Source organism: Flavobacterium sp. W21_SRS_FM6 (genome assembly GCF_052119645.1).
In the GTDB taxonomy this organism is placed as follows: Bacteria; Pseudomonadota; Gammaproteobacteria; order Enterobacterales; family Alteromonadaceae; genus Paraglaciecola.
In genome coordinates, this window is sequence record NZ_JBGQOM010000015.1 from 1 (window position 1) to 57,671 (window position 57,671).

General features: G+C 41.9%; 57 protein-coding genes, 1 other RNA gene and 2 pseudogenes (1 of these 60 running past the window's edge). 35 read left to right on the forward strand and 25 right to left on the reverse strand.

Features of this window, described 5'->3' with window-relative positions; translation table 11 throughout:
- Positions 1-758 precede the first annotated feature (758 nt).
- The 3 genes from ACEN2L_RS19110 to ACEN2L_RS19120 are packed head-to-tail and all read left to right on the forward strand — an operon-like array spanning position 759 to position 4,008.
- Entirely contained in the window at positions 759-1,055 is a 297-nt protein-coding gene (locus ACEN2L_RS19110) for an OadG family protein (RefSeq protein ID WP_306021391.1), read from the forward strand.
- A 25-nt stretch (positions 1,056-1,080) separates the two neighbouring features.
- Positions 1,081-2,868 (forward strand): sodium-extruding oxaloacetate decarboxylase subunit alpha, encoded by a 1,788-nt coding sequence (gene oadA, locus ACEN2L_RS19115; protein WP_306021390.1) that lies wholly within the window; start codon positions 1,081-1,083, stop codon positions 2,866-2,868.
- Between the two features lie 9 nt (positions 2,869-2,877).
- Complete coding sequence (locus tag ACEN2L_RS19120) at positions 2,878-4,008, forward strand: sodium ion-translocating decarboxylase subunit beta (RefSeq protein WP_306021389.1); 1,131 nt, start codon at positions 2,878-2,880, stop codon at positions 4,006-4,008.
- A gap of 174 nt (positions 4,009-4,182) precedes the next feature.
- Here ACEN2L_RS19120 and ACEN2L_RS19125 read toward each other — a convergent pair whose 3' ends face one another.
- Genes ACEN2L_RS19125 through pspF form a run of 6 tightly spaced genes read right to left on the reverse strand, consistent with a single transcriptional unit; the run spans position 4,183 to position 10,613 of the window.
- Positions 4,183-4,974, reverse strand: coding sequence for an ATP-binding cassette domain-containing protein (locus ACEN2L_RS19125; protein WP_306021388.1), 792 nt, complete (start codon positions 4,972-4,974; stop codon positions 4,183-4,185).
- Positions 4,971-5,966, reverse strand: coding sequence for an oligopeptide/dipeptide ABC transporter ATP-binding protein (locus ACEN2L_RS19130; RefSeq protein WP_306021387.1), 996 nt, complete (start codon positions 5,964-5,966; stop codon positions 4,971-4,973). Before ACEN2L_RS19130 ends, ACEN2L_RS19125 begins: the two co-directional genes overlap by 4 nt.
- Entirely contained in the window at positions 5,966-6,859 is an 894-nt protein-coding gene (locus ACEN2L_RS19135) for an ABC transporter permease subunit (RefSeq protein WP_306021386.1), read from the reverse strand. The genes ACEN2L_RS19130 and ACEN2L_RS19135 overlap by 1 nt, the downstream gene beginning before the upstream one ends.
- The gene (locus ACEN2L_RS19140) at positions 6,846-7,877 is read right to left on the reverse strand and encodes an ABC transporter permease subunit (RefSeq protein WP_441745740.1); all 1,032 of its coding nucleotides are present in this window, start codon (positions 7,875-7,877) and stop codon (positions 6,846-6,848) included. The genes ACEN2L_RS19135 and ACEN2L_RS19140 overlap by 14 nt, the downstream gene beginning before the upstream one ends.
- Entirely contained in the window at positions 7,877-9,523 is a 1,647-nt protein-coding gene (locus ACEN2L_RS19145) for an ABC transporter substrate-binding protein (RefSeq protein ID WP_441745741.1), read from the reverse strand. Before ACEN2L_RS19145 ends, ACEN2L_RS19140 begins: the two co-directional genes overlap by 1 nt.
- The gene (pspF, locus tag ACEN2L_RS19150) at positions 9,516-10,613 is read right to left on the reverse strand and encodes a phage shock protein operon transcriptional activator (RefSeq protein ID WP_306021384.1); all 1,098 of its coding nucleotides are present in this window, start codon (positions 10,611-10,613) and stop codon (positions 9,516-9,518) included. The genes ACEN2L_RS19145 and pspF overlap by 8 nt, the downstream gene beginning before the upstream one ends.
- A gap of 205 nt (positions 10,614-10,818) precedes the next feature.
- Between pspF and pspA the strand changes: the two genes are divergently transcribed.
- The 7 genes from pspA (at position 10,819) to tyrR (ending at position 17,452) form a co-directional block, all read left to right on the forward strand.
- Entirely contained in the window at positions 10,819-11,496 is a 678-nt protein-coding gene (gene pspA / locus ACEN2L_RS19155; protein WP_306021383.1) for a phage shock protein PspA, read from the forward strand.
- A 25-nt stretch (positions 11,497-11,521) separates the two neighbouring features.
- Positions 11,522-11,758, forward strand: a complete 237-nt coding sequence (pspB, locus tag ACEN2L_RS19160) for an envelope stress response membrane protein PspB (protein ID WP_306021382.1) — start codon at positions 11,522-11,524, stop codon at positions 11,756-11,758.
- Positions 11,755-12,207 (forward strand): envelope stress response membrane protein PspC, encoded by a 453-nt coding sequence (gene pspC, locus ACEN2L_RS19165; protein ID WP_306021381.1) that lies wholly within the window; start codon positions 11,755-11,757, stop codon positions 12,205-12,207. The genes pspB and pspC overlap by 4 nt, the downstream gene beginning before the upstream one ends.
- Positions 12,208-12,293: 86 nt before the next feature.
- Complete coding sequence (locus ACEN2L_RS19170) at positions 12,294-13,724, forward strand: YcjX family protein (RefSeq protein ID WP_441745742.1); 1,431 nt, start codon at positions 12,294-12,296, stop codon at positions 13,722-13,724.
- Positions 13,725-13,726: 2 nt separating this feature from the next.
- Positions 13,727-14,830, forward strand: coding sequence for a YcjF family protein (locus tag ACEN2L_RS19175; RefSeq protein WP_441745743.1), 1,104 nt, complete (start codon positions 13,727-13,729; stop codon positions 14,828-14,830).
- 143 nt (positions 14,831-14,973) lie between these two features.
- Positions 14,974-15,774, forward strand: a complete 801-nt coding sequence (gene phhA / locus ACEN2L_RS19180; protein ID WP_441745744.1) for a phenylalanine 4-monooxygenase — start codon at positions 14,974-14,976, stop codon at positions 15,772-15,774.
- 121 nt (positions 15,775-15,895) lie between these two features.
- Positions 15,896-17,452 (forward strand): transcriptional regulator TyrR, encoded by a 1,557-nt coding sequence (tyrR, locus tag ACEN2L_RS19185; protein WP_441745745.1) that lies wholly within the window; start codon positions 15,896-15,898, stop codon positions 17,450-17,452.
- 116 nt (positions 17,453-17,568) lie between these two features.
- Here tyrR and ACEN2L_RS19190 read toward each other — a convergent pair whose 3' ends face one another.
- On the reverse strand, positions 17,569-18,045 hold the full coding sequence (locus ACEN2L_RS19190; protein ID WP_306021376.1) for an Lrp/AsnC family transcriptional regulator: 477 nt from the start codon (positions 18,043-18,045) through the stop codon (positions 17,569-17,571).
- Positions 18,046-18,267: 222 nt separating this feature from the next.
- On the opposite strand from ACEN2L_RS19190, the gene ACEN2L_RS19195 reads away from it, so the two are divergent.
- Both ACEN2L_RS19195 and ffs read left to right on the forward strand, forming a co-directional pair.
- Entirely contained in the window at positions 18,268-19,323 is a 1,056-nt protein-coding gene (locus tag ACEN2L_RS19195; protein WP_441745746.1) for a Glu/Leu/Phe/Val dehydrogenase dimerization domain-containing protein, read from the forward strand.
- A gap of 104 nt (positions 19,324-19,427) precedes the next feature.
- Positions 19,428-19,524, forward strand: an RNA gene (ffs, locus tag ACEN2L_RS19200) — signal recognition particle sRNA small type.
- 19 nt (positions 19,525-19,543) lie between these two features.
- Here the strand turns inward: ffs and ACEN2L_RS19205 are convergent.
- A complete protein-coding gene (locus ACEN2L_RS19205) occupies positions 19,544-19,819 on the reverse strand; it encodes a late competence development ComFB family protein (RefSeq protein WP_441745747.1) in 276 nt (91 codons plus the stop codon).
- Positions 19,820-20,148: 329 nt separating this feature from the next.
- Here ACEN2L_RS19205 and ACEN2L_RS19210 point away from each other — a divergent pair, with 329 nt between their 5' ends.
- From ACEN2L_RS19210 to ACEN2L_RS19280, 15 genes and pseudogenes are all read left to right on the forward strand, one after another.
- The gene (locus ACEN2L_RS19210; protein WP_441745748.1) at positions 20,149-23,121 is read left to right on the forward strand and encodes a TonB-dependent receptor domain-containing protein; all 2,973 of its coding nucleotides are present in this window, start codon (positions 20,149-20,151) and stop codon (positions 23,119-23,121) included.
- 315 nt (positions 23,122-23,436) lie between these two features.
- Positions 23,437-23,748: an IS66 family insertion sequence element accessory protein TnpA gene (gene tnpA, locus ACEN2L_RS19215; protein ID WP_441745749.1), complete on the forward strand. Its 312-nt coding sequence runs from the start codon at positions 23,437-23,439 to the stop codon at positions 23,746-23,748.
- The gene (gene tnpB / locus ACEN2L_RS19220; RefSeq protein WP_441745750.1) at positions 23,745-24,095 is read left to right on the forward strand and encodes an IS66 family insertion sequence element accessory protein TnpB; all 351 of its coding nucleotides are present in this window, start codon (positions 23,745-23,747) and stop codon (positions 24,093-24,095) included. Before tnpA ends, tnpB begins: the two co-directional genes overlap by 4 nt.
- Before the next feature lie 86 nt (positions 24,096-24,181).
- Positions 24,182-25,708, forward strand: coding sequence for an IS66 family transposase (gene tnpC, locus ACEN2L_RS19225; RefSeq protein WP_441745751.1), 1,527 nt, complete (start codon positions 24,182-24,184; stop codon positions 25,706-25,708).
- A 362-nt stretch (positions 25,709-26,070) separates the two neighbouring features.
- Complete coding sequence (locus ACEN2L_RS19230) at positions 26,071-29,004, forward strand: carboxypeptidase regulatory-like domain-containing protein (protein WP_441745752.1); 2,934 nt, start codon at positions 26,071-26,073, stop codon at positions 29,002-29,004.
- Between the two features lie 103 nt (positions 29,005-29,107).
- Positions 29,108-29,275: pseudogene (locus ACEN2L_RS19235) on the forward strand (IS3 family transposase); the annotation flags it as partial.
- Between the two features lie 91 nt (positions 29,276-29,366).
- Positions 29,367-29,620, forward strand: a pseudogene (locus tag ACEN2L_RS19240) (DDE-type integrase/transposase/recombinase); the annotation flags it as partial.
- 349 nt (positions 29,621-29,969) lie between these two features.
- Positions 29,970-30,734, forward strand: coding sequence for a DUF3450 domain-containing protein (locus ACEN2L_RS19245; RefSeq protein WP_306023680.1), 765 nt, complete (start codon positions 29,970-29,972; stop codon positions 30,732-30,734).
- A 5-nt stretch (positions 30,735-30,739) separates the two neighbouring features.
- Complete coding sequence (locus tag ACEN2L_RS19250) at positions 30,740-32,092, forward strand: MotA/TolQ/ExbB proton channel family protein (protein ID WP_306023681.1); 1,353 nt, start codon at positions 30,740-30,742, stop codon at positions 32,090-32,092.
- A 1-nt stretch (position 32,093) separates the two neighbouring features.
- Complete coding sequence (locus ACEN2L_RS19255) at positions 32,094-32,618, forward strand: MotA/TolQ/ExbB proton channel family protein (RefSeq protein ID WP_306023682.1); 525 nt, start codon at positions 32,094-32,096, stop codon at positions 32,616-32,618.
- A gap of 12 nt (positions 32,619-32,630) precedes the next feature.
- A complete protein-coding gene (locus tag ACEN2L_RS19260; RefSeq protein WP_306023683.1) occupies positions 32,631-33,032 on the forward strand; it encodes an ExbD/TolR family protein in 402 nt (133 codons plus the stop codon).
- Between the two features lies 1 nt (position 33,033).
- Positions 33,034-33,648: an energy transducer TonB gene (locus tag ACEN2L_RS19265; RefSeq protein ID WP_441745753.1), complete on the forward strand. Its 615-nt coding sequence runs from the start codon at positions 33,034-33,036 to the stop codon at positions 33,646-33,648.
- Positions 33,645-34,907 carry a tetratricopeptide repeat protein gene (locus ACEN2L_RS19270; protein ID WP_441745754.1) on the forward strand — a complete coding sequence of 421 codons (1,263 nt, stop codon included), beginning with the start codon at positions 33,645-33,647 and terminating at the stop codon, positions 34,905-34,907. The genes ACEN2L_RS19265 and ACEN2L_RS19270 overlap by 4 nt, the downstream gene beginning before the upstream one ends.
- A gap of 96 nt (positions 34,908-35,003) precedes the next feature.
- Positions 35,004-35,204 carry a DUF1289 domain-containing protein gene (locus ACEN2L_RS19275; protein ID WP_441745755.1) on the forward strand — a complete coding sequence of 67 codons (201 nt, stop codon included), beginning with the start codon at positions 35,004-35,006 and terminating at the stop codon, positions 35,202-35,204.
- Between the two features lie 50 nt (positions 35,205-35,254).
- Entirely contained in the window at positions 35,255-36,184 is a 930-nt protein-coding gene (locus ACEN2L_RS19280; protein ID WP_441745756.1) for a tRNA-dihydrouridine synthase, read from the forward strand.
- Between the two features lie 110 nt (positions 36,185-36,294).
- On the opposite strand, the gene ACEN2L_RS19285 is transcribed toward ACEN2L_RS19280, so the two are convergent.
- Both ACEN2L_RS19285 and ACEN2L_RS19290 read right to left on the reverse strand, forming a co-directional pair.
- Positions 36,295-36,489, reverse strand: a complete 195-nt coding sequence (locus ACEN2L_RS19285) for a hypothetical protein (RefSeq protein WP_306023687.1) — start codon at positions 36,487-36,489, stop codon at positions 36,295-36,297.
- A gap of 35 nt (positions 36,490-36,524) precedes the next feature.
- Positions 36,525-37,196: an arylesterase gene (locus tag ACEN2L_RS19290; RefSeq protein ID WP_441745757.1), complete on the reverse strand. Its 672-nt coding sequence runs from the start codon at positions 37,194-37,196 to the stop codon at positions 36,525-36,527.
- On the opposite strand from ACEN2L_RS19290, the gene ACEN2L_RS19295 reads away from it, so the two are divergent.
- Together ACEN2L_RS19295 and ACEN2L_RS19300 are read left to right on the forward strand one after the other, a co-directional pair.
- Positions 37,195-37,893 (forward strand): ABC transporter ATP-binding protein, encoded by a 699-nt coding sequence (locus tag ACEN2L_RS19295; RefSeq protein WP_372340945.1) that lies wholly within the window; start codon positions 37,195-37,197, stop codon positions 37,891-37,893. The two genes, ACEN2L_RS19290 and ACEN2L_RS19295, sit on opposite strands and share 2 nt — an antisense overlap.
- The gene (locus tag ACEN2L_RS19300) at positions 37,890-40,424 is read left to right on the forward strand and encodes an ABC transporter permease (protein WP_441745758.1); all 2,535 of its coding nucleotides are present in this window, start codon (positions 37,890-37,892) and stop codon (positions 40,422-40,424) included. Before ACEN2L_RS19295 ends, ACEN2L_RS19300 begins: the two co-directional genes overlap by 4 nt.
- 35 nt (positions 40,425-40,459) lie before the next feature.
- Here ACEN2L_RS19300 and ACEN2L_RS19305 read toward each other — a convergent pair whose 3' ends face one another.
- Both ACEN2L_RS19305 and folX read right to left on the reverse strand, forming a co-directional pair.
- Positions 40,460-41,353, reverse strand: a complete 894-nt coding sequence (locus ACEN2L_RS19305) for a TIGR01777 family oxidoreductase (RefSeq protein WP_441745759.1) — start codon at positions 41,351-41,353, stop codon at positions 40,460-40,462.
- 14 nt (positions 41,354-41,367) lie between these two features.
- The gene (gene folX / locus ACEN2L_RS19310) at positions 41,368-41,733 is read right to left on the reverse strand and encodes a dihydroneopterin triphosphate 2'-epimerase (protein ID WP_306023690.1); all 366 of its coding nucleotides are present in this window, start codon (positions 41,731-41,733) and stop codon (positions 41,368-41,370) included.
- 118 nt (positions 41,734-41,851) lie between these two features.
- Between folX and ACEN2L_RS19315 the strand changes: the two genes are divergently transcribed.
- On the forward strand, positions 41,852-42,910 hold the full coding sequence (locus tag ACEN2L_RS19315; protein WP_306023691.1) for an AI-2E family transporter: 1,059 nt from the start codon (positions 41,852-41,854) through the stop codon (positions 42,908-42,910).
- An 8-nt stretch (positions 42,911-42,918) separates the two neighbouring features.
- Here the strand turns inward: ACEN2L_RS19315 and ACEN2L_RS19320 are convergent, their stop codons facing one another.
- The 13 genes from ACEN2L_RS19320 to ACEN2L_RS19380 form a co-directional block, all read right to left on the reverse strand.
- Positions 42,919-44,265: an ATP-binding protein gene (locus ACEN2L_RS19320; RefSeq protein WP_441745760.1), complete on the reverse strand. Its 1,347-nt coding sequence runs from the start codon at positions 44,263-44,265 to the stop codon at positions 42,919-42,921.
- A gap of 5 nt (positions 44,266-44,270) precedes the next feature.
- Entirely contained in the window at positions 44,271-44,945 is a 675-nt protein-coding gene (locus ACEN2L_RS19325; protein WP_441745761.1) for a response regulator transcription factor, read from the reverse strand.
- Positions 44,946-44,947: 2 nt separating this feature from the next.
- Positions 44,948-45,259, reverse strand: coding sequence for a PepSY domain-containing protein (locus ACEN2L_RS19330; RefSeq protein ID WP_441745762.1), 312 nt, complete (start codon positions 45,257-45,259; stop codon positions 44,948-44,950).
- A 72-nt stretch (positions 45,260-45,331) separates the two neighbouring features.
- Positions 45,332-45,802 (reverse strand): glycine zipper 2TM domain-containing protein, encoded by a 471-nt coding sequence (locus tag ACEN2L_RS19335; RefSeq protein WP_441745763.1) that lies wholly within the window; start codon positions 45,800-45,802, stop codon positions 45,332-45,334.
- Between the two features lie 161 nt (positions 45,803-45,963).
- The gene (locus ACEN2L_RS19340) at positions 45,964-46,410 is read right to left on the reverse strand and encodes a hypothetical protein (protein ID WP_441745764.1); all 447 of its coding nucleotides are present in this window, start codon (positions 46,408-46,410) and stop codon (positions 45,964-45,966) included.
- Positions 46,411-46,632: 222 nt separating this feature from the next.
- On the reverse strand, positions 46,633-47,043 hold the full coding sequence (gene arfB, locus ACEN2L_RS19345) for an alternative ribosome rescue aminoacyl-tRNA hydrolase ArfB (RefSeq protein ID WP_441745765.1): 411 nt from the start codon (positions 47,041-47,043) through the stop codon (positions 46,633-46,635).
- Between the two features lie 20 nt (positions 47,044-47,063).
- Entirely contained in the window at positions 47,064-47,363 is a 300-nt protein-coding gene (locus tag ACEN2L_RS19350) for a YciI family protein (protein WP_441745766.1), read from the reverse strand.
- 12 nt (positions 47,364-47,375) lie between these two features.
- Positions 47,376-48,191 carry a tryptophan synthase subunit alpha gene (gene trpA, locus ACEN2L_RS19355; protein ID WP_441745767.1) on the reverse strand — a complete coding sequence of 272 codons (816 nt, stop codon included), beginning with the start codon at positions 48,189-48,191 and terminating at the stop codon, positions 47,376-47,378.
- Positions 48,184-49,371, reverse strand: coding sequence for a tryptophan synthase subunit beta (gene trpB, locus ACEN2L_RS19360; protein ID WP_306023699.1), 1,188 nt, complete (start codon positions 49,369-49,371; stop codon positions 48,184-48,186). Before trpB ends, trpA begins: the two co-directional genes overlap by 8 nt.
- Positions 49,372-49,407: 36 nt before the next feature.
- Entirely contained in the window at positions 49,408-50,793 is a 1,386-nt protein-coding gene (gene trpCF, locus ACEN2L_RS19365) for a bifunctional indole-3-glycerol-phosphate synthase TrpC/phosphoribosylanthranilate isomerase TrpF (RefSeq protein WP_441745768.1), read from the reverse strand.
- Between the two features lie 15 nt (positions 50,794-50,808).
- Positions 50,809-51,834, reverse strand: coding sequence for an anthranilate phosphoribosyltransferase (trpD, locus tag ACEN2L_RS19370; RefSeq protein WP_441745769.1), 1,026 nt, complete (start codon positions 51,832-51,834; stop codon positions 50,809-50,811).
- Positions 51,831-52,481 (reverse strand): aminodeoxychorismate/anthranilate synthase component II, encoded by a 651-nt coding sequence (locus ACEN2L_RS19375; RefSeq protein ID WP_441745770.1) that lies wholly within the window; start codon positions 52,479-52,481, stop codon positions 51,831-51,833. The genes trpD and ACEN2L_RS19375 overlap by 4 nt, the downstream gene beginning before the upstream one ends.
- Positions 52,478-54,091 carry an anthranilate synthase component 1 gene (locus ACEN2L_RS19380; protein ID WP_441745771.1) on the reverse strand — a complete coding sequence of 538 codons (1,614 nt, stop codon included), beginning with the start codon at positions 54,089-54,091 and terminating at the stop codon, positions 52,478-52,480. The genes ACEN2L_RS19375 and ACEN2L_RS19380 overlap by 4 nt, the downstream gene beginning before the upstream one ends.
- A gap of 440 nt (positions 54,092-54,531) precedes the next feature.
- On the opposite strand from ACEN2L_RS19380, the gene ACEN2L_RS19385 reads away from it, so the two are divergent.
- The 5 genes from ACEN2L_RS19385 to rluB all read left to right on the forward strand — a co-directional run.
- A complete protein-coding gene (locus ACEN2L_RS19385; protein WP_441745772.1) occupies positions 54,532-55,377 on the forward strand; it encodes a PHP domain-containing protein in 846 nt (281 codons plus the stop codon).
- Between the two features lie 74 nt (positions 55,378-55,451).
- Positions 55,452-56,072, forward strand: a complete 621-nt coding sequence (locus ACEN2L_RS19390; RefSeq protein ID WP_306023705.1) for an L-threonylcarbamoyladenylate synthase — start codon at positions 55,452-55,454, stop codon at positions 56,070-56,072.
- Between the two features lie 15 nt (positions 56,073-56,087).
- Positions 56,088-56,927, forward strand: coding sequence for a segregation and condensation protein A (locus ACEN2L_RS19395; RefSeq protein ID WP_441745773.1), 840 nt, complete (start codon positions 56,088-56,090; stop codon positions 56,925-56,927).
- Positions 56,927-57,598 carry an SMC-Scp complex subunit ScpB gene (gene scpB, locus ACEN2L_RS19400; RefSeq protein WP_441745774.1) on the forward strand — a complete coding sequence of 224 codons (672 nt, stop codon included), beginning with the start codon at positions 56,927-56,929 and terminating at the stop codon, positions 57,596-57,598. Before ACEN2L_RS19395 ends, scpB begins: the two co-directional genes overlap by 1 nt.
- A protein-coding gene (rluB, locus tag ACEN2L_RS19405; RefSeq protein WP_441745775.1) for a 23S rRNA pseudouridine(2605) synthase RluB crosses the window boundary here: on the forward strand, positions 57,598-57,671 show its 5' end (the start). It continues 964 nt past the right edge of the window; 74 of the gene's 1,038 nt are visible here — the first part of the coding sequence; the start codon lies at positions 57,598-57,600; the stop codon falls past the right edge of the window. The genes scpB and rluB overlap by 1 nt, the downstream gene beginning before the upstream one ends.

Consider the following 57,671-nt stretch of genomic DNA (forward strand, 5'->3'; position numbering starts at 1 on the left):
GCTACGAACCAGGCGGTCGGAGGTTCGAATCCTTCCACACGCGCCATTTCAATCTCATTTTGTATTAAATCCCTTCGCTTAAATGTATACATCTCATTGTTCCCTTACGTGTAGCTCATCACTCCGTGACGGGCAGAATAGCGTACCTGGCTACGAACCAGGCGGTCGGAGGTTCGAATCCTTCCACACGCGCCATTTCAATCTCATTTTGTATTAAATCCCTTCGCTTAAATGTATACATCTCATTGTTCCCTTACGTGTAGCTCATCACTCCGTGACGGGCAGAATAGCGTACCTGGCTACGAACCAGGCGGTCGGAGGTTCGAATCCTTCCACAGGCGCCATTACACAAACTCTGATTTACTTTTAATAATCTCAGTAATCCGCTTAACTCATTTTTAATCCAGGCTTTTATTGTTTTGTACCCGGGCGTTGCATGATTACTTTCAGTTATTTGAAAGGTAGTCGACGTTGATACATAACGGCGTCTTGTCTAAAAGACGCTGGCTGCAGTCCGTATGAGTTATTATCACTACTAGTTGGGTATAACGAAAAGATGCTTCATCTTGCTCTTCCTAGCCCGTTTTTAAGTAAGAAGGCCATGACTGAGCAATCTTTAGATTTCACTTAGTTAGCCAGGGTCAACTTATTGAAGTACTGCCGATTTAGTTGAATATATATGCAAATTTAGTGAATTTTTCTTTATTTTTTGTATCTCGTTGCTCTGTTTGTTTTCTTGTAATAAGGTGTCTGCCTTATTGTTAGAAAGTTCATTTTTGAAAAAGTTGGAAGTCCCCCAAATGCCTAGTGACGTGACAAGTTTGCTCTTCGATGCTGCCAATTTAATGGTAATTGGTATGTTTGTTGTCTTTTTGTTTTTGGCCACCTTAATTGGTGCTGTCAACCTAATTGCTTGGGTTAACAGTAAATTTCCAGAAGTAGAAGTGCCTGTGTCACGACATCAACCAAGCCAATCTAAATCCAATATTGCGATATCGTCAGGGGTTGTCGCCGCTATCAGCGCAGCAATACATCAGCATCGAAACAATAAATAATTTTTATACTTAAGAGAATATGAATATGTCAAAGCCCCTCGCTATTACTGATGTTGTGCTACGTGATGCTCACCAGTCACTGCTTGCCACTCGTTTGCGTTTAAAGGATATGCTGCCCATTGCGAAGCAGTTAGATGAAGTTGGATATTGGTCCCTTGAAACATGGGGCGGCGCGACGTTTGATGCCTGTATTCGTTATTTAGGTGAAGATCCTTGGGAGCGCATTCGTGCCTTAAAAAAAGCCATGCCGAAGACCAAACAACAGATGTTGCTACGTGGTCAGAATTTGCTGGGTTATCGACACTACGCTGACGATGTAGTCGAAAAATTTATCGAACGTGCTCACACTAACGGTGTTGATGTCTTCCGTATTTTTGATGCGATGAATGACATTCGTAATTTACAAACGGCGATAAAAGCGACCATCAAGCAGGGGGCTCACGCCCAAGGAACGCTGTCTTATACAGTATCGCCAGTCCATAATTTGCAAACCTGGTTAGACATGGCAGCTAAGCTTCAAGATATGGGGGTTAATTCAATCTGCATTAAAGATATGGCAGGTTTATTAAAACCTTATGTGTGTGAAGAACTCGTCAGCCGTTTAAAAGAAACAATTGAAGTGCCCATTGCTTTGCACTGTCATGCCACAACAGGTTTGAGTACCGCCACGTATCAAAAAGCCATTGATGCTGGCATTGATATACTAGACACCTCTATATCTTCTATGAGTATGACGTATGGTCATAGTGCGACAGAAACTATCGTGTCAATTGTTGAAGGCACCGCACGGGATACTGGTCTTGATTTACCTCAATTAGCGAATATCGCAACATATTTCAGAGACGTTCGGAAAAAGTACAGTCAATTTGAAGGTAGCCTGAAAGGGGTTGATGCACGTATTTTGATTGCACAGGTGCCAGGCGGCATGTTGACCAACATGGAAAGTCAGTTAAAAGAGCAAGGTGCCTTGGATAGAATGGATGAGGTGCTGCAAGAAATTCCTCGTGTGAGAGAAGATCTTGGCTTTATTCCTCTCGTCACCCCAACCTCACAAATTGTGGGAACGCAATCTGTGTTAAACGTTCTAACTGGCGAGCGGTACAAGAGTATCACCAAAGAAACTGCTGGTGTGTTAAAAGGGGAGTATGGGGCCACGGCAGCTCCAGTAAATCAGAGCTTACAGCTAAAAGTATTAGCAGGTGAAGAGCCTATTACGTGTCGACCCGCTGACTTAATAAGTGCAGAGCTCGATTCATTGACTTCAGAACTAAACGACATCGCCACTAATGAAAATTTTACTTTGGCCAATGACGCTGTTGATGATGTATTGACTTATGCTTTGTTTTCTCAAGTGGGGTTGAAATTTTTACGTAATCGTCATGACCCTTCAGCATTTGAACCCATCCCGCAAGCGGCTCAAGAGGGAAAAACAACTGCGGTTAATACTACCTCTGATAGTAGAGGGGCTGGTCCTGCTAGTTATTCAGTGCGTGTTGATGGAAAAGTGTATCAAGTTGAGGTCGCAGACTCAGGGGCTTTAACCAATGTTCAAGCCGTGGATCATCAGCCTGAGACAGACAACAAAATTACTTCGAGTGCCTCGCAAAGCCTGCAATCGCCATTGTCAGGTAATATTTTTAAAATACTGGTTGGGGTCGATGAAGAAGTCAGCCAAGGCCAAGTGGTATTGGTAATGGAAGCCATGAAAATGGAAACGGAAATTCGCTCTACCGTCAGTGGCACAGTCAGTAAAGTATTAATTAAAGAAGGCGACTCAGTGCAGTCTGGTCAGTCTTTATTAATGTTTAATTAGGCGCCTGTCATGGAAAAAATACAGTTATTGTGGGACAGCACAGCACTGGCGCATTTTGAGCCAGGACAAATTGTCATGATGATAGTTGGTGCGTTGTTGTTATATTTGGCAATTGTAAAGAAATTTGAGCCCCTACTTTTACTACCCATTGGCTTTGGGGCAGTGTTAACTAATATCCCCTTAGCCGGCTTTAGCGATGCAGGTGGCCTGCTATATTACATTTATCATATTGGCATAGAAACTGGCGTATTCCCGCTGCTCATTTTTATGGGGGTGGGGGCAATGACCGATTTTAGCGCTTTGATTGCGAATCCTCGGATGTTATTACTTGGAGCAGCTGCACAATTTGGCATCTTTGGTACCCTTTTTGGCGCTATTGCTCTTAACTTTGTGCCTGGTTTTGAATTCAGCATGAAAGATGCAGCCGCGATTGCCATTATTGGAGGCGCCGATGGTCCTACAGCCATTTTCTTAGCCTCACGCTTAGCGCCTGATTTGCTTGGCGCTATTGCGGTTGCAGCCTATTCTTACATGGCTTTGGTACCCATTATTCAGCCACCGATTATGCGACTGCTGACAAATGAACAAGAACGTAAAATTGAAATGGCGCAATTGCGTCATGTATCGAAACGGGAAAAAATTATTTTTCCCTTGGCTGTATTACTCATGACGATTTTATTTTTACCCAGCGCAACTCCCTTAATCGGTATGTTTTGTCTTGGTAATTTAATGAAAGAATCTGGCGTAGTCGATAGGTTGAGCAACACGGCCCAAAATGAGTTAATCAACGTCGTCACCATCTTTCTTGGATTGGCGGTAGGTTCGAAATTGTCAGCTGATAAGTTCTTAACCCTTGAAACCTTAGGCATACTTGCTCTAGGTGCCATCGCATTTTCTGTCGGCACAGCTGCAGGTGTATTAATGGCAAAGCTTTTGAGCCGCTTTAGTTCGCAAAAAATCAATCCTTTGATTGGGGCTGCAGGGGTATCAGCGGTTCCTATGGCGGCGAGAGTCGTGAACAAAGTTGGTTTAGAAGCCAATCATCATAATTTTTTGTTAATGCACGCTATGGGGCCCAACGTGGCGGGTGTACTAGGCTCAGCAGTTGCTGCAGGGATCCTTCTTGCATTGGTAGCATAACTTAATCTACTGTCACATGTTGCGGTTCCCAGCGCTGCAACATTCTTTGCTTTACTGTGGGGGGATGCGATAGCAACAGAGTGATCTGCCATCTGTTCATTGCGGTAAAGGGAAAATGACTACAGAACAACTCAGGAAAAAGAACACGGAAAACGTTTGTGCAAAAAATATCAGTTACGTGTTTTGACGGTTAATCAGCGCTTGATGGGCGTGTACGAGTTTTTTCGTGTACTCCTCTTTCGGCCAATTAAAAATGACTTCAGTACGCCCCGCTTCAATAACCTTTCCATGACGCATAACGATAATTTTGTCACTAATGTGCCGGACTATGCCCAAGTTATGTGAGATAAAAATAAAGCCTAAACCAAGTTCCCGCTGAATATTCATCAATAAGTTAACGATTTGCGAACGTACCGATGGATCCAAGGCGGCAAAGGGTTCATCTGCTACTAACACTTGCGGGTTTAAAATCAGCGCTCTGGCCAGTGCGACACGCTGGCGCTGGCCATCAGACAACATATGCCGATAAAAAAACTGATGCTCAGGCATCAAGCCCACTTTTACTAAGGTTTGTTCAATTTTTGCAGCACGCTCTAACATGCTCATGGTGGTATTTAAGCGCAGAGGTTCGTCAAGAATAGAGCCTAGGGTGATGCCTGGATTGAGTGATTCATTACTGTTTTGGAAAATCATTCTAATGTTTAAGCAGCGCTGACGTTGATTAGACTTAGTCAGTGCTTCACCATGCAAATATATTTGACCACTATCGGGTTTTTCTAAGCCTACCAGTAACTTAGCCAGTAAAGACTTGCCAGAGCCATTCGCGCCAATAATTGCTAAGGTCTCACCCGCTTTCAAATCGATATTTATCGGTCCTAATTCAAATTGTTTTGTTTTGTTAAAAAAGTTAAAGCTGTCTTTTTTATTAACAAATCGAAGATCTTCAACGTGGATCAAGTCAGTCATTTTTTATCCCAATGCAAAGGAAAGTGACAACTGTAGTAGTGTTGATGCACTCTTCTGACAGCTGGAACAACAACACACTCCCTGCGAGCCCGAGGGCAGCGTGGTCCTAAACGGCAGCCTATTGGTAGGTGTTGTAAGGTGGGGATAGTGCCGTCTAACGAGCTTAGTGGTGACTTGGGCGGCAAATCTTTCCGAAAACTGGGGGCACTATCTAATAGGGCTTGGGTATAAGGATGGAGGGCACGTTTTTTAAGTTGCAGCATATCGCCGCTTTCTACAGTCTGGCCACAATATAATACAGTCATGTAGTGCGCCATGCTTGAAATAGCCAAAAGGTCGTGACTAACAAACAAGACGCTAAGTTTTCTAACTTGGTTAACGCGGCTCAGCAGTTTTAATATTTGCGATTTGGCTGTGACCTCCATGCCTCGAGTGGGATCGTCAGCAATGATAAGTTTAGGCTCAGATACTAAGGCCATAGCAATCATAAATTTTTGGCAAACGTCATTAGAAATTTGATGTGGATAACTCTTCATGCACAACTTATGGTCTTTTATGCCCACTCGGTGCAGCAGTTCCATGACAATTTTTTCCCGCTCTTTTTCTCTTCGCCAAAACAATCGACTCTCAAGACGAGCTTCAGGTACGATTTCTTTAAGTTGTTCGCCTAGGGTAAGAAGCGGGTCAAGCGAGCTTTTAGGATTTTGAAAAATAACAGAAATATCACTGCGGATGACCTTGCGCCGATTTTTAATCGACATGGTTAACAAATCTTGTCCTCGCCACGTCATTCGGTCAGCTGTTACGCGCCAGCGCTGAGGAATTGCGCCCACGATGGCTTTGATTACAAGGCTTTTACCTGAGCCTGATTCACCCACTAATGCGTGAATTTGCCCTTCGTTAATGACTAAGTTAATTTTGTCTAAGGCTTTAACCCACTCGCCAGCGATATCTATCTCAAGAGTGAGATTTTTTATATCCAATAAGCTCATTAGTGCAACAGCCTGTTTCGTAAGGCTGAACGCAAACCATCACCCACTAAATTGATTGAAAGCATCATTAAAAAGATGGCCGCACCCGGTAGAGCGATGCTCCAAGGCGCCATATATGCCACTTCAATACCCTCTGATAGCATTGCCCCTAATTCTGCGGTTGGGGCTTGGGCACCAAGATTTAAAAAACCTAGGGCGCTGATATCCAATATTGCGATAGATAACGCAAGCGTACCTTGGACAACTAAGACTTCACCCATATTAGGTAAAATAGATCGAATGAAAATCTGGGTTGGTGGCGCACCATCTAGTTTTGCTGCCCTGACATACTCTTTTTTACGCTCTTGTCTGACAAAATCTCGAGTTTGATGAATAAACTGCGGTGTTAACGCCAAGGTGATAGCCCACATACTGTTGACTAGACCGGTTCCTAAGATAGCAATAATAATAATGGCAATAAGTAAGGTGGGTATTGCCATCATTGAATCTAAAGTGTGGTTAACAACACTTGAGCGCACTCCGCGGCTCATTCCAGCCACAGCACCCACAGACACACCGACTAACATGGCCACTAGTACCAGGATAATACTGATACCAAAAGTCATTTGGCAGCCGTACATCACTCTTGATAATAAATCTCGTCCTAAGGCATCGGTGCCAAATACATTTACGATACTTCCGTTGGGCTCCCAAGCTGGAGGGATTAAAATCGCATCGGTTTTTTGTAATAAAGGATCAAAAGGCGCAAGAATATTGCAAAACAACACTATGGTTAAAATAAAGATAAAACAACACAAACCGCCAACGGCGATATGGTTTTCTTTAAATTCCAACCAGGTATGTTGCAACGGTGATGGGTGGAATTCTTCTTGATACAGTTCAGATCGCGACACGTTCCACCTTACTTTTTTTAGGGTCAACCAGTCTTAAGAATAAATCAATCGTCATGGTAAAGATAACCACTAAGGTTGCTACCGCTAACATGCCTACCCTAATGGCGGGGTAATCTCGTTGATATATAGCCTGAATAAGCCAATTGCCAATGCCTGGCCAAGAAAATATTACTTCCACTATCATCGCATTGGTTAACAAAGTGGTAAATTGCATTCCTAGTAAGGGAAGTATTGGCATCAAAGAATTACGAATAGCGTGTTTCCAAATAACCTGTCTTGAGGTAAGCCCTCTAGCAACCGCGGCTTGCACAAAATCACTGTTCATTGTCTCAATTAAAGAGCGGCGCATAATCCGTAAAATAATCGTCGTTGTGAAAGCGGCAATAGAAAGAGTAGGTAAAATCAGATGGCGAACCGCATCAATAAAAACATCCGATTTGTTTTCAATATCTGACCATAAAATATCAAGCAATATAAAGCCGCTAATTCGAGGTACTTCATACAATAAACTAATTCTGCCTGACAACGGAAACCACCCTAGCTGTAACGAAAAACCTAAAATCAGGAGCATGGCGAGCCAGAAAACGGGAATTGAATAACCTAGTACACTCACTGACAAAAGTGCATAGTCAGTGGTTTTATGATGCCGAAGACCGGCTAAAAACCCCAGAGGTAAGCCGACGATAAATGACAGTAAAAGCGCGTAAGTACTGAGCTCTATACTTGCAGGTAGAGTTCGAGCGACTTCGCTGGACAACGATAAACCGGAACTGAAGCTTAAACCCCAATTACCACTGAATAAGTCAATAAGATAATACCAATACTGCACAATAAACACGCTATCTCGGTGATAAAGGTGCTGTAATTGCTCTATTTCTTGCGGACTGGGATTAGGTATACCACTTAAGTTGGCTAATGGCTCACCGGGAAATAAATAAATCAGTACAAACGAAAAAAAACTCAATGCGAGCAAGGTAAGAACCACTAAATTGGTAAAGCGAAGAACGACTCTGAGCATCAGTTTTTTGTCACTCCGGCCAATTTAACGCCGCCATATGGATTAATTTCGAAACCGACTAAATCCCGTCGAAAAGCTTGATACTTTGAGGCATGAGCAATCGGCACCAATGGCAGTTGTTCGGCGATTAAGGCATTGGCTTTGTAGTAAAAATATTGCCGGTCTTCAATACTGGTATATTTGAGTGCTTGACCGATGAGTTCGTCATATTCTGGTGAGCACCAAAATGCCCGGTTGGTGCCAGATTTAATCGCTCCACACGATAGCAATGGGCGATAAAAATTATCGGGATCACCATTGTCCGCGGACCAACCTATGAGCACAGAATCATGTGTACCTTGTTTTAACTTTTCTCTAAATGTTGACCACTCGTAACTCACAATTTCGACATTGACCCCAACGGCTTGTAGATAACTTTGCATCAATTCGGCCATTTTAATTGCATTGGGATTGTAAGGACGCTCAACTGGCATAGCCCAGATATTCATAGTGAAGCCTGGCTCTATACCATTTTCTTGCAATAATTTTTTGGCAGCAGACGGATTATAATTAAGATTTTTTTGTTCACTTTGAAAGGCCCAAGAAGTAGGGGGAACAATATTTTTAGCCAAAATTGCACTGTCAAAATAGATCGCTTCAATTAGGGCATTTTTGTCAATAGCCAGAGATAAGGCGCGTCTCACACCGGGGCGGTCAAATGGTGGCTTAGCGGTATTAAAGGCCCAAAAGCCGACGTTTAAACCGGGTTTTTCGTCCAAAATTAAGTCTTTGGATTGGCGAATAACATCCAACTCACTGTGCGCAGGTAGTGCCATGGCATCACATTCTCCGGTGATGAGTTTAGCTAAACGCAAGGAACTGGAGGGCGTAATATCAAATATCAATTGCTCAGTTTGTTTGTTTTCTCCCCAATATTCGTCGTGTCTTTTATAACGAATAAAACTGTCTTGACGAAAATGAGCAAATTTGAAAGGCCCTGTGCCAACGGGTTGTCGATCAATGTTTTCTTTTTGATTTTTTTGTTCAAGACTATCTGCGTATTCTTTAGACATGATTACCGCAAAGTCAGTGGCCAAATTGGCTAAAAATGAACTTTGGGGCTGCTTAAGTGTAATTTCTAATCGATAGGCATTTACTCGCTCAACTTTTTCGATGAGATTAGCTAGACCAAGGCTGTCAGCGTAGGGATAGATCCCGCCGGCAACTCCGTGATAAGCGCTATTTGGCAAACGCCATCGATCAAAACTAAAAATAACATCTTCAGCATTAAATGTTCGGCTTGGTGAAAAATAAGCAGTGTGGTGAAACGCGACATCCTTTCGTAGCTGAAAAGTATACAGTAAACCATCGGTACTTATGCTCCAGCTAGTGGCCAGGCTTGGAATAACGCTGCCACTTTTGGGATCAAAGTCCAATAAACGGTCGTAAATTTGGTGGGATGATGCATCAACCGTGGTGCCCGAGGTGTCTAACTGTGGGTTGAAGCTAGTGGGATTGCCTTCAGAGCAGTAAATTACTCCGTTTGATTTATTACTGGCACTAATAAGGGCATCACAGCCCGATAAACCAAGGCAACAAAGAGCTAGCATCATGTGCTGAACTTGACCTGGTTTGATGATGCTATTAAACACGCTAAAGTTACCCATCGTCCTCATCTGCATTTTCAAGAAGGTTATATTTTTTCAAATACCCTCTTAGCTGATGATACGTTAAGCCTAATTTTTCTGCAGTTTTCTTTTGGTTAAATTGGCTGTCCGCTAGCGCTTTATTGATTAGGTCTATTTCAAAATTTTGCGACAGTTCTTTTAAATCTACTGGAAATTCGAATTGTTGCTCAGCGTTTGTTGTTGCAGAAGCTGTGTTGATGTGTGATTTGTCTTCGGTCTTTGCGGGTTCTGGCGGTGCAGCTGGTACTGATATTCTGTCGAGTGTTTTGATTCTTTTTTTCGGCCTAAAAACCGATTCAAAGGGGTCAAGTACAATATGATGAACAGGCAAGTGCGGGTTATTGCTTCGATAAACCGCTCGTTCTACAGTATTTTTTAGCTCACGAATATTTCCCGGCCAATGATAATCGAGCAAGGTACGTTTGGCCTTTTCGCTAAAACCACTAAATAACTCCATTTCAAGTTCACGAGCCATATTGATCGCAAAGTTTTCGGCTAACATGAGAATGTCTTCTTTACGTTCACGAAGTGGAGGAAGCGTAATAACATCAAATGCGAGCCTGTCTAATAAATCAGCTCTAAACTCGCCAGAATCAGCCAAACTAGGTAAATCTTCATTTGTCGCAGCGACTAATCTAACGTCAACTTTTATACTGCGCGAGCCGCCAACCCGCTCAAACTCACCATATTCAATCACACGTAGTAGCTTTTCCTGGATCATGCCGGAGGTATTCGCTAACTCGTCCAGAAATAAAGTTCCGTTATGAGCCGTTTCGAAGCGACCTTCTCGTCGTTTCGCTGCGCCTGTAAATGCACCGGCCTCGTAGCCAAACAACTCGCTTTCTAATAAGCTTTCGTTTAACGCTGCGCAATTTAACTTTAAATAGGTTTGCTCCCAACGTTTTGATAAAAAGTGTAATCGCGCTGCTACCAGTTCTTTACCTGTGCCCCGTTCACCTATTATTAACACGGGTTTATTCAAAGGGGCTATTTGCGATATTTGCTCAAGTACCTCTAAAAAACTGTTAGATTGTCCTAACAAATTATCTTGTTGGCGAAAGCGGCTCATCAATATCCTTAAAAAGTGGTCTATTTAGCTAATAATTAGCGTAGATTGGTTCGATTGTAGTTTGGCTAAAAGGTATTGTAAATATTTTTTGTTTAAAATCAGGTAGTTACTTTGTTGTTAAGATTGGCCTATAAATTGAATACCCTTAATCATCAACAACGTTACACAATAGATTTAGTTAACATTTATTAAAGAGGTAATAACTATGGGTATCTTCTCTCGTTTCACCGATATAGTGAACTCAAATATTAATGCCATTCTGGACAAGGCTGAAGATCCAGAAAAAATGGTCAGACTGATTATTCAAGAAATGGAAGACACCTTAGTCGAAGTGCGTTCTGCTTCAGCTAAAACCTTAGCGAATAAAAAAGAAATCAGTACTCAAATTAATAAGCTTCAAAATGAAGCCTTAGATTGGAAGGCAAAGGCTGAATTAGCCATTAGCAAGGACAGGGAAGACTTAGCCAGAGCGGCACTACAAGAAAAGAAAAAATGTGATGATCACGCAGCTGTGCTAGTCAGAGAACTGCAATTAGTTGAAGAACAAATCGCTAAGTTGCAAAGTGAAGTGGGTCAGTTACAAGATAAATTAGCCGATGCCAAAACGCGTCAAAAAGCAATTATTTTACGTCAGAATACGGTCAGTTCACGTCTTGAAGTGAAGAAAACCTTAGACAGTACTAAGGTCGATGCTGCAATGGGGCGTTTCGAGCAATATGAACGTAAAATTGATGACTTAGAGTCAATGGTTGATGCGTATGATTTAGGTAAGAAAACCTTAGCGGACGAATTTGCTGAACTTGAAGCTGGTCAAGAAATTGATGATGAATTAGCGGCACTGAAGAAAAAAGTGCAAGGTAAGTCATCAGCAGCTAAAAAGTAATTTGCGCCAACTAAGGAGATAAGTAATGGAAGGTATCGTAGGAATTGTCGTTGCACCAATCATTATTTTTATGATTTTTGTCGCACCAATTTGGCTAATTATGCATTATCGCAGTAAGAAGCAGATCAATCAGGGATTAACTCAGGAAGAGTACGCAACCTTGCAAGAGCTGGCTGATAGAGCTGATAAGATGGCAGACCGCATTCATACCTTAGAGTCGATATTGGATGCTGAAGCACCCCAATGGAGAAACAAAGTATGAGCTTAAAAAAAGAGTTATACCGCGACCCCGACAAAGGCAAAATTGCTGGGGTTTGTGCCGGTTTAGCTGACTACTTTGGCTGGGAGTTATGGCTAATTAGGATTTTAGTGGTCAGTGCTTTTTTTCTATTTGCCGGCCCCTTTATTTTTGTTAGCTATGTTGCTGCTTGGTTTATTTTAGATAAAAAACCGGGTTCTAAAGGCAGTAAAGCACCTTATGTTGAGCACAGCAGAGTAACTCAAACAAGGGGCAAAGGCTGGCACAACCAAACCGATGACGAAGAAAAAGTCGTGGTTAAGTCGAAAATTTGGCAGGCAGGAGAGCCGCCTAAGCAAGCATTTCATGATATTCAACAGCGTTTTACAAAAAATGAAACACGCTTGAGAAACGTAGAGACGTATGTCACATCTTCAGAGTTTCAACTTAATCGAGAAATTAGTCGTTTATAATTTATCTCATTGTTAGAACCAAGCTAGATCAAATTTGATTTAGTTTGGTTTTTATATTTTTACCCAGCGCATTATTTTTGAGGATTATGGATAAATCTAACTCCGCACAACGTTATGTTAACCAAGCCCTACAACAGGCTAAGTTAGCAGGAGCCCGCATAGCTGATAAACATATTAATCTTGCGGTTACAGGTTTGAGTAAAAGTGGCAAAACGGCTTTTATTACCTCTTTGATGAATCAGCTTTTAGAAGTCAATGAAGATGCGGTCTTACCGTTTTTCTCTACTAAACGAGAAGGGCGAATTATCGGTGTGAAACGCAGCACCCAAGTTGATCTAACGTGTAGTCGCTTTGCCTATGAAGATGCTATCGCAGGCTTGTCCGGATCAATACCCAAGTGGCCTCAATCTACTACAGGTATCTCGCAAATCAGATTGGTGATCCGTTATCAGAAAAAAAGCGGGTTGAGTAAGTGGCTTCGAGAAGATGGCAAGTTAACGCTGGATATCACCGATTATCCTGGAGAGTGGTTGTTAGATTTACCGCTGTTGGATATGGATTTTGCTCAATGGTGTGAATACAGCAGTAAACAGCTGATGGACGGGAAACGTGCGGCACTTGCTAATCAGATTCTTCGCGACATCGAATGCATTGATTTACATGGGCCTGGTGATGAATTGCTGTTGCAAAGAACGGCTGAATCTTATGCTGATTATTTGAAACAGTGTCAAAGTGCGGGATTTCAACTATTGGTACCTGGGCGCTTTTTGTTACCCGGAGAATTATTGGGTGCGCCAGTATTACATTTTTTCCCCTTGTCCTTGAGTCAACTTAAAGAGCAAAATGTTGATTTATCTAAACTTGTTAAGGGCAGCAATATCGCGTTATTAGTCAAACGCTTTGAGTATTACAAACAACATGTTGTACGGCCCTTTTATGAACAGCACTTTAAACGTTTTGATCGGCAAATTATTTTAGTCGATTGTCTTAGCGCCCTAAATAAGGGGGTTCATAGTTATCACGATTTGCAGGCAGCATTGAATTGGATAATGCAGAGTTTTGCCTATGGCTCATCTAATGTACTTAAACGATTATTTAAGCCTAATATCGATAAATTAGTATTTGCCGCAAGTAAAGCCGATCATATTACGCCCGACCAACAGGTTAACTTAGTGAAGTTACTTGACTCAATGCTACGAGATGCGCGTAAGCAACTGCAATTTGACGGTGTGGTGACTGAATCCACTCTCATTGCGGCTATCAAAGCTTCCACAAGTGGTAAAACACAAGTAAACGGTGAGATGCTTCCAGTTCTGCAAGGCACTACTGAAGAAGGGGCAAGTCTAACCTTATTCCCCGGCGAAGTGCCAACGTCATGTCCTCACGCTGATTTTTGGCAGAACCAAGGTTTTGAATTTCCTAAGTTTGCCGCTCCCTTGTTGGGGGAGCGTCATGCATTACCTCATATCAGGATGGATCAAGTTATAGACTTTATATTGGCCGATAAATTGGTGTAAAAATGAATAAAAAACATGAACATGAGCCAGTAGAAAAATCTGAAAAAAGACCCAAACCTCACACTAATGAGGTAGGGGATAAATTCACATCCATTAAGCGTTCAGTGATTATTGAAACAGGTTCAGTCGAAAATAAAACTCTTCATGCCGATGACGCTAACCTTAAAGGCCAAACGGTTGTAGAAAATCAAATTGAATTGTTGGTCACAGATTTAGACGTTGAAGAGGCTCTAGGACCGAGGATTGAGTTACGCTCTCATTCTAAATTGAAGAAAATATCTTGGTTACTCGCTACAATTTTGGTGATTGTGTTGAGTATCGCTGAATTGTATTCAGCGATATCACTAGTACTCAGCAAGCAGGACTGGATGGCCGGAGGGTGGCTAATCGTCTTCGCTATAGTATTGACGAGTATCTTAGGTTTTGCCTACCGAGAATTACGGTCTTTGCAACATTTAAAGCAGCAAGAAGAAATGCAGCAACAGGCGGTTGATTTATTCAATACTCCTGCGATAGGCCTGGGTCAAACACATTGTGAGGCGGTAGCAAGCAAATTACCCAGCCAGTTTCAGCCTTTAGTTGATGAGTGGAATAAGGGCCTGCAGAGTCACTATACCAATACCGAAGTGTTAAGTTTATTTGAATTAAAGGTACTAACGCCCATTGATAAAATTGCCTTAAATCGTATAACAAGCAATGCGTCTGCTGCGGGTGTAATGATTGCCGTCAGTCCATTTGCGATGTTGGATATGTTAATTGTGTTATGGCGCAACATTAAAATGGTTAATCAATTAAGCAGCTTGTATGGCATTCGATTAGGATACTGGGGCAGGGTAGCGCTTATTAAAAAAATATTTCGTTCAATGTTGTACGCCGGGGCAGCAGAAATATTAAGTGATGCGGGAAACTATGCCTTAGGTGTGGGTTTAACAGGTAAAATATCTACCAAGGTAGCGCAAGGGTTAGGGGCTGGTGTATTAACCACCCGCATAGGGTTAAAAGCCTTACACGAATGCAGACCCATGCCATGGCTTTCTGTCAAAAAGCCTGGGGTAAGTCATATGACAAAGCAGTTGTTAGAAGACCTAAGCCGCTTTATGAAGTAGAGATAAAAGCCATCAGATACGGCGATTAAATAATATTTGTAGCATTATCTTTACATGTTGTTAACTTGCTGTTGTGATTCGCCCTCTGTCGATTCATGGCTGAGTCAGTAAACTAAAGACATGATTTTTTAAGTAACGAAGTTATGTCAAAGCAAACAAATTACAGTTCAAATCAAGCTGACGCCTTTGGTTTTATTCAGTGGTCAATAGAAGAAAATGCCACTTGGCGAGCGTTAGTAGAAAAGCAGCTAAAGCTGTTAAAAGGACGAGCATGCAAGGAATATTTGCAAGGTTTAGAGTTATTGGGCCTATCTGCAGGCGTTATTCCACAACTTGCTGATGTTAATAAGGTACTTGCAGAAACGACAGGCTGGCGGGTCACTCAAGTTCCATCGTTAATTAATTTTGACCGTTTCTTTGGGCTACTCGCTAATAAAGAATTTCCTGTTGCGACGTTCATTCGCTCAGCTGATGAATTTGAATACTTGCAAGAGCCTGACATTTTTCATGAAATCTTCGGGCACTGTCCTTTGTTAACTAATCCCGCCTTTGCACATTTTACCCATACTTACGGTAAGCTAGGTGAACAAGCCAGTAAAGAAGATCGTGTTTATTTGGCTCGCTTGTATTGGTTTACCATTGAATTTGGCTTACTTAAAACACCTGATGGAATTAGGATCTATGGAGGCGGCATACTGTCTTCACCCGGCGAGACGTTACACGCCCTTGACACCCAAGTCTGTGATCATCTTGATATGGATCCATTAGAGGCACTTCGCACGCCTTATCGAATCGATATTATGCAACCGCTGTACTATTTACTTAACTCATTTGATGATTTGTTTGCCATTGCGGAACTTGATTTGATGGAACTTGTTAAACAAGCTAAGACATTGGGCTTGCATCAACCTCGGTTCATACCCAAACAATCCATGGTGAGTTAATTTTCTTAATTGGCGAAAACCCTGTTCTGGCGATTAATTTTGTAATAATATCTTTACAAGTTTTTTATATTTAGCTGCAAATATAAAGGCGTTCAGCTAAGTATTTTTTGCGAGAAAATTAATGCGTTTAGAAATTAGTTGTCAAGATAGGTTAGGAATAACCCAAGATGTGCTTGATATTTTGGTGAGTCATCAAATTGACCTCCGTGGCATCGAAATAGATGAGGTGGGGAAAATTTATTTGAATTTTCCCACTATAAAGTTTGAAGATTTTCAACATCTAATGCCAAAAATTCGCAAGATAGCGGGTATCGAAGATGTTAAAACAACTGCATTTATGCCTATTGAACGAGAGCAGAACCAGTTAAAAGCATTGTTAAAAACGCTGCCTGACCCAGTTTTTTCAGTTGATCCCAAAGGCCGCATTATTTTAGTAAATGATGAGGTTTTAAATCAGTTAGATAAAAGCAAAAGTGAAATACTGGGTGAGGAAATCGGTGATTATATAAAGGGTTTTAATATTAGCCGCTGGCTAGAAGGTAAAAGTGTTAGCGCACAAGTCCAGCGTATCCGATTTTTAGAGCAGGACTATTTAGCCGATATTTTGCCCGTTATGATCCCTGACCTCGGCGGAGCTAACATTGTTGCTGGAGCGGTTGTCATGCTTAAATCAGAATTGCGTTTAGGCCAGCAACTCACCGTTTTTCATCAAGCGAGTTTAGATAGTTTTATCTCTGTTCAAGCCCAAAGCAAACTGATGAAAAAGGTAATTGCTGAGGCTAAACGGATGGCCGAATTAGATGGGCCAATGATTATTTTTGGTGAAACAGGTACGGGAAAAGAATTGATCGCCAAAGCGTGTCATGAGGCCAGTCGGCGTTGCGGAGGACAATTTTTAATTCTAAACTGCGGCTCAATTCCTGACGATGTCATTGAAAATGAACTGTTTGGCAGAGTTTCAGGAAGCGTTGGTGAAACACAAAGTAAGGTTGGCTTATTAGAATTGGCGCAAGGTGGAACGTTATTTTTAGACGAAATTGCTGAAATGTCGACTCAGTTGCAAGTTAAGTTGCTGCATGTTTTGCAAAATAATAGTTACAGGCGAACTGGTGAGAACACAGAAAAAATCGTAGATGTAAGAATTATTTGTTCTACCCAACAAGATTTGGGTAAGTTAGTCCAGCAAGGACAGTTTAGAGAAGATTTATATTATCGATTAAATGTGCTTGGCTTAGTTTTGCCGCCTTTGCGAGAACGTAAGTCAGATATTTTGCCTTTGGCAGAACGTTTTCTAAAACAACATAGTCTGAAATTAGGTAGACGGGCTCCCAAGTTAAGTAAAGCCTGTAATGACTACATCCTTGCTTATCCTTGGCCCGGCAATGTCAGGCAGTTAGAGAATGCACTTTACCGAGCAGTTTCTTTACTCGAGGGAAACGAGCTAGAAAAAGAGCACATCAGAGTGCCTAGTTGTTCAACGGTGACGAGTTTTGTTGCTGAAGAATTTACGGGTAATTTGGATGAAGAGGTTAAACGTTATGAAAAAGATATACTTGCTCGACTCTATCCGAGCTTTCCAAGCACCAGGCAGTTAGCTAAAAAATTAGGTTTGAGTCATACCGCCGTGGCCAATAAGTTACGTGAGTACGGCATCAATAAACACACGGTAAATATTTAGGTACTGGCTGAAAACCAATTACCTTGTAAGTGAATGCGGCTTGACTTTATGCGCCGCATAGGATCACTTTTTTGACCCGCATAAATCAGGCGCTCATTTTTAATTGAGCCGATTACTTATAGATTTTTTATGGGCAGGGCCGTTGTGTTTTTGACTTGCTTTAAGGCAAACGTTGAACTGAGATGGTCAACCAAGGGAAGGTGAGTCAGCTTTGACTTCAATAAATGTTCGTATTCTTCGATACTTTCCACAATGACTTTAAGTAAATAGTCTTTTTCACCACTAGTGGTATGACATTCAACGATGGCGTCGATATTTTGTACGGCTTTTTCAAAATCATTGAGTGACTCTCCGTCATGATTTTTTAAGGTTACATAGATAAAAACGGATACGCCTAAGTTAAGTTTTTTATTATCTAACAGGGTTACTTTTTGTAATATGATCTTTTCTGCTTCAAGCCTTTTTACTCTTCTCCAGCAGGGCGTGTGAGAAAGGCCCACTTTTTGGCTTAAGTCGGCCATGGAAATTGTGGCGTCTTTTTGCAAAACACGGAGTATCTCACGATCAAATTTATCTAACTTTACACGACTCATTTTCTGTCTAGTTTTATAGGTTTAATGGCGCGTAGCATGCTTAAAAATCTTATCTTTTTCAAGCGGAATTATGAGGATATATATCCTAAGCAAGGTGGGTTTATAGCAAATTCACTGCGAGATTTTTAAATGCAGAGAAAAACTTGGATGAGTCATCCTCAGGAAAGTGCTATATCATTTGCAACCAATTACATCACCTAAAAAAACCATAAGAGATAAGCCATGTCAGTATTTGAACATATAGAATTTGATCAGCACGAACACGTTGCATTTTGCCATGATAAAGAAACGGGTCTAAAGGCTATCATTGCTATACATAATACGCATCTAGGTGCATCGTTGGGAGGGTGCAGAATGTGGCCGTACTCGTCAGATGATGAAGCCTTGAATGACGTGCTCCGCTTATCAAAAGGGATGACCTACAAGGCTGCGATGGCGGGCCTAAATCAAGGGGGAGGAAAAGCTGTTATTCTTGGCGATCCAAGGAAAGTGAAGACAGTTGCCTTGATGAGGGCGATGGGGCGCTTTGTTGATAGTTTAAATGGGCAGTATATTAGTGCTGAAGATTCGGGCATGTCTGTCGCTGACTTAAAAATAATGGCTGAACATTCGAATCATATTGCAGGAATTGAAGCCAAATACCATGTTTTTGGTGAACAAGCCGATGGTAACCCCGCACCATCGACGGCTTATGGTGTTTTTGTCGGGTTAAGAACGAGTGTAGAATTTGCCTTAGGGCGGGATTTACAGGGCGTTAAAGTTGCTATACAAGGATTAGGACATGTTGGCATGCGTTTGGCTGAACACCTACATAAGGCTGGGGCAATACTTTATGTAACTGATATTTATCCAGAAACAGTAGAAAAAGCGGTCAGTCAGTTTGCTGCAAAAGCAGTGAGCTTAAATGAAATCTATGATTTGGATGTTGACGTTTTTGCGCCTTGTGCGATGGGCGCTATTTTAAATCCTGCCAATATCACACAAATAAAAGCGAAAGTAGTTGCAGGTGCTGCTAACAATCAGCTAGCGACGGAAGCATGCGGGCAGTTATTAAGAGAAAAAGGCATTTTATATGCGCCAGATTACGTCATTAATGCGGGTGGAATTATCGATATTTACCATCAAAAAATACCAAGTTCTCATGATGCCATGAAAGCACATATTGAACGAATTAGCACCACGTTAGTAGAAGTGTACCAACGTGCTAATGAGTTAGAGCAAGCAACAAATGTTGTTGCAAATCAAATAGCCGAAGAAAGGTTTACGAAAAAGGCCTAGAAAAAAAGAAAAAGTGAAAAGTGGGTTGCACTTCTATTTACCTTTGTAGATAATGCGCCCGCTTTGTTCAGAGACTCTGCTTCAAAGTAATTTCAATGGTGGCCTTTTGGTCCCCTCGCAATGATAATTTGTGAACTCGGTCAGGCCTGGAAGGGAGCAGCCGCAGCAAAGGACTCATGTGCCGAGGTGTGGCTGAGAGGGCACCACCACTTTTCAGTTGTTACTCTGACTCCTTGTTTTTGTTATTGTCTAAGTATGCAATGCCATGTTTTACCGCGTTTATCGCATTCATTTCCATTTGTTGCCGCTCACTTTGCGGTAAGTAAAAAGCCATATCAACTTCATAACGAATATAACGTGTTGGTAGTTGGTTAAGGGCCAAACAACATAGATCAGCCAAATAGTCTTCTGACTTCGATTGGGCGAGTTCTAAACGCACAATTTGCTCTAGAACCAAGTGTTCGTAGTAATTATGAATATCATCATCAAGTTTCATGTTTATCCTCAATCCTTCAAAAGGGGTAAAAAGAATGTTAAGACCCTTAACATAGCTGGTTTCTATGAAAAACAAAATGCCAATAACGTCAAATTTGACTTTGAAACCGCAGTCATGAATGTCAAAAACAGTTCTGTAAACAAAAGTGTCCTAATAAAAGGTTATAAAAAATAACTTCTGACGATAAATGACGTTTTTGCAGGTTATATAGTTGACCGTTTTAATAGTTATTGATTACTATCGTCGCCGAGGTTCACTACCTCATAGATAAAAGTTGTGAAAAATAACTAAGCAATCACGCTAGAAATTTGTGGTCCAGGGAGACATACATGTTTACAAAATCTAAATTGACCAAGTCAGTCAGCCTCGCTTTGGCTTTCGGAATGGTTTCAACAATAAATATGAGTACTTCTTTTGCTCAGGACACCGCTGCAGAAGAAAAAGTAGAGAAAATCTCTATTACAGGTTCTCGTATCAGAAGCGCAAATGCTTTATCTACAAGTCCTATTGCTACTGTCGGTGAGGTTGAAATAGAGTTTCAACAACAAGCAGAAGTTGAGCGAGTTTTTAGAAATTTACCGGGTACCATTCCTGGAGATAACGGTAACGTTAATAACGGTACTGGCGGTGCAGCTACGGTCAACCTTCGTGGCTTAGGTTCAAACCGTAACTTAGTATTAATGAACGGTAAGCGTATGGTGCCTTACAACACCGCAGGCAGTGTTGATACGTCAACAATCCCAACCGCATTAATCGACCGTATTGATATCGTGACTGGTGGTGCCTCTGCTGTATATGGTTCAGACGCTATTTCGGGTGCAGTTAACGTAATTTTAAAAGATGATTTTGAAGGTGTCGAGCTAGACCTAACAGGCTCTAGAACGTCTCAAGGTGATGCGCAAAGTCAGAACATAGCGCTTACGATGGGCGGAAACTTTGATAACGATAAAGGTAATGCTGTTGTTTCAGTTAGCTGGTATAACCGCGATCCATTGTTTTTAGGTGACCGTGCACTAGGTAACTACGGTATTGCAACAGGCAATGGTGCAAACTATCAGCAATTTTTAGACGGTACGCCTCCCGTACTCCCAACAGATCCTTTGTGTGGTGCTAGTACGCCTTTCGTAGTAGCCCCTGGCGGCGGTAGTGGTACGACAATTCCTACCAGAGTCGGTATTGCTGGTGTTCCTGCGGTAAGTGGTCAGTTTAGAGATGATGGAAGCTATGTTGTTGGTCCTACTTGTAGTGCTTTTAACTTCAACCCTTTCAACTATTATCAGACTCCGTCAGAGCGATATAGTGCAACGGCAACAGGTCACTATGACGTAAACGATGATACGACTATCTATAGTACTTTTAACTTTACGAATACCAATGTTACTCAGCAAGTTGCTCCTTCTGGTATATTCGGCTCTACTTTCTGGGTGCCATTGGCTAACCCTTTGATGTCAAGTCAAGCAAGAGACGCGCTTATTAACGGTGCGAATACCAATATTGCTGATTTAAATGCGCCAGGGTTTGAAACATGGCGTGATACCAATACCAACGGTGCAGTGGATAGTGAAGATTATTTGCTGTTGGCAATCAACAGACGTACTTCAGAATTAGGCGCCCGTTCAACAACCTTTAATACTGACCAATTTCAATTTGTTGCTGGTGTAGAAGGTTTTATCGGTAATGATTGGGCTTACGATATTTCAATACAACACGGTGAAACAAATCGCGTAAATACGAATGCGGGTTACACAAACGTTGCGAATATAGCTAATGCTTTAGATACCACTGACGGCGTTACCTGTGCGGTAGGCGGAAACTGTGTGCCAATTGATTTATTTGGTGGTTTTGGAACAATTACTCCAGAAGCTGCAGCTTATTCTTCTGCTACCGCTTTCGCCACAACTGAATATCAACAACGTGTATTCTCTGCAAACATCGACGGGCCATTCGACTCTGTAGTTTCACCTTTCGCGGATACACCATTAGCAATGAGCTTTGGTTATGAATATCGTGAAGAGTCGGCATTCTTCAACCCAGATGAATGTTTAAAATTAGCTCCGGCAAGCTGTCTAGGTGGCGCTGGTGGTAATTCATTACCAGTTGGTGGTTCTTTCAAAGTAAATGAACTTTTCACCGAAGGTAAGTTTGCTGTAGTTGAAGATGCCGCTTTTGCGGAAGTACTAGAAGTTGAGTTCGGTTTCCGTCACTCAAAATATGACACTGTAGGGGAAACAAGTAGCTGGAAACTTGGTGCCGCTTGGCGTCCTGTTGATGAGCTTTTGGTTCGTGTTATGAACCAAAAAGCAACTCGAGCGCCTAACGTTGGTGAGTTGTATGCGCCTTTAACTTCTGGTTTAGACAATGCTGAGCAAGACCCTTGTTCTGTTGCTAATGCTGCGAATATTGATGACACCTTACGTGCACTATGTATTTCTACTGGTATGACTGCTAATCAAGTCGGTGCAGTAAGTGATATCGTAGTGGGGCAAATAAACGTGTCTTCAGGTTCTAATCCGAATGCACTTCCAGAAGCTGAATCAGCTAAAACATTTACTGCTGGTGTTGTTTGGTCTCCAGAATTTGAGTCAGTTAAGCGCGCGCTAGTGTCGCTTGATTATTACGATATCGATGTAACTGGATATATCGGTGAAAATACACCTCAAGAAGTTCTTGATGGTTGTTATGTTTTAGGTATTGCAGAGCAATGTTCATTGATTACGCGCATCGGCGGTGGTTTAACTATCTCTGGTTCTGGTATTCAAGCTTATACAACTAACCTATCGTACCTTAAAACTAGTGGTGTAGAAGCAACTTATAGCTTTGGCTTTGACTTTGAAGATTATGGCTCACTAGACTTCAGTGGTAACATCAACAAATATTTGAAAATTGACAGCTTAAGTTCTCCAGTTTCATCTGTGATTGATTGTAAAGGTGTTTATGGTACGAACTGTAATCCACAACATGATTTACGCGCATCACAGCGCGCAACATGGTCTATGGATGATGTATCAGTTTCTGTATTGTGGCGTTACTTCAGCAAGATCGAACGTGAGGCTTCCGCATATGCAGGTACCTTCGAAGCTTTCCGTGAGATACCTTCATACAGCTATTTCGATCTTTTTGCTAATTATCGCGTTAGTGAAATGCTTGGGGTAAGTTTTGGTATCGACAATGTGTTTGATAAAAATCCTCCGGTTGTTGGCGGACAAGCAGGTTCAACATCATATAATGGTGGTAATACCTTCCCCTCTACTTACGACGTATTAGGTCGTTCGTATAGAGCAACACTTAACTTTAAATTCTAAAATTTAGAGAATGTAAAAACGGCTGATTTATCAGCCGTTTTTTTTAATCAAAATTCGAAATCGTAATGTTGCCCTTAAGTATAAAATAATCTCATGTAAATCGTCTTTAACCTCGCTCATGTACTTACTTCACAACAGAACACTCGTCACACAAAATTGCGCTTTTATACCAATTAGTTCTCGAAACAAATCGAGTTATAATGTGAGTCTTTGACCGTCGCACATCGATTAAAGGTAAGCGTCTAGCAAAGGCCGTCTTATAAATATCAACTAGGCAGCACACAATAATATCTTTGATAGAGACTCGAGGATATTATGCGCCGACAACGACGAACAAAAGCACAGTGGCAGCACATTCTTACTGCCCAGCAATCGAGCGGTTTAACCCCATCTGAATATTGTGTGAAGCACTGTATTCACCTCCAAAGCTTTTACGCACGAAGATGCGAGATGAATAAAAGGGCAGCGCAGCAAACTGGTAAGTTGATTAAAGTCAGCCTGCCCAAGACGCAACCTGTACCAATGACATCTCCGTTAACAGTTGTCTATCGTGGTGTGACACTGAATGTTGGTCAAGTCGTTGAAGCCAAATGGTTAGCCGATGTCATGAAGGCTTTAGCATCATGAGAATGTTTGTTGAGATTAACGACATCTATCTGCACAGCGGTTTTGTGGATTTCAGAAAGTCCATTAATGGCTTGTTGGTCATAATTGAAAATGAGCTTGAACTATCGCCCTTTAGTGATGCTATATTTATCTTCTGCAACAAAAAACAAGACAAGCTTAAAGTCGTCTATTGGGATAAAACAGGCTTTGCGCTGTGGTACAAGGTACTGCAAAAACAGCGCTTTAAATGGCTTAAAGTAGACGACTTCAAACACCTGAAATTAAGCGAACAACAGCTTAATTGGTTACTAGGTGGCTTTGATGTCATTGGTCACAACCCGCTTCGCTACAGTGCGTTGGGCTTATAATGTTAGATCATAAGCAGCAATTAACGATCACCAATTAGTCTAAATAAAATCAACTAAATCAGTCTATTAGCGGTTAAAATTAGTGCATGACTGATATCGATTCCTTGCCAGATGATCTTGTAGAGCTAAAGCGCCAATTACTAGCTGAGCGTGAATTAACCGCTAAGCAAGCCGCCCGTTTAATGTACCTAGAAGAACAATTCCGCCTTGCCCAACAACAACGTTTTGGTGCGAGTAGTGAAGGCCATCCTGGTCAGGGTGAGTTATTTAATGAAGCCGAAAAAATAGTTGAAGTCACGCAAGATGAGTCTGAACAGCAAGACATCAGCTACACTCGAAACAGACCTAAGCGCAAACCATTACCTAAACACTTACCGCGTGAAGTGATAGTCCATGATATTGCACAGGAAGATAAAATCTGTGATGGCTGCCAAGGTGAGTTACACAAAATAGGCGAAGATACATCTGAAAAGCTTGAGTTTATTCCCGCACAAGTCAAAGTGATTGAGCATGTACGCCCTAAGTATAGCTGCAAGGCTTGCGAACAAAATGGTACCTGTAACCAAGTCAAACAGGCTCCAGTTCCACCCTCAGTTATCCCTAAGGGCTATGCCACCCCCAGTTTACTTAGCCAAATCATCACCAGTAAATACCAATATGGCTTACCCCTTTATCGCCAAGAAGCCATGTTCAAACAATACGGCATTGAACTGAGTCGCAAGACCACAGCAGATTGGATGATGAGAAGCGCCGACATCCTGCAAATACTGTACGACAGGCTAAGGCAACACTTACTTAAACAAACCGTAATTTATGCAGATGAAACCACGATTAAAGTGGTGGGCGATAATAAATTCAAATCCTACATGTGGTTGTATGCCACAGGCGCAGACTCGCCTGAAGGAAAACTGACCGGTACTGACATTCCCTCTATCGTGCTGTTTGACTATCATGCCAGCCGCGCAGGCCAATGTGCGGTGGAATATCTGGATGGGTATAGGGGATACCTGCAAGTGGATGGCTATGCGGGCTATCACACAACTCAAGCGACACTCGTGGGTTGTTGGGCACATGCAAGACGTAAGTTTACCGATGCTAAAACGGCCATGGGCAAACACAAAAGCGGCAAAGTAGAATGGGCATTGAATCACATTCAAAAGCTGTACAGGATTGAAATCCAAATAAAAAACAAAGCAACGGATGAGCGACTCAAAATAAGACAAGAAAAAAGCCTACCCCTGCTTAAACAGTTTGAAACATGGCTCATCAAATCCGAACAAGAGGTGCTGCCCAAAACCAAGCTGGGTGAAGCGATTCAATATTGCCTAAATCAGTGGGTAAAACTACAACGCTACACCCTAGATGGTCACTTACGCATTGACAACAATCGCGCTGAACGCGCTATTAAGCCCTTCGTCATTGGCCGAAAAGCATGGCTGTTCAGCCAGACCGCCAACGGTGCACATGCCAGTGCCGTACTGTACTCCATTATCGAAACTGCCAAGACTAATGGACTGACGCCATTCAACTATGTCATGCATTTGTTAACAGAGCTGAGTAAGCCCGAGCCTAACATTGAATTGCTACTGCCATGGAATGTTAAATTAAGCTAGGTGGGATCACCGGACGGTTACCATTAAACGAAAACAGATTTTTGCAACTACGCCTTTTGATACAGTCTAGTGAAATTTCTTCTTTATTTGCCCAACTGTCTGAGAGATTTATCTATTTTTTTCATTGTTACGTTTTAGAACACAAATTTTCAGATTGACCAAATTTCAAAACAAGTATTTTTTCTCTTTAATCAACTTTACCCATTATAAAAGCTCTCACTGACTAACAAAAGCAGAAATGCCATTGACCGATCAATCAATAATTGTTTACTATCAGATTGAGGCTCACTACCTTACTAATTAAAAGTCGTTAAAACGACTAAACATTCACACTATAAACTTAGTGGTCCAGGGAGATATACATGTTTACATTCAAAAAGAGTATCACAGCGTTAGCTGTAGTTGCTTCATTAGGACTATCCGGAGCAGCATTTGCTTTGGATACCGGTGGTTTAAAAATTCGAGTTACCGATGCAAGCGGTAATCCAATATCTGGGGCTTCTGTTTTAGTTAAAACGCCTGAAAGTTTAATAAGTAAAGATGCGGTATCTGACGCAGATGGTTACGTTACTCTTCGTGGCTTAGACGCTTCTGAGCAGTATACAGTAAGTATCAACGGAGCGAACATCCAGTCTTTTGAAGCGACTAACGTTCGTGTTATAACAGGTAAAAGCCTCAACTTAAATTATGTCGTTAGCGACGCGACCAATGATATGGAGACAATTACTGTTTCTGGTAGAGCTATTGCAGCGATCGATACCACATCTGCTACGACAGGTCTTGATATTACTTTAGCAATGACGGAATCATTGCCAACAGGCCGGTCTTATCAAAGTTACCTACAACTTACACCTGGTGTTAAGCCTAGTACAGGTGGTAACCCCTCTTCTAAATCGGGTGTTAATTATTCTGACGCTAATGGTACTGTAGGAAGTTCAACCGACAACGTTTATTATATTGATGGCGTAAACGTCACCGACAACGTTACTGGTACGTTCGGAGGCAACATTAACTCTGAAATTATCCAAGAGCAACAAGTTATAACAGGTGCTGTCCCGGCTAAATATGCTGGTGGTGGTGGTCTTGTATCGAGAGTAGTAACTAAATCTGGTGGTAATGAGTTTCATGGTTCAATCAATTATTATTTACAAAATGATAGTTTAGTTAGCGACTATGACAATGAATCTAAAGCTGGTGGTGGTTTTTCTACCTTTGATACCGCGGTAACGTTAGGCGGACCAATTATTCAAGATAAATTGTGGTTCTTTGCTTCTTACCAAATAAAGAACCGTAAAGACGATGTTACTAATCCTGAGACTGGGGAACTCTCGCGCTCTGTTGAAAATGAAAGTGATTTGGGCTTCGGCAAATTAACTTGGTTAATCACCGAAAATGATCGTTTGGTTGTTACCTATTTCAATGATCCGACTGATATCTCCGGAAGTCGGGAGTTTGATACGTTATCTAATAGAGACCGTTCAAGGACATCAGGTGGGGACAACTATAAAATTGACTATTCTCATACTTGGGATGACGTTGTTCTTAACGCTGGCTTTATGAGACATGAAGCTGAGTTGTCTGATTTATCGAAAGATAAGACCACTCGGAATGATGTTTCCTATTTAGCTAATGCAGCCACTACAACTCAAAGTGACACTGACCTTGGTGGACTTGGCGCGGATACACTCCGTAACAGAAATAAAGAAAGTGCCTATATTGATATAGAATACTACTTGGATACGGATTTTGGTTTCCATACGATTGAAGCGGGTTACTCAAAAGAAACAAATGAGAATATAACTAATTCTGTCTATACAGGTGACTCAGCACAATACACTTCCATAGACGATGCTGATGCAGGTGTAACATTTGCTGAATATACAGATGGTGCTGGATGGGTTGGTAACAAAGATCTTTCGGCAGATGATTCTGCTCGAATCGCCGCTGCAGTTGGCATAGATGAAGCAGACGTTGCCTCTATTGTTTTTAACAGTACAGTAGGTAACCCAACTGGTGATGTTAACGCTTATCGAATCATTCAGACTCAACAAGCAGCATCTAAATTGGAAACCAAAGGCCAAAGCCTATACATTCAAGATAAGATTTTAGTTGACGATCTGACATTCAATATTGGGTTCCGTGCAGAAAAATGGGATCACTATGCTTCCACAGGTGCTAAGATTTTTACTTTTGATTGGGACATCGCTCACCGTTTAAGTGTTGTTTATGACATCTTTGGTGACGGAGACTCTAAAGTTTGGGCTTTCACTGGTCGGTATTATGATCCGGTTCGTACGGACATGACATCTTTCGCTGGTAATTTAACCGGTTCTGTTCGCGAAGAACAAATATTTTATGATGGTGCTTGGCAAACCTACCGCACACGCGGCGGTGTAGCAACTCAAGATGCATTCTTTTCACCTACAACTAAGACCCCATACACAGACGAGTACTTGTTCGGATATTCTACTAATTTGACCGAAGACACAAATGTTTCAATTACTTACACTAACCGTAAGACCAGAGACATTTTAGAAGACTACGATTTGGGAGTTTATACGGAAGGTAACGAAGAAGGCACCGCTTTTGCTGACTCGTCGTTGGGCTTGCCACTTTCATACTTTGGTTACTCAGAAAACCCTGGCTCTAACTATGTGCTAGCTACGCTGGCAGGTGGCAAACGTGATTATGAAGGTGTTGAAATTACGTTTAACAAGCTGCGTACAGATAACTGGAACCTTCGTGCTTCTTATACCTATAACAATGCAAAAGGAAATTCAAACTCGGATGGTAATGCAGATTTGCAAGGTGATTTTTATTATCTAGACCCTCGTGCACCTAATATGTATGGTAAACAACCAGGGAACATTGAACACTCAGCCAGAGTTTTTGGTACATACTATTTCGACAATGGTTTTGAAATAGGTGCAGTTTATAATTGGAACTCTGGGACTTTATACAACAGAGCAAATAACGTTTATTCTCGTTATTTACCTTTGCGCGAAACCGAAAGATATGACTTCGGTGGCTATAATGGTCTGTGGATTGCGCCAGGTAACTTGGCAAGTGAAAAAACACCTGCCTATGGAACATTGGATCTGAGAGTTAAATACAACTATGACTTCGCCGGAGACTACACTGCCGAGTTTTTCTTAGACATATTCAATGTCCTTGATGACCAAGCTGTGATAGAGGAAGAGCAACTTGTTGCCGGAAGTGGTTCTTTTGCTTTTGGTGAAGCAAAGGATTGGGTAGAGCCTCGCCGCTTTTATCTAGGTGCTAAATTAATCTTCTAAGTTAAGCTAGAACTTTAAGCTTAAAAGCCAGTAACTATTGTTACTGGCTTTTTTATTGTTGTTGTCCCATTCTGAAATACGTTGACATAAAGAGGATTTCTTTATGGAAACATCAAGCAATAAAAGCGCTAGACGCTCAAAACGAGATTACACTTTAGGCTTTAAATTGAGTATTATTGAGCTCGTAGAAAAGGGGGAATTCACCTAGAAGCAAGCTCAAAAGCACTTTGGTATACAAGGAATAAGTACTGTTTTAGTTTGGCTTAGTAAATAGGGTAAATTGGACTAGTCATCGCCATTTCAGCAACCACTTTTGCCTAAATCAAAAGAAACACCCGCCCAACAAATTAAGCGTTTAGGGCGTAAAGCCCAAGAAGAGTTATGTCAAAACGACGTCCAGTAAACATTGGATGAAAAAACATCCTAAATTACTAAAATATAAATCTCCTATCAAACCTGAAGAGGTCTTCGTCAGCGATATAACCTATGTGCAATCAAATGAAGGTGTTCACTATTTATCATTAGTGACAGATACCTTCTCGCGCAAGATAGTGGATATCATTTAAGCAATGAAATGAAGGCGACAGATGTGGTTAAGGCGCTGAATATGGCCATCCAATATAGACACTTCGACCATGATGCAATTCAGTGTTCTGACCAAGGATTGCAAGAAGGTTCAGCATTATATCAATCAGTCCTTGAGGCAAATAGAACAAAAAAATACGGTATTGTGTACGTTTTGTACACGATGTAAAAATCAATAACACAATATTCAGTTATAACTCTTCATTTGACTAACTCCGCCTTGACAATTCGCTCACATCCGTGTGAACATTCAATAGTCTTAGTCCTATTATTTAGGTTACTAAGCCCCTTAAACAACAGAGCTTTATAGCCCCTTACCGACCCAAGAAGGCGTTCGGAAAGGATTCAAAACAAGAAATTGGTTGGGAATTATGTCCAAAATGAGCAAGAGAAACCTTATTGCTTCTGCCGTCGTTGGTGCTTTTGCACTCGGTAGCAGCGCCGTTGTCTCTGCAGACACGTTAAATGAACTTCACAAAGAAGAATCAAAAATTCATGTGGCTGCAGCGAACTCCCAAGAGAAAATAAATAATCTTTATGAGCAATCTCAAGAATTATTTGCTGAGTATCGTGCAGTAGTAGACGAAACTGAGAATCTTAAAGTTTATAATGACTACGTAGCAACACTTGTTGCTGATCAGCAACGAGGTATTGATTCTCTACAACGTCAGATCGATGGCATTGAAGGTGTTAAACGCGGCGTAGTTCCGTTGATGTTTAGAATGATCGACAGTTTAGAGAAATTCATTGATCTGGATATTCCAATTAACTTGGAAGAGCGTAAAGCCCGTATTGAACGTCTTCGTGATGTAATGGGTAATTCAAACGTTACAACTTCTGAACAATTCCGTCAGGTTATTGAAGCGTATCAAATTGAAAACCAATATGGACGAGGTATTCGTTCATACAAAGGCACTATCGATTTTCAAGGTACAGATATTACAGTTGATTTCTTCAATTTGGGTAGAACAGCTTTAATTGCATTATCACTAGACCAGAAGAACGCTTGGTTGTGGGATAATAACGCACGTGAGTGGCAAGTACTTGGTGATGAATACCTAAGCTCTGTAATTACTGCTGTACGTATGGCCAATAAACTTGTGCCAGCTGACCTTATTAAGTTACCAATCAAAGCTGCGGAGTAATATTGATGAAACCTGTATTTAAATCCATATTGGCAGCTGCGACGATCGCTATGATGGCATCTAGTGCCTATGCCGCCAATTCCCTAGAAGAGTTGTTAGAAGAAGTTAAGAAAAATCGCGTTTCTGAAGCGCGTATTAACAAAGACCGTGAAGCTGAGTTTCAATCTGCTCGTGCTGATAAACAGGCCTTGTTGAAAAAAGCTGAAGATGGTCTTAAAGCTGAGAAAGGCCGTGGTGATCGTTTAACTAAACAGTTTGCTGATAATGAAACAAAGTTAGCCGATAAAGAAATGGAACTTGATCAAGCAACCGGAACTTTAGGTGAAATGTTTGGTGTGGTTCGCCAAGCCTCAGCAGAAGCTTATGGTCAAATCTCAACATCTATCGTTAGCGCTGAGTTCCCAGGTCGTGGTGAATTTTTAAAGCGTATGTCAGAAGAGTCTAAAGGTCTTCCTAATATTCAAGAATTAGAAGATCTATGGTTTGCCTTACAAACTGAAATGACTGAGTCTGGTCAAGTATCACGTTTTAGAACTCAAGTTATCAGCTTAGATGGTGGTTCAAACGAACAGGAAGTTGTTCGTGTTGGTACCTTCAACCTAGTTGGTGAGCAAGGTTATTTAATCTATGACGACAAAGATGAAATCGTTCAGCCTTTAGGCCGTCAACCAGATGGTTATTTGGTGGATTCTGCACAAGAGTTGCGTGGTGCTACTTCTGGTTTAGTTCCTTTCTATGCTGATCCTTCAAGCGGTGCATTGTTGGGCCTTCTTAAAGAAAAAGCGACGATGATGGAACGTTATCACGCTGGCGGTATCGTGGGTTACGTAATCACGGTTATGTTAGCGATTGGTTTGTTAATCGGTTTCTACAAGATTATTACCCTTACGCTTATTGCAGGAAAAATGCGTTCACAACTTAAAAATCCTGGTAGTCCCTCTACATCTAATCCTTTAGGTCGTATCCTAACGGTTTATAAAGACAATAAGTCTGCTGACGCTGAAAACCTAGAACTTAAACTAGATGAAGCAATTTTACGTGAATTACCTAGCATCGAAAGTGGTATTAATATCATTAAGATCTTCGCAGCGATTGCGCCATTATTAGGTCTATTAGGTACAGTATTAGGTATGATCGCAACTTTCCAACAAATTACGTTGTTCGGTACCGGTGACCCGAAATTGATGGCTGGTAGTATCTCAATGGCACTTGTTACTACTGCTCAAGGTATTATTGCAGCGTTACCGTTATTGTTAATGCACAGCATAGTAGCTGGTCGCAGCAAGTCTATCGTTCATATTTTGGATGAGCAAACTGCAGGCATTATTGCGGCCCACGCTGAGACGGAGAAAGCCTAAGATGTTATACCTGATTGGACTATGGGAGTCGGTCAGGGATTTTATCGCTGCCGGTGGCGACGTGTTATACGTCGTTGCCTTAGCGCTCTTCCTCATGTGGGTCTTTATGATCGAGCGTTATTGGTATTTGTCTTCTGTCTTTCCCAAGCTAAGAAATGAAATTATAGCTAATTGGGATGCGAGAGAAGATACTACTTCATGGTATGCGCATAGAATCCGTGATACGTGGATTTCACAGGCGTCGGACGGACTAAGCTCAAGAATGTTGTTAATCAAAACTCTTGTGGCAATGTGTCCTTTAATAGGTTTGCTAGGAACTGTAACTGGTATGATTGGGGTGTTTGAAACAATGGCAACTCAAGGTACTAGTAATCCTCGTCTTATGGCGGCAGGTATATCTATGGCGACTATTCCGACAATGGCTGGGATGGTAGCAGCTTTATCTGGTGTATTTTTTAGCTCTCGTTTAGAAGCGAAAGTGAAGATCGCTCGTGAAAAGCTAGTTGATAGTCTACCCCATCATTAAGGAGAGGGTCTTATGAGTCGAAAAGTTCGAGTCGAAGAAGAAGATGCTGCGATAGACATGACCCCAATGTTGGATATCGTGTTTATCATGTTGATATTCTTCATCGTAACAACAGTATTCGTTAAAGAAGCTGGGATAGAAGTTAACAAGCCAGGTGCAAGCCAAGCTGTAATGCCTAAAAATGCTAATATTTTTATAGCGGTAACAGAAAATGGTGATGTCTGGATTGATAAGCGACAAGTTGATATAGACAGTGTACGAGCAAATTTGGAACGCTTGATGGCGGAACAGCCTTCTGATGTACTTATTATTCAAGCAGATAAAAATGCTGACTATGGAGTTGTCATTGAAGTGATGGATCAAATCAAGTCAGCTGGTATTGATCGCATATCTATAGCAACGACGGGCGGTTAATATGGGAAGATTATTAGTTTCAATTTTAGTAGGGGCTGCAATAGCGTTTGGATTGTTTGTGGTAATGGCAAAGTTGATTGAAAATTCATCTAGGCCAGTGGACAAAGTTCCACCATCACCAATAATCGATATTGTTATGGCAACACCTGATGATTCTACTCAGACGCGAAAACGAGTACCACCGCCACCGCCACCGCCACCTAAGCAACCGCCTAAAATTCAGCCGGTTGAACCTGATGTAGCGAAAGCGAACACAGATGGTTTAGGGTTTAATATGCCTACTATCGATGTGGGTGGCGCTTCGGTTGATATCGGTGGTGTAGGTGCTATGCAACGTGATGGTGATGCTACACCTATCGTTCGTATCGAGCCTAAATATCCGGTACAAGCCGCACGTGATGGGAAAGAAGGCTGGGTAAGGCTTTCATTTACTATCAACGAAGTTGGTGGAGTAGAAGACATTGAGGTTGTTGATTCGGAACCAAAACGTATTTTCGATAGAGAAGCTAAACGTGCTCTAGATAAATGGAAATACAAACCGAAGATCGAAGATGGTAAGCCTATCAAGCAATTTGGGTTAACAGTTCAATTGGACTTTAAGTTGGATCAATCATGATTAAAATACATTTTAAAAAATTATGCATGGTTTCAGCCTTTTCAATGGCTACACTGTTGCCAACAGCAGTTTTTGCTCAAGGTGCGCCGGTTGTTTGTCCTGATTATAAAAAGGGACCGACAAACATACCAAGTGAAAGAACAGGTAAAAAAGTTTCTAAGGCTTTAGAAGCTTACAACCTGGATCAGGTTGACGAGGCGTTAACAATTTTGTACGAAATTGACACATCTCAAGAATTTGATCGTGCTTTTACTGACCGTTTCATTGGTAACTTACTGGCGACTCAATCGGATAAAGCAGCTAAAGCGCTGGAATATCTGAACAAAGCCGTTAATGCTAAAAAGCTAAATGATTTGGAACAGGCCGGTACGCTTCGTTTGATTGCTGATCTTAACATGCAAGAAAAGAACTACGCTGCTGCAGCGGTTAAGTATAAAGAATGGATGGATTTTACTTGTAAAGAAGATCCTGATGTTTACTTAAGACTTGCAACCGCTTATTACGAAGAGCAGAAGTGGGCTGACATTATTGATCCAATCAATAAGTCTATTAAACTTGCTGAAAAACCAAACAAAAACGCCTACGCGCTTAAATTAACTTCTTATTACAATCGCAAGATGTATAAAGAAACAATTCAGGTAGCTGAAGATACTGTCACTATATTCCCTGATAATAAGGCGAATTGGACTCAACTTGGTTTTTTCTACATGTTAGTGGAAGATTACAAGAAGGCTTTATCTACTTTTGAAATGGCGCTAAACCAAGGGTATTTGACTAAAGAAGCAGAGATTAAAGCGTTAATGCAACTTTATTCTACCAATAATATTCCTTATAAAGCAGCGACCTTGTTTGAAAAGTACATGAAAGAAGGTTTGGTTAAAAAGGATGAGAAAAACTTGTCTTCTTTAGCCAGCACATGGAACCAGGCGAAAGACCCTAAGAAAGCAGCGGTATATTACGGTCAAGCTGCGGCGCTAAGTTCAGATCCCGATTTGTATTATAAACAGGGCACTTCGCTTGCTTTGTCTGAGCAATACAAAGATGCATTAGTTGCTTTGCAAAAAGCGCTTGATGCTGGAGCTGACAATGTTGGTCGTATTCACATGGTGATGATGGAAGCTAGTTTTTATTCTGGTGACTTCAAAACTGCTTATGTGCATGTGCAAGAAGCTAAAAAAGATTCTTCGACCTCTAGAAGTGCTAGAAGTTGGGAGCCTTATATAAAAGAGAAAGCTAAAAACCGCGGTATAAAACTGTAGTTAAACGCCTCTTATAAAAAGCCCCATACATTGGGGCTTTTTAGTTTTCTTTATTATATATTTTTACAGTTTTTGAAATATTCCGAGTTGTTCCATATGCCATCATTTGAAACCAAGCTTAATTCACCTTGTATAAGAAATTGTTGTTTAGATGAAAAAGATATCTGCTTAGGGTGTCACCGAAGTATGGTAGAGATATTGGCTTGGGCAGATGCTGACAAAAGCAAACGTATTGAAATATTAGTAAACTGTCAAAAACGACAAGCTGAACATTCAAAATTAAAAAAATTGCTGTAGTCGTTTCTCTAAGCAGTTGTTACTTTTCAATTTAATAATATTGAGGCTATATGCATATAACGCTTGCGCCCATGGAAGGTGTGGTCGATAGCTTAATGCGAGACATGCTGACCCGGATTGGCGGGTTTGATCTCTGTGTTACAGAGTTTATTAGAATAGTTGACCAACTTTTACCAAAACGCGTCTTTTATCGAACTTGCCCTGAGCTACACAATAATTCAATGACACCAGCGGGTGTGCCGGTAAAAATTCAATTGCTGGGTCAAGATCCAAATTGGTTAGCTGAAAATGCGGCGAGGGCGATAGAGCTTGGCTCTCATGGCCTTGACCTAAATTTTGGCTGTCCCGCAAAAACAGTGAATAAAAGTCGAGGTGGGGCTATTTTACTAAAGGAACCAGAAACCCTTTATCAGATAGTGAGTGAAGTTCGTAAAGCAGTCCCTCAAGGCACTATATTGAGTGCTAAAATGCGCTTAGGGTTTAACGATACTTCTTTAGCGTTTGAAAATGCGCAGGCTATTGCTGCAGCGGGAGCCGATTTGTTAGTAATACATGCTCGTACAAAACTAGACGGCTATAAGCCCCCAGCATATTGGAATTGGATAGCGGAAATTAAGAAGGTTGTTGACATCAACATAGTAGCAAATGGTGAAATTTGGTCTGCTCAGGATGCGGTAAATTGCCAAATAAAATCGAATTGCCAAGATATAATGTTGGGAAGGGGGGCCTTAGCTTTACCTAATTTAGCGCAAGTTATTAAGCAAGGTTCAGGTCAGATGCCTTGGGACGAAGTTCGTATGTTGTTAGTGGCTTATTCGGGTTATGAAATATTTGGAGACAAAGGACGATATTTTCCAAATAGACTAAAACAATGGCTCGGTTACTTGAAGTTACAATATCCCCAAGCAGGTATTTTGTTTAACGAGGTTAGGGCGCTTAAAACCGCCAATGAAATTATTCCGGTGCTTAACAAAGTATGAGTGTTCTATTATAAGCCGCTAAATTATATTGTTGAGTTCTTTCAGATATAAAAAAGCCAGTTTAATACTGGCTTATCCATTTTTGATGAGATCAAAAGGCTGATTAATGATTAAACGGTTATATCTACCACTGAGCCCACTCTTTCATTTGATGGCGCTGGACGAGAGGCCTCTGCCGTTTCACTGGACGATTCTAATTCTGTTTTTTGTTGTTGAGATTGCACTTGAACAACTTCTTGTTGAGAGCCTGTTTGTGTAGGGGCTATTTGGGCTAGAGAACCTGCGCCAGATGAACTTATTTCCATTTCAAACTCCTTAAATAGTTAATCATGTTATTGCCTTAGTGTAGTTGCTTATTATCTGTTCTGCTACTTAATATAAGGTCACCTAGTATTTTTTCCATGTCTTTAGCGATAATTGCTTGAGCTTCCGCGTTAGGGTGAATGCCATCTGCTTGCATTAATTTTTTGTTTAAGGCGATATTTTGTAAAAAAAACGGAATGAGAGGTACTCGATGTTTACTCGCCAGGGATTCATACGCAGCGCTAAACATGTCTGTATAACGTTTTCCATAATTTGTTGGTATTGCCATGGCTTGAAGAAATACCGCGGCGCCAGAGTCAATTGATTGGCTGATAATTGAATCTAAATTTTCCATCATTTTACCAACTGGGTGTCCTTGAAGGCCGTCATTGCCACCTAATTCAATATACACATGCGTTGGTTTGTTTTGTTCAAGCAAACGTGGTAAACGAGCTAGCGCACCGTCAGTTGTTTCACCGCTAATTGCACCATTTATGATTGTAATAGACTTACCTTGCCACATATCTTGTAACAAACTAACCCAACCTTCTGTTTGAGAAATACCATAGCCCGCACTTAAGCTATCTCCAAGTATTAATAGCCTTGTCTCTTTCGCCATGAGTTGATCTGAAAAAAGCAAAACTGGTATAAGTAAGACAACGATTTTTAATTTAATTTTCAATAATTTGATAAGTTTGAAAAACACCATGACTCCTATAAAAATGATAAGCACAAACAGCATTAGTAAAACAGTAAGTACTACTCAAGGTCAATTAGAGATCTTAAAACCTATTAGTTTTGACGTTAGTGAAGGTGAATCTATTGCCATCGTGGGTGCATCAGGCTCGGGAAAATCAACCTTATTAAGTTTATTAGCAGGGCTTGATGAAGTCAGTTCTGGCGAGATTTTCATAGACGGCCAGGCTATGCATACTATGAACGAAGAACAGAGGGCTCAACTAAGGGGGGCTAAAGTAGGATTTATATTCCAGAGTTTCATGTTGGTACAAAGCTTAACCGCTATTGAAAATATTATGTTACCAGCCGAAATCGCTGGTCTCAACGACGCTAGAAGCAAAGCGCTAAAACTCCTTCAGTTGGTTGGTTTGGATCATCGTGCAAAACATTATCCAAATCAACTTTCAGGTGGCGAACAGCAGCGCGTAGCTATAGCTAGAGCGTTTATCACCCAACCCAAAATTTTATTCGCGGATGAACCCACTGGTAATTTAGATGCGAGTAACAGTGACAAGGTCGAACAACTGTTATTTGATTTGAATAGAGAGTTAAATACCACCTTAATTCTGGTGACCCATGATCCCAAGCTCGCTGCTAAGTGCCAAAGACAATTGCAAATGCATGCGGGAGCACTAAGTGAAATAACATCGAGTGAGAACGCTGAATGAAACAAGCAGCCTTTAATCTCGCGTGGAGATTGTTTAAACACGAAACAAAACGCGGTGAACTCACTATTATCCTACTAGCGATTATTTTAGCTGTGGGTTCAGTCCTTTCCTTATCACTATTCAGTGAACGTTTACAAAGTGCTTTAACGGCAAAAAGCGCTGAATTTATTGCCGCCGATCGAGTTCTAGATTCCCGTAATCCGATGAACGAGCAATGGCTTGCTAAAGCAAACGAATTTGGTTTGCAAACAGCCCAGCAGGTATATACCCGCTCCATGGTGTTTGCGAATGATAAATTGCAGTTATCTGAATTAAGAGCTGCAAGCTCAACCTACCCGTTAAAAGGCAAGATTAAAGTGTCTGATGTGGCCTTTGCACAAGGCGCGTTTACCGAGGCGTTACCGCAAGAAGGGGAGGCTTGGATTGAGTCGCGATTACTACAAAGTCTGGATGTTAAACTGGGCGACGAAATAGAAATTGGTGCCGCTAATTTTACAATTTCTAAAGTACTCGTGGAAGTGCCCGACGCTGGTTTTAATATCTTTGGCGGCGATCCAAAGGTACTTATTCCCCTTAATGATCTAGCCAATACCCAAGTAACAGGACCTGGAAGTCGCGTTACATACACCGCGTTTTTCAGTGGTAGTAGCGCAAACCTAAATGATTATTATGATTGGCTTCGGCCTCAATTAGATAATGAGATACATCGATGGAAATCAATTGAAGATGATAATTCTCCTATAGGCAACGCCGTAAGTAGAGCAGAGCAATACTTCTTGCTGGCGAGTTTGCTTGCTATTGTATTAGCCGCCGTTTCTATTGCCGTTGCGGCCCAACGTTATAGCCAACGCCATTATGATCCCGTTGCGATCATGAAGACCTTAGGCGCTTCAAAAAACATGGTGCAGCAAATTTATCTATTACAAATCATTTTTATAACTGTATTGGGGATTATTATTGGTTCAGTGGTTGGCTTTGTATTGCAACAATTAGTGGTCTGGGCCTTAGCTGACAGCATCAATGTATCTATGGATGCTTGGCACTGGCGGCCACTTATTATTGCTATCTTCACTGGGTCAATTTGTGCTCTGCTATTTTCTTTGTACCCTTTACTAAAACTATTTTCTGTATCACCACTGCGTGTTCTTAGAAGGGATCTAGGCGCTAATTTGAGTTCTCGTATCATTCAGTTTATCGCCTCGGGTGGGGCGATTTTTCTATTAATGTGGGCCTACAGCGAGAATCTTACCATTAGTGCCATTTTGTTTAGTTCAGGGGTTCTATTGGTGTTGGCTCTATTGCTGGTTACCTATGGATTAATTTGGCTTGGAAGGGCATTTGGGCAAGGTCGAATGAGTGCTTGGCGCTTAGCTTGGGCACGTATTCACCGTCGAGCACTTGATAACAGTGTTCAACTAATCAGTTTCGCCATCACTATCATGTTGTTGCTAGTAGTGTTAGTCATGCGCAATGACATGGTACAGCAGTGGCAAGACCAATTACCGCAAGGAACGCCTAATTATTTCTTGGTGAACATTACCCAAAATCAGCAAAGTGAACTGGCTCAACATTTTGCAGCAAGGAAGGTTCATGTTGAAAAATTCTATCCTGTAGTAAGAGGCCGATTTGTTTCGATTAATGGTGAAAAAATCAGAACTGCAGTTAGTAAAGAAGATGAAGAGCAACAAAGTAGCGGACGTGATGGTCTGGGTAGAGAAGCCAACCTAACGTGGAGTGATGAGTTACAAACAGGCAGTAGAGTTACCGCTGGGCATTGGTTCAATGAGAGTCCCTCCTCCGATACACTCGATACTGAGCAATATGGCGTTTCGGTAGAAGAGCGTTTGGCAGAACGCTTAAATATAAAATTGGGTGATGAGTTAACCTTCAATATTGGCAGTGAGGTTGTGCAAGTTAGAGTCACTAGCCTGAGGGACGTAAACTGGCAATCTATGCGACCTAATTTTTTCTTTGTCATCGAACCCAAGGCTCTAGCGCATTTTGTGCCGACCTACCTAGCAAGTTTTTATCTGCCTAAAGAGCAAAAGTCTGACTTAACCCAATTGATGTTGCCATTTGCCAGCGTAACATTGATCGACGTAGATGCCCGTATCGATCAATTGCGCAATATCGTTGAGCAGGTTTCTTTGGCAGTTGAGTTTATTTTAATACTGGTATTAATCGCAGGCTCTCTGGTCTTAGTTGCTCAAGTACAAGCGAGTATGGATGAGCGTCAACAAGAGCTGGCTATATTACGTACTTTAGGGGCGAAAGGGCGGCTTATTCGAGGCAGTGTGTTATGTGAGTTTATCATTATTGGTCTAACCGCTGGATTGATGGCTGCGGTATTCAATGAATTAAGTTTGTATCTGTTGCAGAGCCAAGTATTTCAAATGGAAGCGAAATTACATTGGCAATATTGGTTCATCGCGCCAGTCGCCGGGGCACTGGTCGTGTCATTTTTGGGTGCGCTGAGTTGCTGGCGATTACTCAAATTGAATACCAGTCATTTACTTAGGCAAATGGTTTAATAAATCAAAAAGGGCATCAACGATGCCCTTTTGGGTTATTTTCTCACGCAATCTAAGGCTGTATTGATATCGGGGAATACAAATTGATAGCCACTGTCTAACAAACGCTGGGGGATCACTCTTTGACCATAAAGAATAAGGTCAGCAGATTCACCCATGGTTAGGCGCAATATTGCCTCAGGAACCTTAAAAAAACAGGGTCTTTTGAGTGCACTCGCTAATGCATGGCTAAACTCATAATTAGTAACAGGATTGGGGGCTGTAAAATTAAATACACCCTTACAGGACGGCGTATCGATAAGATGAACGAGTCCCCTTAACATATCTTCAAGATGAATCCACGAAAAGTACTGGTCGCCTCGGCCTATTGGGCCCCCTAGTCCAAGTCTAAAAGGCGTTAGCATTTTTTCTAGAGCACCGCCTCGCTTCGTCAATACGATGCCTGTACGGACGATACACACTCTTGTTTTAGCAGATTCCGCTTTTTTGGCCAGTTGTTCCCATCTTTCACACAGTTGATGGCCAAAGTCGTCGGTTGGTTCATCGAAGCTTTCATCGATGGGTTGGTCGTTTTGCGGTCCATAAAAGCCGATAGCTGAGCCACTAATCAACAATTCTGGAGGGTGTTCGCTGTTTTTAATTAACGCCACGATCTTCTCGGTGATGGACCATCGGCTTTGCTCTATCTTATGCTTTTGCTCGGCCGTCCATTTTTTACCAACAATGGGCTCACCCGCTAGATTTATAACAACTTGATAATCATTTAAATTGCTCAGATGAGAAAGTGACGAAAGAAAGTGTATTTTGTGGCCGAGTATCTGCTCAGCCATGGATACATTACGAGTGTAAACGGCAATCTCGTTTGGTCTTAATAAAGGAATTAAATTAGAGCCGATTAAACCGGTACCGCCCGTAATGAGAATTTTCATGATATCCCTAGTCGTTAATTTTTATTGCACGATAAACATAACGAAACTGAATCGGCAAAACGTAAAGCATGTGGTTTGTCGACTTCTGCTTCTGCATAAATTACCCACTGGTGCTCTGCTGCAATAGCTAACACGTCAGCGGTGAGTTTTTCTAATAAAGAAAAACGGTTATTTTCAACCAATTTTATGATGCGCTTGGTAATAGTTTTGTAGTTCAGAGCATCATCCATCTTATCCGTATCGGTGGCTTGATCTGCTTGATAATGAATTTTTACATTAATCACAACATCTTGCATATTCACTATTTCGTCTTCGTTGATCCCAATGTAAGTGCGTAGACGAAGATTCTTGATACGAATGGTGGCAGGGTTTAATTTCATTGTTAAGCTAATCCAAAATTAATAATTATTGTTAGTCACCATTACGGCACTGATCATACTGTAAAAGTAACGTTATATCTGATAGTTTGCTAGTAAAGGAATGGTCAAAGAAAATTAAATGCAAAATCCGTCTTCATCTTCACTCAAAATGCTCCTCATTCTAGCTTCTATCGTTATTGTTTTGGCCGGAATAAAATCAGCCAGTGTCATTGTTGTCCCTTTTTTACTGTCACTATTTATTGCAATGGCATGTAGTCCTCTCATTACTTGGGCGGGCAAGTATAAAGTGCCTCGCTCAATTGCCGTTGTGTTAGTGATACTCCTGATAGTGATTTTTGGATTTATTTTGGCTGGATTAGTTGGCCAATCGATGAATGAATTTAGCCAAAATTTACCTAAATACCGCACGCAATTAGTTGAGGAGTTCGGGTGGTTAATTGGTCAGGCTGAAAAATTTAATCTTAAATTTGATAAACAGCAAATATTGTCTTATTTGGATCCTGGTTTAGCCATGAACATGGTAACAAATCTCTTATCGAGCCTTGGCGGCGTATTAACTAACTTTCTACTTATCTTGTTAATTGTGGTCTTTATGTTGTTTGAAGCCGATTCAATTCCTAAAAAAGTGCATATCGCACTTGACGATCCCGATATGAAAATTAAACAAATTGATAAGTTTCTAGTATCGGTAAAAAACTATCTAGCCATCAAAACCTTGGTGAGTCTTGGAACGGGGCTATTTATCGGGGTTTGGCTTTATTTCTTAGGATTAGATCATTATTTGCTTTGGGCCATGTTGGCCTTTTTATTCAACTATATTCCCAATATTGGGTCGATTATTGCCGCTGTGCCTGCTGTTATGTTAGCCGTCGTACAACTAGGAACAGGCTCGGCGGGTTTGGTCGCCCTAGGTTATATCTTCACCAATACGGTGATGGGGAATATTGTAGAGCCACGATTTATGGGGCGTGGCTTGGGGCTGTCTACTCTAGTGGTTTTTTTATCCTTAATTTTTTGGGGATGGTTATTGGGTACCGTGGGCATGTTGTTGTCTGTGCCGCTAACTATGATTGTTAAAATCGCGCTAGAGTCTAGTCAAAATACCCGTTGGATAGCGTTGTTATTAGATAGTGAAAACACTGATGAAGTAGCCGTGACTGAAGAGAGTGCACAGTAGTCTTAAATTTACACTTGGCGGATTGGAAATTTAAGGCTAATTAAGGCGCCTCCCAAGGCGCTTGTGCTTATTGCTAGCTGGCCTTGATACGCACTCACTAAGTCTGCAACTACCGCCATCCCAATGCCTTGCCCTTCGGTATAACTGTCTAAACGCATACCCCGTTCAAGTAAAATCTGTCGTTTATCCGCAGGGATGCCCGGCCCATCATCAGCAATAGATAGGCTTAACCAATTTTCTGTGACAGCGCATTCAATACTGACTGTATTGTTGGCTGCTTTACAGGCGTTATCTAATACATTTCCCAATAATTCCATCAAATCAGTGATATCCCCCTGAAAACAGGCGCTTGGCTCAACCTTTTCAGTATTCAGTTCAAGGGCTTTATCAGCGTAAACCTTTGACATGGCATTGGTAAGTTTTAATACAATAGGTTTTATTTCTATCGCTTGCTCCCATCCAGCATAGCTGCCTATCACGGCGCGCTTTAGTTGACGTTTTATCAGCGAGTCGATTTGCTGAATAGGCTCTTTGGCTTCAAAGGGTAAACCTTGACTCCCAGACAACACCGCAAGAGGGGTTTTTAAACTGTGAGCGAGATCACTTAAACTATTTTTGTAACGCGCTCGCTGTTGTTCTTCACTGTCGAGTAAGTGGTTTATGCTTCTTTTTAATTTTTCTAATTCAGGTGGATATTGCTGATCAAGTCGTTTTAATTGGCCTCGCTCTGCTTTCTTTATCTGCTGATTCAATCGGTTGATGGGCAGTAATGCGGCATTTAAGCTGACCAAAAGAAGCACTAATAATAGTAGGGCAATAAAACCGAGCCATTCAAACAGGATAGTGGCAAACTTGTCTTTTTCAGTATTAAAGACAGCCTTATCTTGCAAAATAAAAAAACTGACGGATTGATAGCTTCCATCATTGTCGAATTCAGCTGTGTAAGCGTAGACAAAATAGGTATTTTGCAGCGCTAAGTCTTCGATAAAATGATCGGTACCTACCGCAGGAGCATTTAAAACGGGAAGTTGCTGCCAATTAAGCGCAGACAACGATTTCCAGACCACGGCGTCATTTGTCACAATAAAACCATATAATCCAGAGTCCGGCAGGTTAAATTGATCGTTAATAAGTTGCTCGGGCATGCTGGCTTGATTATGTTCAAACTCGAATTCGCTGATCAACATCAAGTTTTGCACTTTCAGTTGTTGCAACATCGACTGGCTCAAACTGTCGTTAAAGGCAGCCTCCAATGTAATCGCAGTAAAAGGGATAAAGATAAGCAAGGTTAAAATCGCCGCCGCAAAACTTCGTAAACGTAAAGATAAACTATTAAGCGCTGAAGTTAGCGGCACGGCGTTTACAGATCTCTATTGATGCGGTATCCACGACCACGTAAGGTTTCTATAGGGTTTAACGTTCCTTCGGGGTCAATTTTTTTGCGCAAACGCCCTACAAATACTTCTATAACGTTGCTATCTAAGTCGAAGTCTTGATCATAAATGTGTTCTGTTAATTCTGTTTTAGACACGATTTTTTGCGGGTTGAGCAACAAATATTCAAGTACCTTATATTCATAAGCCGTTAACTCAATGTAGCTTCCATTAATGGTCACTTCTTCGCTCAGGGTGTCTAAGGCAATCGGCCCTTTTTCAATTAAAGGGTGGGCTTTGCCTGCTGCTCGACGAATAAGCGCTTTGACTCGGGCTAACAACTCTTCATTGTGAAATGGTTTTGTTAAGTAATCATCTGCACCAGCATCTAAACCCTCGACTTTCTCTTGCCATCTATCTCGGGCGGTTAGTATTAGAATAGGGCAGGTGACGTTGTTTTTACGGGCTCGTTGAATAACGTCAAAGCCATCAACTACCGGCAAGCCAATATCTACAATGGCCAGATCGTAAGGGTGTTCATTGAGTAAAAACAGGGCTTTTGCGCCGTCATCTGCCAAATCAACACTGTAACCACTTTTTTGTAGCAACTGATCCAATTGGGTCAGTAAACGACTATCGTCCTCGACGATTAATACTCGCATTTTTAGTCCTTTTTCTCTTTGCTGACTTTCCCAGATTTTTTATCTACGTCAACGGATACAACGCGTCCTGATTTTTGCAGGACTTTAACTCGGTATGTGGTTTGATTTTGTTCTACCTTTAGCACTCTACCATTCACTTTTTGCTGGGCTTGTTGAGCGGCTTCTGATTTGGTTTTGGGTGCTTGAGTTTGTTTTTTATCATCAGCCACAGCCGAGTTTGATAACAGCAATAGCGATATCAAACTAAACGTGCAAAATTGTATGACTGAGAATCTTTTCAAAGGCTGACTCAACTTCTTAGCATTGAAAAACAAAACATTGGCTTAAGCCTACTTTAACAAGAAAGTAAGGTGGGCATAAGCCATCTAAACATAAAATAATGTGGTTTACTTACGCAATGAAATGTAACGAGATGGCTCTTGTTCACTAAAGCCTTTATACATTTTGCCATTAACCCGATACCAATAGTCATAGCCTGTAATAACACGTACTTTTTCAGTATTCACATAATGGGTTGTGCATGCCAGTGCGGGAGACCTAACAGAATGTCTATTGTTGTCTATTTGACTACCAATAACTCCGCCGATTACAGCCCCTATTATCGTTGCCTCGGTTCGGTTTTTACGTTCGCTGGTCATATTGCCAATCGTGCCCCCAACCACACTGCCAAATAATGCACCGTCATGATTTACTGTAAGCTGACGCGAATAAAGTGGACGGCATTGCTCCACAGGTTTGTTAACAACGACATATTCATATATGGGCTGGACTTCGAGCACTTTCACTTTGTGCTGCTTGGCGAAGGTACTGGTACTTAAAACGAGTAGTGATATTAAAATAACAGTTTTCTTTTTCATGGTTATTTCCTCTTTAGCTTGAAATAAATACTAAAGCCATGATGCTGAATTTTAACTGAATTGAATGTGACTTGATGTAAATAATAATCTTTAAAGGTAAGTTATTAAAATAGCGCTAAGACTATAAATACCCAGTGAAAAGGCAGGATAAGTGACGAGCGTTAAGCCACGTCACCATTTTCACAAATAACAAAAGTACTGTATTTACGTTTATGCGTATAAATATGCACCGCTAATTTATTACCTTTAATTTCTTCCCATAGCGCTTTGTTTTGTGAAGAAGGGCAAATAGCACCCTTTAAGTAGTTTTCTTGCTCGTGCAGACTCATCTGCAATTGCTGAGGAATTTGAATGTACGCGTTAATCGTGTCATTGACCCGAGCAGATCCTTTAAAGCGCCAATCACCACCAATGAAGTTTTTATAAAAAACGGCGTTAACTAACTTAATCGTATTGTCAGATGGCTCAATCGTACCATCGGCAGTAGCAAAGGTGTAATCAATATCAGTAGCCGCCTTGCCTTGCATACACCCTGAAAGTGCACCAAACAAAAGGAGCATTGCAAACAATGATAAGGATTTTTTAAACATGTGTGATTGGTTAAGCATAATTCCTCCAGCGTATAGGTGAAGGTATCGGCCAATATTCAGAAAACCTAACTGGTAAGTGACGTTTTTAGATTTATAGGCAGGATGTCGGATGCAAATGCAGAATAAATTGATGCTTTGCTTTGGCAATTAGCTGCGTTGCTATCATCAGTGGTCCATACAACAGGAGAGCGATGCACAGATGAGGCAGTAGAGTCAGCAAATAACGATGGATAAGCGGCTTTAAAAATCCACTTTTTTACGCAGCGCCTTTACTTGCCCTGATTTCTTTTTGGTCTCTACTCGCTTGATTTGTGAACTTTTGGTGGGTCTGGTGGCGCGGCGGGCTTTTTGTAGTTTGCCGGTTTCGGTAAGTATTTCACTTAGTCGGTTTAGTGCATCTTGCTTGTTACTTTCTTGGGTTCTATGGCTCTGGGCTTTGATAATCAAAATACCATCGGTGGTCACCCGTTTATCTTTGCCGGTTAACAGCCGTTGTTTGAGGTATTCAGGGATGGCCGCATTGGCGATATCAAAGCGTAAATGAATCGCACTGGAGACTTTATTGACGTTTTGCCCACCAGCGCCTTGAGCGCGCATGGCGCTCATGTCGATGGCAGGCATTAAGTTTTCAATATTGGGAATATAACTCATCTTAGCCGTAACTATTCTCTTTAGGGCAGGACCTTTTTAAAGGGCTTAACTACCACTTTTGCATAAACACCGGCCACCATGTAAGGGTCAGTATCAGCCCACGTTTGTGCCTCTTCTAAACTAGCAAACTCTGCAATCACCAAAGAACCAGTAAATCCAGCTTCACCTGGATCGTCACTGTCAATGGCGGGGCAGGGACCGGCAACCATAACTCGCCCTTGATCGACTAAGGTTTGAATACGGGCTAAATGCGCGGGTCTCGTTTGTTTTCGTAGGGGTAAGCTGTTTTCAACATCTTCACTATATATTACGTACCACATATATTGTCCTTATTATTTCTGCGTAGCCGCTTTCATTTCGCCAACAAAGGCTTTTAATTGCTGGAGCATTTCTTGTGGTTTATCCAAGTACTTTGCAATAATATTTACTGTCGCAGAGCCTGAAATTGCCCCAGCAGCTCCGGCTTTAATGGCTTCACTCACTTGCTCTGGTTTTGAAATACCAAAACCTAAAAGTGGTGGCGCGACTTTATGCCGAGTCAGTTTTTCAATAAGCTCATGGGTAGGCGTTGCTGCTGCGGTTTCAGCTCCTGTTACACCCGCTCGACCTAACAAGTAGGTGTAGCCCTGAGATTGCTTGCCAATTTCTGCAAGGGTTTCTTCGCTAGCGTTGGGCGGTGCAATCAAAATCTGCTTGATACCAACGGCATTGGCGATATCAATAAAGCGATCAGCTTCACGCAAGGGCACATCAGCAATTAAAATTGAATCAACGCCCGCTTGTGCGGCATCCTTGTAAAAGGTCTCGATACCGCGCTTTAGTACTAAGTTACTGTAAAGCAATAAACCAATTGGAATATTAGGATAGGCATCACGCACTTCGCGTATAACGTCGAAGCAGTCGGTTGTTTTTATTTTATGCGATAAGGCTCGAATACTCGCTTGTTGAATTGTCGGGCCATCTGCAATTGGATCAGAGTAAGGAAAACCCAACTCTAAGGCATCAGCGCCACCTTCAACCAAGGCTTTGATAATATTGACCGAGGTGTGCTTATCGGGGTCACCTACCATTACAAAGGGGACAAAGGCACCTTGATTTTTGTTATCAAGCTTGGCAAACATTTCTTTATATCTGTCGTGATTAGCCATTTTTCTGATCTCCCAAAATGCTATGTACGTGGGCTAAGTCTTTGTCACCACGGCCAGATAAATTGACCACAATAATGGTTTCTTCTTCGGCTTCGTCTGCCATATTTAAGGCATGGGCTAAGGCATGTGAAGACTCTAGGGCGGGGATAATCCCTTCTTTTCGAGACAATAACTGAAAGGCATTCAGTGCTTCATCATCACTTATCGCCACATATTGCGCCCGACCAGTATCATGCAAATGAGCGTGTTGGGGACCAACTGCAGGGTAATCTAAACCAGCAGAAACCGAATAAGACTCTTCTATTTGTCCGTCATTGTCTTGCATGATGTAGCTGTAAGCGCCATGGAGTATACCCGTTGTGCCTTTACCTATTGCAGCGCCATGTTCATGGGTGTGCAACCCTTTACCAGCAGGCTCGACACCAATTAGCTTAACGCTAAGATCATCAATAAAATCAGCAAACATACCAATTGCATTTGAGCCACCACCCACACAGGCCACAACGGCATCGGGTAAACGGCCTTCTTTTTCAAGAATTTGCGCTTTGGTTTCTTCGCCAATCATCCGGTGAAATTCTCGCACAATTGTGGGGAAAGGATGCGGTCCTGCAGCGGTACCTAGCAGATAATGGGCTTTTTCATAACTACCAGACCAATCGCGCATGGCTTCGTTAACGGCATCTTTGAGTGTGCCAGAGCCAGCGTTAACAGGGATCACTTCAGCACCCATTAAACGCATTCTAAACACGTTGGGCGCTTGGCGTTCAACATCTTTGGCACCCATGTATATTCGGGCTTTTAACCCCATTAAGGCACAGGCCAGTGCGGTGGCTACGCCGTGTTGGCCTGCACCCGTTTCAGCGATGACTTCAGTTTTGCCCATACGCTTAGTCAATAGGGCTTGGCCTAGTACTTGATTGGTTTTGTGCGCGCCACCGTGTAATAAATCTTCACGCTTTAAATACAGCTTAACTAAAGGATTACTCACCAGATTGCGCGTCAAGGTCATAGCGGTTGGACGACCCGCGTAGTCTTTTAACAGCCCCATAAATTCTGCTTGGAATTCTGGATCCTTTTGAGCATCAATAAAGGCTTGCTCTAGTTGGTCGAGGGCAGGGATGAGTAATTCGGGAACATACATGCCCCCGAACTGACCAAATTTACTGTCTAATTTATTCATTATCGTCTCTCTATTTTTAGCGTTTACGCTGTCAGCTTAGTACTGGCGAAGCAAGCCAAAGATTTGGGTTATTTTTTGTGGATCTTTAATACCAGGCGCAGACTCTAGCCCTGAATTAAGATCAAGCATGGCAAGTTGGCATTCAGCCGCAGCCCTGACATTTTCGGCATGTAATCCGCCAGCTAATATCACCTTCGTTTTGTCTGTTAAAGCATTTAACAATCGCCAATCAAATGATTGACCTGTACCGCCGCTTTGCTGACCAACTTGGCAATCTAATAAAAAGTAATCTACGTCAGTTTCTATTAATTCAGGTAAGCGGTCTGTCACGCCTTTCGCTAACCAAATTTGACAGCTTGAAGGTAACTGCGCTCTGAGTTCAGTGATGTAGAGTTGTTGTTCGTTGCCATGCAATTGCACCGCACATAGTTTCAGTTTAAGGGCCGTCTTTACAACTTGCTCAAGGGGCGCATCAACAAATACGCCCACGTAGTTAAAGGGCACCGCTTCAACAATTTGTTGAGCTTTTTCAAGGCTGACAAAGCGTTTTGATTGTTCAGCAAAAATAAGTCCTGCATAACTGGCTGGCGAACTTTTTACCAAATCAGCACCCTCCACTGAGGTAGTGCCACAGACCTTAACCTTACCATAAACTAATTGCTTAGTTGCTACGCCAACATCAGGCTGAGCCATTAAGGCACTGCCCACTAAAAAGCCATCCACCAGAGGTGATAAACGTCTCACGTCTTGTTGGGTGTAAATACCTGATTCAGAAATCAGTACGTATTCATGGCTAGCGTGTTGCTTAATTAAAGGTACTAGTTGTTCAGTGGTTGCTAGGTCGGTACTTAGATCACGCAGATTTCGATTATTAATCCCGATGATTTTTGCTTTTAAAGCAATGGCACGATGGGCTTCTTCTTCGTTGCTCACTTCAGTTAAGACATCAAGTTGGTAATGTTCTGCCAGAGTCGCTAACTCAGTGTAAGTCTCGTCGTCTAACACAGACAACATGAGTAAGATCGCATCTGCATCATAATAGCGGGCGAGATGAACCTGATAGGCCTCGACAAAAAAATCTTTATTAATCACTGGTTGGCTGAGTTTGTTGCGCACATATTGCAAATATTCAAATTTACCTTGAAAATATTTTTCATCAGTCAGTACTGAAATACAGGCTGCATAAGGGGCGTAGGCCTGAATAATTTCATCAAGATTAAAATCAGCGCGAATGAGCCCTTTTGAGGGGGACGCTTTCTTACATTCTAAAATAAAACTGGCATTAGGTTGCGCCAATGCCGCATAAAAGCTGCGGTCTGAGGGCTGCAAGTGATCAATAAATTGCGCCAGAGGGAAGTCAATTTTACGCTGTGCTATCTCAGCGAGTTTATCGATTACAATTTTTTCGAGAACATTAGCCATGACTCGGCAAACTCCTTAGTTATTCGTTTGTTGGCTGAGTTCAGCCGATTGTGTAATGGTGGCCAGTGGACGTTTGTCTAGCATCGCCTGTAAGGCAAGTTGCGCACCTTGAGCAAAACTGTCTGCTTTACCACATAACTTCAGCAGGGCACCGGCGTTCATCGCAACCGCGGCTTGATGCGCTGCTTGACCTTGGCCAGTCAGTACTTGCTCAATAAGTTGTTTGTTTTCTTCGGGTTGCCCGCCTTTTATTGCTTCTAAGGGATAGCTGCTTAGCCCAAAATCACTGGGTGTTAAGGCGTATTCAAATAAACCTTCAGGCGTAATTTCAACCACTTGCGTGTTGCCGTGTAAGGCGAATTCATCCAAGCCACTGCCATGCACGACCATGGCATGTTGATAACCTAATAGCTGCAAAGTACGGGCAAAGGGCAATAATAGTTCAGGACTGTATACGCCAATAATGATGTGGCTGGGTCTTGCAGGATTTACCAAGGGGCCAAGTATGTTAAAAATGGTGCGTGTTTTTAACGTGGTACGCACTGGCATCGCATGTTTTATGCCTGCGTGATAGTTTGGCGCAAATAAAAAACACAAATTTGAGTCATCTAAACAACGACGTGCTGTTGCTGCATCCATGGTTAACTTTAAACCAAATGCCTTGAATAAGTCAGCGGATCCCGATTGGCTCGATACACTGCGATTGCCGTGTTTAGCTACTTTCAGTCCGCAACTCGCTGCAACAATCGCCGCTGCAGATGAAATATTAATGGTGTCGTGGCCATCTCCGCCGGTGCCTACAATATCGGCAAACTCATAGTCAGGATGGGGAAAATGTGCGGCGTTTTGAATGAGAGCCTGTGCAGCGCCCGCGATTTCTTGAGGTTGCTCACCTTTAATTTTTAAGGCCGTCAGTAAGGAGGCTAATTCGATATCTGACATTTCGCCCTTTACTACTTGAGAAAATACCTGTGTAACCTGCTCTTGTTGCAAATCTTTTTGCTGATAAAGTCGTTCTAAAATTTCATGTGTCAGCATCATTTTGCTCCTTCGCTTTGCGTAGCTTGGGTTAGATAGACAATGCTTTGCAATAACAACTGACTACCATGACTGGTTAAGATAGATTCAGGATGAAATTGAAAACCAAGCATACGATCTTGTCGATGCGCCACCGCCATTGGAATGCCATTAAAATCCGCTAAAACATCTAGTTCGGCTGGCATATTATCGGCCATTAAAGAGTGATAACGCGCAACTGGTAAAGGCTGAGGAAGGGTGGCAAACATATCTGTGCCGCTATGCGTAATTAATGATGATTTACCGTGCATAACCTGATTTGCCCTGACGATATTACCACCGTAAGATTCCACAATAGCTTGATGGCCCAAACAAATACCTAATACAGGAAATTGTCCTTTTACTAAGTCTAAGAGGGTTAACATGCTACCTGCCTGTGATGGGTTTCCTGGGCCAGGCGATAGCATTAACATCACTTGTTTAGGCTGTCCGTCGCCGTTTTGCGTTGCGGCCTGTTCGTGCATTTTTTGCAGGATAAAATCTGCGGGTACTGAATTTCGGTAAACGATCAGTTCAAGGCCCAAACTGCGCAATTCATCCACCAAATTGTAGGTAAAGGAATCAAAGTTATCGAGCAGGAAAACGCAAACGTTGTTGTTTGACTGATTCATACTCGGCCTCCTTCTGTGCTATCACTGCTTTGTGAACTGGCTATGATGGCATGAATAACCGCTTGTGCTTTACCTCTGGTTTCATCGGCTTCGGCTTGCGGGTTGGAGTCATACACCACGCCAGCCCCTGCTTGGATGTGTGCAACTTGGTTTTTTACAAAGGCTGAGCGAATCACAATGCAGGTATCCATATCACCATGGCCGTTGATATAACCCACTGCACCACCATAACTGCCTCGGCGTTCTTGCTCCACTTCGCGAATTAAGCTTGCCGCGCTGACTTTGGGGGCGCCTACTAAGGTGCCCATATTCATGCATGCTTGATAAGCATTTAGTGCATCTAAGTCATCGCGTAGTTGGCCTACAACCCTTGATACCAAGTGCATCACATGTGAATAGCGGTCTACCTTCAATAAATCAGTCACGTACCGGGTACCGGGTTTAGATACTTTCGCTACATCATTACGGGCTAAATCAACCAACATTATATGCTCAGAACGTTCTTTTTGATCTTCTTGCAGGTTTAACTCGAGGCGACTGTCTAAGTCTAAATCAATACTGCCATCGGCGCGTTTACCCCGTGGCCGAGTGCCGGCTATGGGGTAAATCTCAACTTGATTGCTTTGTTTGGTGTATTTTAGGGCTGACTCAGGCGAGGCGCCAAACATGCAAAAATCGTCATCTTGTAAAAAGAACATGTAAGGACTGGGATTATGTTGCTTTAATGTTCGATAAGCATGTTGAGGATTAGGGCAGGGCAGGCTAAAAATACGCGAAGGCACCACCTGAAAAATATCGCCTGCGAGTATGTGTTCTTTTAGATTGACTACATCTTGTTTAAAGGCTTCATCGTTTTTATTAACCACTAAATCAGTTTGTGATATCGGAGTGCAAGGCTCCTTTGGTAATGGCTTGATGGTGGCGAGTTTATGTTTGATCTGCTCTAAACGTTGGCTGATAGCAAAATAGTTATTACCAACATTAAGACCACTAAATACGCTGCCAATAATTTCAGTTTGGCGCGATTGATGGTCAATTAGCACCAAACTTTCGGCTAGATAAAAAACAAAATCAGGACAGGAATTCGCGCTGTTTTTAACATCAGGTAATTTTTCAAAACTGGCCAATAAGTCATAGGCAAAAGCGCCGCCTAAAAAGACCGAATGAGGATGTTGCCTGATGGCAGTTACTTTTTGCAAAATAAGGCGCAGTGCGTCAAAGACGGCAGGGGCTTTCAAGCGGCTGTCTTCATCTAAACTGTTATCTGGCTCGGGAAAGCGTAATGAAATTCTCCCTTGTGCACTATCAAATTGATGTTCAACACCCGCTGGGCAATGCTCAATAAATAGAGGAAGGACGGCATGCCCATTGGTGGTCAGTGCTTGGCAGCTTACTTCGTGGCCAAGACATTCAAGTTTTAGCGCGGCATCAACCAGCAACAAACTTTTGAGATTATCTTTACTGTCAATTTCAGCAGATTCAAGTAGTAAATTGTTACTCTTGCCTTGACATAAATATTGGTAAGCATGAAGAGGATCGGCCACATAGTCAGCTTGCACTACTAATGTTTCAACCTTACCGACCTTTTCCGTTAACTGCGCTAGACTCATGATGTTTTCTCGTTTATTGACCTAATAATTCCGCTGACGTTGGGTTTTCATTTTTGTTTAATGGTCAGCCAAAAAAACATAAAAAAAAGCCCGTTAGTTACGGGCTTTTTTGGAAATTTATTTGTAGCAATACAAACACTCACAGCCCGTTAGTTCAGGTTGTGCCACCACCAAATTGTGTTAGAAAACGTGTTTGATACCAACATATGTCATTTAACCTTGTCGCTTTGCTACTGTGTTTGATTCACTCATTTTACTTAAAATCAATGAATTGTCTGAATATCGTATAAGTTAGGGTATAATGCGCCCAACCAAGGCGTATAGAAGAAAACAAAATCGCTGCGCTGTCAACACTGAAATTTGTTATAAGTTAAATAAAAAAGTCCTAGCGGGCAAACTAAGCAAGTGAAAAACTCACACTACCTGACGAAGTCCACCCAATGAAAATAGATTTGCACAGCCACACTTACTACTCAGACGGCCAATTATCGCCCAAGGAGTTGATTGATCGTGCGCACAACATGCAAGTAAATGTGCTAGCAATTACCGATCACGATACGGTGGATGGCATTAATGAAGCCCTCGATTATCAGGCAAGCTTGAGGCGCGAGATGCAAATCATGCCTGGTGTCGAAATTTCGACTTCGTGGCATAACTTCGATATTCATATTCTCGGTTTACATGTTAATCATGGCGATACGCAATTTTTAGCTCGCTTAGCCCAGCAAAGTGCTGAGCGTGACCGTCGAGCACAAGAAATTTCAGACAAATTAGCCAAAGTGGGTATTGCAGGAGTGTTTGAACAAGCCAAAGAGCTTGCTGGTGTAGGCCAGATTACCCGCGCTCATTTTGCCCGAGTACTGGTGAATCGGCAGCTGGTTAACGATATGGAAGCGGCCTTTAAAAAATACCTTGGTAAGGGTAAAAAAGCCCACGTAAAACCCCAATGGATCAGCATACAAGAAGCGGTTACGTGGATCCAAAACGCAGGAGGCAAAGCGGTGCTGGCGCATCCAGGCCATTACGATCTCACTACCAAGTGGTTAAAAAGGCTGGTGGCTGAGTTTGCCCAGGTCGGCGGGGATGGCATGGAGGTGATCCATTCTCATTTAAGTTCAGAAAAGAAAAAATTGTTAGTTGACTTAGCAAGCGAACATGATTTGCTTGCCTCAAGTGGCTCTGATTTTCATTATCCAAATCGCTGGACCGAGCTTGGCAAGAACCTCACCTTACCATCCACGCTTGTACCAATATGGCGTGATTGGAATTTAAGCGGTATGATTTAACTTAAAGCCAGTGTCAGTACTAGCTGAGCAAAACCATTTCCACTTGCTGTGACAGTAACTAAGGAATTCAAAGAATGAGTCAGTTTTTTTATATTCACCCCGACAACCCGCAAACACGTTTAATTAAACAAGCGTGTGAATTTATTCATAAAGGCGCGGTAGTGGTGTATCCCACCGATTCGGGATATTCAATCGGCTGTCATATGAATGACAAAGAAGCCCTTGAGCAAATCTGCCGTATACGCCAAATTGGTAAAGATCATAATTTTACCCTCATGTGCCGTGATATGTCTGAGCTATCTGAGTACGCACGGGTGGATAACGTGGCGTTTCGTATGATCAAAAATAACACGCCAGGTCCCTATACATTTATCTTAAAAGCCACCAAAGAAGTACCGAAACGTTTGCAAAACCCCAAACGTAAGACAATCGGTATTCGAGTGCCAGATAACAAAATTGCCTTAGCGTTATTAGAAGAATTGGGTGAGCCACTAATGTCTACCACCTTGATACTACCCGGTGAAATTGTGGCTGAGTCTGATCCAGATGATATTCGCGATAAACTTGAACGTCAGGTTGGCTTGATTATTCATGGTGGTTCTATTGGTGAACAACCAACCACGGTGATTGATTTGTCGGAAGGCGAAACTACGATCATCCGTCATGGCAGTGGCGACGTTAGTCCTTTTGTTTAAGTTAAAGGATTCGATTTGACCCAATCTTCTGACATCAAGTTATCGCGTTTTTCACAACACGATCCTGTGCAGCAACCGCTGCCATTGGCGTTTGTGAATGGCGAAGCTTTGATTGAAAAACCAGAAGATTTGTACATTCCGCCTGACGCGCTTGAGCTTATCCTTGAAGCTTTTGAAGGGCCATTAGATTTGTTGCTGTACCTGATTCGCCGACAAAAATTCGATATTGTTAATTTGCCGGTTTACCAAGTTACTTTGCAATATATGGAATATGTTGAGTTGATGAAGGACCTCAAACTTGAATTAGCTGCCGAATATTTACTTATGGCGGCTATTTTGGCTGAGGTAAAGTCACGCTTACTGTTACCCAAGCGGCCAGATGCTGACGAAGATGAAGACGATCCCCGCGCCGAATTAATAAGACGTTTAAAAGAATATGAATTGATCAAACTCGCGGCACAAGAACTTGATGCTGTTCCTCGTATGGAGCGTGATAGTTTTCAAGCAAAAGCACAGGCAGCTGAATCTGTCGCCCCGATCCGCATTCTGCCGCAGGTAAGTTTGCAAGAATTGGTCTTAGGTTTTCAATCTGCGATGCAACGAGCACAAGCTTTTGAACATCATCATATTGAAAAAGAAGTGCTGTCGACAAGGGAGAGAATGAGTTTGATCCTGGAAAAAATTACTGCCACGCATTTTACTGGCTTTGATGAATTATTTCATGCCAGTGAAGGCCGAGCCGGTGTTGTAGTGACGTTTTTAGCGGTGCTCGAACTGGCAAAAGAAAGTGTGATAGATCTTGTACAAAATGCGCCATTTGCCAACATTCATATCAAATTGAAAGAGGCACAGTAGTGGTTAAAATTTCTAAAGTGCAACTAAAGCAATTAGTTGAAGCCGCTATCTTTGTTGCAGACAGTCCGATTAATCGTGAGCAATTACACAGTACTGTGCTAGAGGGCTTGACCTTGAGTAAAACGGCTCTCAACGATGTATTAAAAGAACTGACTCTCGATTATCAAGCACGCGGTATACAACTGGTTGAAGTGGCCTCGGGCTTTCGTTTTCAATCTGCAGACAGTCTTAGTCCGTGGCTTAGTAAATTATGGCAAGAGCAAGCCCCTCGATATTCCAGAGCCATGCTAGAAATCTTGGCTCTGATTGCTTATCGTCAGCCCATTACTCGCGGAGAGATAGAAGACGTGCGCGGTGTGTCGGTTAGCAGTCATATTATCAAATCATTGAGTGAGCGAGGCTGGATCAAAGTGGTTGGCCACAAAGAAGTGCCAGGCCGACCTTCACTTTATGCGACAACCAAGGGATTTTTAGACTACTTTTCATTAAAAAGTTTAAGTGAGTTACCCAGTGCTGACACCTTTGTCGAGATGCAAAGCCAGTCTCAAGCACAACATTTATTTTCTAGTGCATCTGCAAATAGCAGCACAGATGATGCCCCTTTAGTCCAATCTGTTGAGCCTGATGTGATAAACGTTAGTGCAACAGATGAACCTGAGCAATTACATTAATGAGTGATAAATTACAAAAAGTATTGGCCAATGCAGGCTTCGGCTCTCGACGCGAAATGGAAACCTGGATCGA

Excerpts from the sequence above, each read along its gene's own strand:
- trpD (WP_441745769.1), bottom strand. The coding sequence starts at position 51,834 with ATGATGCTGACACATGAAATTTTAGAACGACTTTATCAGCAAAAAGAT.
- tnpA (WP_441745749.1), top strand. The coding sequence starts at position 23,437 with ATGCGCCGACAACGACGAACAAAAGCACAGTGGCAGCACATTCTTACT.
- ACEN2L_RS19195 (WP_441745746.1), top strand. The coding sequence starts at position 18,268 with ATGTCAGTATTTGAACATATAGAATTTGATCAGCACGAACACGTTGCA.
- arfB (WP_441745765.1), bottom strand. The coding sequence starts at position 47,043 with ATGAGTTATATTCCCAATATTGAAAACTTAATGCCTGCCATCGACATG.
- pspC (WP_306021381.1), top strand. The coding sequence starts at position 11,755 with ATGAGCTTAAAAAAAGAGTTATACCGCGACCCCGACAAAGGCAAAATT.
- ACEN2L_RS19140 (WP_441745740.1), bottom strand. The coding sequence starts at position 7,877 with ATGCTCAGAGTCGTTCTTCGCTTTACCAATTTAGTGGTTCTTACCTTG.
- tnpC (WP_441745751.1), top strand. The coding sequence starts at position 24,182 with ATGACTGATATCGATTCCTTGCCAGATGATCTTGTAGAGCTAAAGCGC.
- ACEN2L_RS19350 (WP_441745766.1), bottom strand. The coding sequence starts at position 47,363 with ATGTGGTACGTAATATATAGTGAAGATGTTGAAAACAGCTTACCCCTA.
- ACEN2L_RS19205 (WP_441745747.1), bottom strand. The coding sequence starts at position 19,819 with ATGAAACTTGATGATGATATTCATAATTACTACGAACACTTGGTTCTA.
- ACEN2L_RS19260 (WP_306023683.1), top strand. The coding sequence starts at position 32,631 with ATGAGTCGAAAAGTTCGAGTCGAAGAAGAAGATGCTGCGATAGACATG.
- ACEN2L_RS19255 (WP_306023682.1), top strand. The coding sequence starts at position 32,094 with ATGTTATACCTGATTGGACTATGGGAGTCGGTCAGGGATTTTATCGCT.
- ACEN2L_RS19285 (WP_306023687.1), bottom strand. The coding sequence starts at position 36,489 with ATGGAAATAAGTTCATCTGGCGCAGGTTCTCTAGCCCAAATAGCCCCT.
- ACEN2L_RS19130 (WP_306021387.1), bottom strand. The coding sequence starts at position 5,966 with ATGAGCTTATTGGATATAAAAAATCTCACTCTTGAGATAGATATCGCT.
- phhA (WP_441745744.1), top strand. The coding sequence starts at position 14,974 with ATGTCAAAGCAAACAAATTACAGTTCAAATCAAGCTGACGCCTTTGGT.
- pspA (WP_306021383.1), top strand. The coding sequence starts at position 10,819 with ATGGGTATCTTCTCTCGTTTCACCGATATAGTGAACTCAAATATTAAT.
- ACEN2L_RS19145 (WP_441745741.1), bottom strand. The coding sequence starts at position 9,523 with ATGGGTAACTTTAGCGTGTTTAATAGCATCATCAAACCAGGTCAAGTT.
- pspB (WP_306021382.1), top strand. The coding sequence starts at position 11,522 with ATGGAAGGTATCGTAGGAATTGTCGTTGCACCAATCATTATTTTTATG.
- ACEN2L_RS19385 (WP_441745772.1), top strand. The coding sequence starts at position 54,532 with ATGAAAATAGATTTGCACAGCCACACTTACTACTCAGACGGCCAATTA.
- ACEN2L_RS19125 (WP_306021388.1), bottom strand. The coding sequence starts at position 4,974 with ATGACTGACTTGATCCACGTTGAAGATCTTCGATTTGTTAATAAAAAA.
- ACEN2L_RS19265 (WP_441745753.1), top strand. The coding sequence starts at position 33,034 with ATGGGAAGATTATTAGTTTCAATTTTAGTAGGGGCTGCAATAGCGTTT.
- ACEN2L_RS19335 (WP_441745763.1), bottom strand. The coding sequence starts at position 45,802 with ATGAAAAAGAAAACTGTTATTTTAATATCACTACTCGTTTTAAGTACC.
- ACEN2L_RS19270 (WP_441745754.1), top strand. The coding sequence starts at position 33,645 with ATGATTAAAATACATTTTAAAAAATTATGCATGGTTTCAGCCTTTTCA.
- ACEN2L_RS19250 (WP_306023681.1), top strand. The coding sequence starts at position 30,740 with ATGAAACCTGTATTTAAATCCATATTGGCAGCTGCGACGATCGCTATG.
- ACEN2L_RS19275 (WP_441745755.1), top strand. The coding sequence starts at position 35,004 with ATGCCATCATTTGAAACCAAGCTTAATTCACCTTGTATAAGAAATTGT.
- trpA (WP_441745767.1), bottom strand. The coding sequence starts at position 48,191 with ATGGCTAATCACGACAGATATAAAGAAATGTTTGCCAAGCTTGATAAC.
- ACEN2L_RS19390 (WP_306023705.1), top strand. The coding sequence starts at position 55,452 with ATGAGTCAGTTTTTTTATATTCACCCCGACAACCCGCAAACACGTTTA.
- ACEN2L_RS19325 (WP_441745761.1), bottom strand. The coding sequence starts at position 44,945 with ATGCGAGTATTAATCGTCGAGGACGATAGTCGTTTACTGACCCAATTG.
- ACEN2L_RS19245 (WP_306023680.1), top strand. The coding sequence starts at position 29,970 with ATGAGCAAGAGAAACCTTATTGCTTCTGCCGTCGTTGGTGCTTTTGCA.
- ACEN2L_RS19315 (WP_306023691.1), top strand. The coding sequence starts at position 41,852 with ATGCAAAATCCGTCTTCATCTTCACTCAAAATGCTCCTCATTCTAGCT.
- ACEN2L_RS19280 (WP_441745756.1), top strand. The coding sequence starts at position 35,255 with ATGCATATAACGCTTGCGCCCATGGAAGGTGTGGTCGATAGCTTAATG.
- folX (WP_306023690.1), bottom strand. The coding sequence starts at position 41,733 with ATGAAATTAAACCCTGCCACCATTCGTATCAAGAATCTTCGTCTACGC.
- oadA (WP_306021390.1), top strand. The coding sequence starts at position 1,081 with ATGTCAAAGCCCCTCGCTATTACTGATGTTGTGCTACGTGATGCTCAC.
- trpB (WP_306023699.1), bottom strand. The coding sequence starts at position 49,371 with ATGAATAAATTAGACAGTAAATTTGGTCAGTTCGGGGGCATGTATGTT.
- ACEN2L_RS19210 (WP_441745748.1), top strand. The coding sequence starts at position 20,149 with ATGTTTACAAAATCTAAATTGACCAAGTCAGTCAGCCTCGCTTTGGCT.
- ACEN2L_RS19375 (WP_441745770.1), bottom strand. The coding sequence starts at position 52,481 with ATGAATCAGTCAAACAACAACGTTTGCGTTTTCCTGCTCGATAACTTT.
- ACEN2L_RS19230 (WP_441745752.1), top strand. The coding sequence starts at position 26,071 with ATGTTTACATTCAAAAAGAGTATCACAGCGTTAGCTGTAGTTGCTTCA.
- ACEN2L_RS19380 (WP_441745771.1), bottom strand. The coding sequence starts at position 54,091 with ATGAGTCTAGCGCAGTTAACGGAAAAGGTCGGTAAGGTTGAAACATTA.
- ACEN2L_RS19290 (WP_441745757.1), bottom strand. The coding sequence starts at position 37,196 with ATGGTGTTTTTCAAACTTATCAAATTATTGAAAATTAAATTAAAAATC.
- tnpB (WP_441745750.1), top strand. The coding sequence starts at position 23,745 with ATGAGAATGTTTGTTGAGATTAACGACATCTATCTGCACAGCGGTTTT.
- ACEN2L_RS19190 (WP_306021376.1), bottom strand. The coding sequence starts at position 18,045 with ATGAGTCGTGTAAAGTTAGATAAATTTGATCGTGAGATACTCCGTGTT.
- ACEN2L_RS19305 (WP_441745759.1), bottom strand. The coding sequence starts at position 41,353 with ATGAAAATTCTCATTACGGGCGGTACCGGTTTAATCGGCTCTAATTTA.
- trpCF (WP_441745768.1), bottom strand. The coding sequence starts at position 50,793 with ATGGCTAATGTTCTCGAAAAAATTGTAATCGATAAACTCGCTGAGATA.
- ACEN2L_RS19170 (WP_441745742.1), top strand. The coding sequence starts at position 12,294 with ATGGATAAATCTAACTCCGCACAACGTTATGTTAACCAAGCCCTACAA.
- ACEN2L_RS19175 (WP_441745743.1), top strand. The coding sequence starts at position 13,727 with ATGAATAAAAAACATGAACATGAGCCAGTAGAAAAATCTGAAAAAAGA.
- tyrR (WP_441745745.1), top strand. The coding sequence starts at position 15,896 with ATGCGTTTAGAAATTAGTTGTCAAGATAGGTTAGGAATAACCCAAGAT.
- pspF (WP_306021384.1), bottom strand. The coding sequence starts at position 10,613 with ATGAGCCGCTTTCGCCAACAAGATAATTTGTTAGGACAATCTAACAGT.
- ACEN2L_RS19295 (WP_372340945.1), top strand. The coding sequence starts at position 37,195 with ATGACTCCTATAAAAATGATAAGCACAAACAGCATTAGTAAAACAGTA.
- ACEN2L_RS19300 (WP_441745758.1), top strand. The coding sequence starts at position 37,890 with ATGAAACAAGCAGCCTTTAATCTCGCGTGGAGATTGTTTAAACACGAA.
- ACEN2L_RS19340 (WP_441745764.1), bottom strand. The coding sequence starts at position 46,410 with ATGCTTAACCAATCACACATGTTTAAAAAATCCTTATCATTGTTTGCA.
- ACEN2L_RS19120 (WP_306021389.1), top strand. The coding sequence starts at position 2,878 with ATGGAAAAAATACAGTTATTGTGGGACAGCACAGCACTGGCGCATTTT.